This is a genomic window from Nocardioides eburneiflavus (genome assembly GCF_004785795.1).
GTDB lineage: Bacteria > Actinomycetota > Actinomycetes > Propionibacteriales > Nocardioidaceae > Nocardioides > Nocardioides eburneiflavus.
Map to the genome: position 1 here is coordinate 2,093,501 of NZ_SRRO01000001.1, position 57,671 is coordinate 2,151,171.

Annotated in this window: 57 protein-coding genes and 1 pseudogene (2 of these 58 running past the window's edge); 37 read left to right on the plus strand and 21 right to left on the minus strand. The window is 69.7% G+C overall.

The window, feature by feature from the left end:
• From EXE59_RS09805 to EXE59_RS09825, 5 genes are all read right to left on the minus strand, one after another.
• Positions 1–614, minus strand: partial view of a hypothetical protein gene (locus EXE59_RS09805; RefSeq protein ID WP_135838740.1) — the 5' portion only. It extends 40 nt beyond the left edge of the window; only the first 614 of its 654 coding nucleotides appear in the window; its start codon is at positions 612–614; its stop codon lies off the left edge, out of view.
• Positions 608–823, minus strand: a complete 216-nt coding sequence (locus tag EXE59_RS09810; RefSeq protein WP_135838741.1) for a hypothetical protein — start codon at positions 821–823, stop codon at positions 608–610. Before EXE59_RS09810 ends, EXE59_RS09805 begins: the two co-directional genes overlap by 7 nt.
• A complete protein-coding gene (locus EXE59_RS09815) occupies positions 820–1,065 on the minus strand; it encodes a hypothetical protein (protein WP_135838742.1) in 246 nt (81 codons plus the stop codon). Before EXE59_RS09815 ends, EXE59_RS09810 begins: the two co-directional genes overlap by 4 nt.
• 147 nt (positions 1,066–1,212) lie before the next feature.
• Positions 1,213–2,052 carry a DUF2637 domain-containing protein gene (locus EXE59_RS09820; RefSeq protein ID WP_135838743.1) on the minus strand — a complete coding sequence of 280 codons (840 nt, stop codon included), beginning with the start codon at positions 2,050–2,052 and terminating at the stop codon, positions 1,213–1,215.
• Complete coding sequence (locus EXE59_RS09825; RefSeq protein ID WP_135838744.1) at positions 2,049–3,614, minus strand: helix-turn-helix domain-containing protein; 1,566 nt, start codon at positions 3,612–3,614, stop codon at positions 2,049–2,051. The genes EXE59_RS09820 and EXE59_RS09825 overlap by 4 nt, the downstream gene beginning before the upstream one ends.
• A 364-nt stretch (positions 3,615–3,978) precedes the next feature.
• Here EXE59_RS09825 and EXE59_RS09830 point away from each other — a divergent pair, with 364 nt between their 5' ends.
• Positions 3,979–5,226 (plus strand): IS256 family transposase, encoded by a 1,248-nt coding sequence (locus tag EXE59_RS09830; RefSeq protein WP_135838745.1) that lies wholly within the window; start codon positions 3,979–3,981, stop codon positions 5,224–5,226.
• A gap of 318 nt (positions 5,227–5,544) precedes the next feature.
• On the opposite strand, the gene EXE59_RS09835 is transcribed toward EXE59_RS09830, so the two are convergent.
• The gene (locus EXE59_RS09835) at positions 5,545–6,297 is read right to left on the minus strand and encodes a flagellar hook assembly protein FlgD (protein ID WP_135838746.1); all 753 of its coding nucleotides are present in this window, start codon (positions 6,295–6,297) and stop codon (positions 5,545–5,547) included.
• Positions 6,298–6,499: 202 nt separating this feature from the next.
• Between EXE59_RS09835 and EXE59_RS09840 the strand changes: the two genes are divergently transcribed.
• The 7 genes from EXE59_RS09840 (at position 6,500) to EXE59_RS09870 (ending at position 13,793) form a co-directional block, all read left to right on the plus strand.
• Positions 6,500–7,870, plus strand: coding sequence for a competence protein CoiA family protein (locus tag EXE59_RS09840; protein WP_135838747.1), 1,371 nt, complete (start codon positions 6,500–6,502; stop codon positions 7,868–7,870).
• A gap of 78 nt (positions 7,871–7,948) precedes the next feature.
• Positions 7,949–8,236 (plus strand): hypothetical protein, encoded by a 288-nt coding sequence (locus EXE59_RS09845; RefSeq protein WP_135838748.1) that lies wholly within the window; start codon positions 7,949–7,951, stop codon positions 8,234–8,236.
• 47 nt (positions 8,237–8,283) lie between these two features.
• Positions 8,284–8,610 carry a hypothetical protein gene (locus tag EXE59_RS09850; protein ID WP_135838749.1) on the plus strand — a complete coding sequence of 109 codons (327 nt, stop codon included), beginning with the start codon at positions 8,284–8,286 and terminating at the stop codon, positions 8,608–8,610.
• A 218-nt stretch (positions 8,611–8,828) separates the two neighbouring features.
• The gene (locus EXE59_RS09855; protein WP_135838750.1) at positions 8,829–10,340 is read left to right on the plus strand and encodes an SH3 domain-containing protein; all 1,512 of its coding nucleotides are present in this window, start codon (positions 8,829–8,831) and stop codon (positions 10,338–10,340) included.
• Between the two features lie 3 nt (positions 10,341–10,343).
• Positions 10,344–11,126: a hypothetical protein gene (locus EXE59_RS09860; protein WP_135838751.1), complete on the plus strand. Its 783-nt coding sequence runs from the start codon at positions 10,344–10,346 to the stop codon at positions 11,124–11,126.
• 20 nt (positions 11,127–11,146) lie between these two features.
• Positions 11,147–13,513, plus strand: a complete 2,367-nt coding sequence (locus tag EXE59_RS09865) for an FtsK/SpoIIIE domain-containing protein (protein WP_168218472.1) — start codon at positions 11,147–11,149, stop codon at positions 13,511–13,513.
• A 1-nt stretch (position 13,514) separates the two neighbouring features.
• Positions 13,515–13,793 (plus strand): hypothetical protein, encoded by a 279-nt coding sequence (locus tag EXE59_RS09870; RefSeq protein ID WP_135838753.1) that lies wholly within the window; start codon positions 13,515–13,517, stop codon positions 13,791–13,793.
• Between the two features lie 7 nt (positions 13,794–13,800).
• Here the strand turns inward: EXE59_RS09870 and EXE59_RS09875 are convergent, their stop codons facing one another.
• The 8 genes from EXE59_RS09875 to EXE59_RS24130 form a co-directional block, all read right to left on the minus strand.
• Positions 13,801–14,457, minus strand: a complete 657-nt coding sequence (locus tag EXE59_RS09875; RefSeq protein WP_135838754.1) for a hypothetical protein — start codon at positions 14,455–14,457, stop codon at positions 13,801–13,803.
• A gap of 165 nt (positions 14,458–14,622) precedes the next feature.
• Entirely contained in the window at positions 14,623–14,958 is a 336-nt protein-coding gene (locus tag EXE59_RS09880) for a hypothetical protein (RefSeq protein ID WP_135838755.1), read from the minus strand.
• The gene (locus tag EXE59_RS09885) at positions 14,955–15,317 is read right to left on the minus strand and encodes a hypothetical protein (RefSeq protein WP_135838756.1); all 363 of its coding nucleotides are present in this window, start codon (positions 15,315–15,317) and stop codon (positions 14,955–14,957) included. The genes EXE59_RS09880 and EXE59_RS09885 overlap by 4 nt, the downstream gene beginning before the upstream one ends.
• Positions 15,318–15,688: 371 nt before the next feature.
• On the minus strand, positions 15,689–15,955 hold the full coding sequence (locus EXE59_RS09890) for a hypothetical protein (RefSeq protein ID WP_135838757.1): 267 nt from the start codon (positions 15,953–15,955) through the stop codon (positions 15,689–15,691).
• A gap of 61 nt (positions 15,956–16,016) precedes the next feature.
• Positions 16,017–16,349, minus strand: coding sequence for a hypothetical protein (locus tag EXE59_RS09895; protein ID WP_135838758.1), 333 nt, complete (start codon positions 16,347–16,349; stop codon positions 16,017–16,019).
• Between the two features lie 8 nt (positions 16,350–16,357).
• Positions 16,358–17,143, minus strand: a complete 786-nt coding sequence (locus tag EXE59_RS09900) for a hypothetical protein (protein WP_135838759.1) — start codon at positions 17,141–17,143, stop codon at positions 16,358–16,360.
• Between the two features lie 225 nt (positions 17,144–17,368).
• Positions 17,369–17,794 (minus strand): very short patch repair endonuclease, encoded by a 426-nt coding sequence (locus EXE59_RS09905; RefSeq protein ID WP_246056679.1) that lies wholly within the window; start codon positions 17,792–17,794, stop codon positions 17,369–17,371.
• Between the two features lie 9 nt (positions 17,795–17,803).
• Positions 17,804–18,682, minus strand: coding sequence for an NgoMIV family type II restriction endonuclease (locus tag EXE59_RS24130; protein ID WP_210428946.1), 879 nt, complete (start codon positions 18,680–18,682; stop codon positions 17,804–17,806).
• Between the two features lie 111 nt (positions 18,683–18,793).
• Here EXE59_RS24130 and EXE59_RS09915 point away from each other — a divergent pair, with 111 nt between their 5' ends.
• On the plus strand, positions 18,794–19,936 hold the full coding sequence (locus EXE59_RS09915; protein WP_135838760.1) for a DNA cytosine methyltransferase: 1,143 nt from the start codon (positions 18,794–18,796) through the stop codon (positions 19,934–19,936).
• A gap of 3 nt (positions 19,937–19,939) precedes the next feature.
• On the opposite strand, the gene EXE59_RS09920 is transcribed toward EXE59_RS09915, so the two are convergent.
• Both EXE59_RS09920 and EXE59_RS09925 read right to left on the minus strand, forming a co-directional pair.
• On the minus strand, positions 19,940–20,689 hold the full coding sequence (locus tag EXE59_RS09920; protein WP_135838761.1) for an NgoMIV family type II restriction endonuclease: 750 nt from the start codon (positions 20,687–20,689) through the stop codon (positions 19,940–19,942).
• 56 nt (positions 20,690–20,745) lie between these two features.
• Positions 20,746–21,534: a DUF3846 domain-containing protein gene (locus tag EXE59_RS09925; RefSeq protein WP_135838762.1), complete on the minus strand. Its 789-nt coding sequence runs from the start codon at positions 21,532–21,534 to the stop codon at positions 20,746–20,748.
• Positions 21,535–21,730: 196 nt separating this feature from the next.
• Here EXE59_RS09925 and EXE59_RS09930 point away from each other — a divergent pair, with 196 nt between their 5' ends.
• Positions 21,731–22,567, plus strand: coding sequence for a GIY-YIG nuclease family protein (locus tag EXE59_RS09930; RefSeq protein ID WP_210428947.1), 837 nt, complete (start codon positions 21,731–21,733; stop codon positions 22,565–22,567).
• 930 nt (positions 22,568–23,497) lie between these two features.
• On the opposite strand, the gene EXE59_RS09935 is transcribed toward EXE59_RS09930, so the two are convergent.
• A complete protein-coding gene (locus EXE59_RS09935) occupies positions 23,498–24,409 on the minus strand; it encodes a DNA-processing protein DprA (protein ID WP_135838763.1) in 912 nt (303 codons plus the stop codon).
• A 115-nt stretch (positions 24,410–24,524) separates the two neighbouring features.
• Entirely contained in the window at positions 24,525–25,097 is a 573-nt protein-coding gene (locus tag EXE59_RS09940; RefSeq protein ID WP_135838764.1) for a ComF family protein, read from the minus strand.
• Positions 25,098–25,470: 373 nt separating this feature from the next.
• Here EXE59_RS09940 and EXE59_RS09945 point away from each other — a divergent pair, with 373 nt between their 5' ends.
• From EXE59_RS09945 to EXE59_RS09985, 8 genes are all read left to right on the plus strand, one after another.
• Positions 25,471–26,142, plus strand: coding sequence for a recombinase family protein (locus tag EXE59_RS09945; protein ID WP_210428948.1), 672 nt, complete (start codon positions 25,471–25,473; stop codon positions 26,140–26,142).
• 35 nt (positions 26,143–26,177) lie between these two features.
• Complete coding sequence (locus EXE59_RS09950) at positions 26,178–26,405, plus strand: hypothetical protein (RefSeq protein WP_210428949.1); 228 nt, start codon at positions 26,178–26,180, stop codon at positions 26,403–26,405.
• Entirely contained in the window at positions 26,402–27,343 is a 942-nt protein-coding gene (locus EXE59_RS09955; RefSeq protein WP_135838765.1) for a type II secretion system F family protein, read from the plus strand. Before EXE59_RS09950 ends, EXE59_RS09955 begins: the two co-directional genes overlap by 4 nt.
• Positions 27,344–27,367: 24 nt before the next feature.
• Positions 27,368–27,553, plus strand: a complete 186-nt coding sequence (locus tag EXE59_RS09960; RefSeq protein ID WP_135838766.1) for a hypothetical protein — start codon at positions 27,368–27,370, stop codon at positions 27,551–27,553.
• Positions 27,554–27,557: 4 nt separating this feature from the next.
• Positions 27,558–27,965 carry a TadE/TadG family type IV pilus assembly protein gene (locus tag EXE59_RS09965; protein WP_135838767.1) on the plus strand — a complete coding sequence of 136 codons (408 nt, stop codon included), beginning with the start codon at positions 27,558–27,560 and terminating at the stop codon, positions 27,963–27,965.
• Positions 27,962–28,438, plus strand: coding sequence for a hypothetical protein (locus tag EXE59_RS09970; RefSeq protein WP_135838768.1), 477 nt, complete (start codon positions 27,962–27,964; stop codon positions 28,436–28,438). Before EXE59_RS09965 ends, EXE59_RS09970 begins: the two co-directional genes overlap by 4 nt.
• Positions 28,435–28,869: a Tad domain-containing protein gene (locus EXE59_RS09975; RefSeq protein ID WP_246056681.1), complete on the plus strand. Its 435-nt coding sequence runs from the start codon at positions 28,435–28,437 to the stop codon at positions 28,867–28,869. The genes EXE59_RS09970 and EXE59_RS09975 overlap by 4 nt, the downstream gene beginning before the upstream one ends.
• A gap of 110 nt (positions 28,870–28,979) precedes the next feature.
• Positions 28,980–33,386: a caspase family protein gene (locus EXE59_RS09985; RefSeq protein ID WP_168218473.1), complete on the plus strand. Its 4,407-nt coding sequence runs from the start codon at positions 28,980–28,982 to the stop codon at positions 33,384–33,386.
• Positions 33,387–33,414: 28 nt separating this feature from the next.
• On the opposite strand, the gene EXE59_RS09990 is transcribed toward EXE59_RS09985, so the two are convergent.
• Positions 33,415–33,720, minus strand: coding sequence for a hypothetical protein (locus EXE59_RS09990; RefSeq protein ID WP_135838770.1), 306 nt, complete (start codon positions 33,718–33,720; stop codon positions 33,415–33,417).
• Positions 33,721–33,734: 14 nt separating this feature from the next.
• The gene (locus EXE59_RS09995; protein ID WP_168218474.1) at positions 33,735–35,039 is read right to left on the minus strand and encodes a DUF6623 family protein; all 1,305 of its coding nucleotides are present in this window, start codon (positions 35,037–35,039) and stop codon (positions 33,735–33,737) included.
• A 172-nt stretch (positions 35,040–35,211) separates the two neighbouring features.
• Between EXE59_RS09995 and glgX the strand changes: the two genes are divergently transcribed.
• The 19 genes and pseudogenes from glgX (at position 35,212) to EXE59_RS10090 (ending at position 57,378) form a co-directional block, all read left to right on the plus strand.
• The gene (gene glgX, locus EXE59_RS10000; RefSeq protein ID WP_135838772.1) at positions 35,212–37,392 is read left to right on the plus strand and encodes a glycogen debranching protein GlgX; all 2,181 of its coding nucleotides are present in this window, start codon (positions 35,212–35,214) and stop codon (positions 37,390–37,392) included.
• Positions 37,389–39,698: a malto-oligosyltrehalose synthase gene (gene treY / locus EXE59_RS10005; RefSeq protein WP_135838773.1), complete on the plus strand. Its 2,310-nt coding sequence runs from the start codon at positions 37,389–37,391 to the stop codon at positions 39,696–39,698. Before glgX ends, treY begins: the two co-directional genes overlap by 4 nt.
• Positions 39,698–41,443 (plus strand): malto-oligosyltrehalose trehalohydrolase, encoded by a 1,746-nt coding sequence (gene treZ, locus EXE59_RS10010; protein ID WP_135838774.1) that lies wholly within the window; start codon positions 39,698–39,700, stop codon positions 41,441–41,443. The genes treY and treZ overlap by 1 nt, the downstream gene beginning before the upstream one ends.
• A gap of 378 nt (positions 41,444–41,821) precedes the next feature.
• A complete protein-coding gene (locus tag EXE59_RS10015) occupies positions 41,822–42,280 on the plus strand; it encodes a hypothetical protein (protein ID WP_135838775.1) in 459 nt (152 codons plus the stop codon).
• Positions 42,281–42,404: 124 nt separating this feature from the next.
• Complete coding sequence (prfB, locus tag EXE59_RS10020; protein ID WP_135838776.1) at positions 42,405–43,520, plus strand: peptide chain release factor 2; 1,116 nt, start codon at positions 42,405–42,407, stop codon at positions 43,518–43,520.
• A gap of 69 nt (positions 43,521–43,589) precedes the next feature.
• On the plus strand, positions 43,590–44,279 hold the full coding sequence (gene ftsE / locus EXE59_RS10025; protein WP_135838777.1) for a cell division ATP-binding protein FtsE: 690 nt from the start codon (positions 43,590–43,592) through the stop codon (positions 44,277–44,279).
• Between the two features lie 63 nt (positions 44,280–44,342).
• A complete protein-coding gene (gene ftsX / locus EXE59_RS10030; RefSeq protein ID WP_135838778.1) occupies positions 44,343–45,251 on the plus strand; it encodes a permease-like cell division protein FtsX in 909 nt (302 codons plus the stop codon).
• 155 nt (positions 45,252–45,406) lie between these two features.
• The gene (locus tag EXE59_RS10035; protein WP_135838779.1) at positions 45,407–46,636 is read left to right on the plus strand and encodes a M23 family metallopeptidase; all 1,230 of its coding nucleotides are present in this window, start codon (positions 45,407–45,409) and stop codon (positions 46,634–46,636) included.
• A 91-nt stretch (positions 46,637–46,727) separates the two neighbouring features.
• A complete protein-coding gene (gene smpB / locus EXE59_RS10040) occupies positions 46,728–47,207 on the plus strand; it encodes an SsrA-binding protein SmpB (RefSeq protein ID WP_135838780.1) in 480 nt (159 codons plus the stop codon).
• A 16-nt stretch (positions 47,208–47,223) separates the two neighbouring features.
• Complete coding sequence (locus EXE59_RS10045) at positions 47,224–48,102, plus strand: amidohydrolase family protein (RefSeq protein WP_135838781.1); 879 nt, start codon at positions 47,224–47,226, stop codon at positions 48,100–48,102.
• Positions 48,103–48,323: 221 nt separating this feature from the next.
• Positions 48,324–49,457, plus strand: coding sequence for an ROK family transcriptional regulator (locus EXE59_RS10050; protein WP_135838782.1), 1,134 nt, complete (start codon positions 48,324–48,326; stop codon positions 49,455–49,457).
• A gap of 44 nt (positions 49,458–49,501) precedes the next feature.
• Entirely contained in the window at positions 49,502–50,800 is a 1,299-nt protein-coding gene (locus tag EXE59_RS10055; protein ID WP_210428950.1) for an extracellular solute-binding protein, read from the plus strand.
• 94 nt (positions 50,801–50,894) lie between these two features.
• A complete protein-coding gene (locus EXE59_RS10060) occupies positions 50,895–51,806 on the plus strand; it encodes a carbohydrate ABC transporter permease (protein WP_135838783.1) in 912 nt (303 codons plus the stop codon).
• A complete protein-coding gene (locus tag EXE59_RS10065; RefSeq protein ID WP_135838784.1) occupies positions 51,806–52,645 on the plus strand; it encodes a carbohydrate ABC transporter permease in 840 nt (279 codons plus the stop codon). Before EXE59_RS10060 ends, EXE59_RS10065 begins: the two co-directional genes overlap by 1 nt.
• A gap of 8 nt (positions 52,646–52,653) precedes the next feature.
• On the plus strand, positions 52,654–54,099 hold the full coding sequence (locus tag EXE59_RS10070) for a glycoside hydrolase family 3 protein (protein WP_135838785.1): 1,446 nt from the start codon (positions 52,654–52,656) through the stop codon (positions 54,097–54,099).
• Positions 54,096–55,013 carry an ROK family protein gene (locus EXE59_RS10075; protein ID WP_246056683.1) on the plus strand — a complete coding sequence of 306 codons (918 nt, stop codon included), beginning with the start codon at positions 54,096–54,098 and terminating at the stop codon, positions 55,011–55,013. The genes EXE59_RS10070 and EXE59_RS10075 overlap by 4 nt, the downstream gene beginning before the upstream one ends.
• Positions 55,014–55,036: 23 nt before the next feature.
• Positions 55,037–56,125: a hemolysin family protein gene (locus EXE59_RS10080; protein WP_135838787.1), complete on the plus strand. Its 1,089-nt coding sequence runs from the start codon at positions 55,037–55,039 to the stop codon at positions 56,123–56,125.
• Positions 56,019–57,086, plus strand: a pseudogene (gene thrC / locus EXE59_RS10085) (threonine synthase); the annotation flags it as partial. The gene EXE59_RS10080 and the pseudogene thrC, both read left to right, overlap by 107 nt.
• Positions 57,087–57,102: 16 nt before the next feature.
• Positions 57,103–57,378 carry a MoaD/ThiS family protein gene (locus EXE59_RS10090; protein WP_135838789.1) on the plus strand — a complete coding sequence of 92 codons (276 nt, stop codon included), beginning with the start codon at positions 57,103–57,105 and terminating at the stop codon, positions 57,376–57,378.
• A gap of 4 nt (positions 57,379–57,382) precedes the next feature.
• Here EXE59_RS10090 and EXE59_RS10095 read toward each other — a convergent pair whose 3' ends face one another.
• Positions 57,383–57,671: the 3' portion of a GDYXXLXY domain-containing protein gene (locus tag EXE59_RS10095; protein ID WP_135838790.1), read on the minus strand. It continues 209 nt past the right edge of the window; 289 of the gene's 498 nt are visible here — the last part of the coding sequence; the start codon falls outside the window, past its right edge — the gene reads right to left on this strand; the stop codon is at positions 57,383–57,385.

The window sequence follows — 57,671 nt, forward strand, 5'->3', positions numbered from 1 at the left end:
CTTTGCAGGTGCCGGGTCAATGGTGCGACGCGTAGTGCGGGGTGCCCCGGGCCCTCCTGGGCCCGCCAGTCCGCGCAGTGGTTGAGGGCCAGGTGGGCGCGGTGCATCAGGTCGTCACGGAGACGCTCTACCTCGGCGAGGCCACCTGACCGGAACGCTTGACGCACGAGATGCCGGGCTTCGTCCCGCATCGCGTCGGAGACGTCTAGGGCGGACAGGTCGAGGGCCCCCCGGCCGAACGGGGCGACTCGGCCGGTGAGGACGCGCATCTGAACGTCCATCTCGGCTCCGGTCAACGGTGCCTTGACGCGGACCGTCGTGTCCCCAGCGACCGCTGCCTCGACGGGGTCGGGGTCGCGTCGGCCGAAGCCAGCCCAGGAGGGTGCGGGCGGCAGGTGGTGGGCCGCCACGTCGAGGACCACCTCGGGGGAGAGGTGGCCCGGACGGGTGTCCCTCCAGACCCGCATGCCCATGTTCCCGTCAGCGATCGCCAGGACGGTGACGGGCTCGCCCTCCTGGTCGTGGGTCCACGACCCGGTGACCACGTAGGCCGGGTCAGCCCATGTGTCAGGCGAACCGTCGTGCTCCACCGGCGCCTCAATGACCATCAGCATGCGACGGGTTCTGCGCGGCACAAGACCCGATCCGTGGTGGCGGCATGAGTCACTGCGCATTTCGGCCGCACGTGGCCGCTCATCTGGTACGTCACGGATTCGGGGCAGCGAGTCAGAGTCACGACGGTGACGGGCCGGGCCTCGTCGTCATATGTCCACTCGGCAACCAGGTGGGTGCCGGTGGCGAGGACGAAGTCGACGATCGTCACGCCGCGCTCCGGCGTAGATCGAACCACCTGAGGTTGCTCGGCCGACCGAAGGCGAGAGACTCGACCGCGGCGCGGACCTCGCAGTGGGTGAGGTGCCCGTGGACGGTCGCCATGTACATCGGGTAGCCGTCGTCCGTGGCCACGTAGATCTCGGTGCACTCGTCTTCGGGCTTGTGGGTGGCTTCTGCCTCGCACCAGACGCCACTGATGGCGACGTCGAGGGTCACGCTGGGGATGCTCATGGGGTGCTCCTGGGGATAGGCCCTGGGGCGGGCCGGAAGGTCCGAGAGCGGTCTGCTCTCTGCTCGTAGGAGCACATGCGGACGTCCTTGACACGGCCCTCCCCGAAGGCCCGAGCAGAGTGCTCGGGACGCTCTCCAGGAGGGTGCTCAGGCAGCCGCGGCCTCGCGCGCCTTCTTCAGGTACTTCCGAGCAGTCGAGGGCCCGAGGCCGAGACGCGCTGCCACCTCGGGCCCCTTGATTTCGGGGTTCTCGGCCAGGAGGGCCGCCACATGCTCTTGCTTCTCGGCCGCGCTCGGCTTCGCGTTCGCAGGCTTGGCGCTCGTCGTCACGCGGGGTGCTCGCGGCGTTGACGCGGCGGCGGCGCGCTCGGTGCTCACTGGCTGAGCGCTCGTCTGCGCGCTGGTTGAGCGCTCACTGAGCGGTGCTCGCTCGGTGCTCACTACGACGGCAGGGCGCTCGGTGCTGAGGGCGGGAGTGCTCAGCAAGCGCTCAGCAGGCTTGTGGGGAACGGCGCTCGATGTGTCGCCCGGGCGCTCAGCGAGCGGTGCGCTCAGGTGCTCACTCGGGCGCTCAGCGCCCACTGGCCGAGCACTCACGCAGCCGGGCAGGCGCTGGGTTCGCATGTTGCGCAGCAACAGTTCGACGCTTCCCGCGAGCACTACTGGCGGCGAGGCCGCCAGCAGCACGCCGAACCAGGACGAGCCGTCCGCGTGCGTGGCGTTGACCGCCACAGTGAGCAGCAGGAGGATCAGGAGGGCGGAGTACTCGGCGGCAGCGCTCAGCCCGGCCGCGGTCCTCTGCCATGCAAGTACGACCGACACCACGGCGCCGCCCTCGATGATGAGCGGGAACAGCCAGCCGAGCGCGGGCGTCGCGACCGCACCCGTGTCGACTGCGACCTGGGACGTAGCGACCGCGGCCAGCGCTCCAGCGCCTCCACCAATCACGATGAGCACGGTCAGCAACCACTTCTGTACACGGCTCATGCCGCAACCCCCTTCGCATCGAGGCCAGCGACACGGGCGGCGACCTTCGCCGCCACGTGTCCCTCGTAACCGACCTTCTCCAACTTGGACGACAGCCCCTTGGCGAGGGCGTGGCGCATCTCCTCCGGCAACGCCGACGCTGACGTCGACGCAGCGTCGACCCACGCGTCGCGATCGCTCGACTCAGCGTCGAGGGCGGGGATTTCGTGTGTCCCCAGGAGGGCGTCCAGCACGTAGGGGGCGCTCGGCCACGCTCCGGCGATCTGGGCAGCCGCCGTGACTGCATCCATCGGGGAGTACCTCAAGCGCCTGGCCCGCATCTTTGAGGCGAGTGCCTTGGCGAGGTAGGGCCGCATCTCGTCCGGCATCGACGACACGGCGGACGTCATGGCGGCTGTCCACGTGTTCCGGCGCTCGAACCTGGCCGTTGCCTTCGGGATGGTGTGCTGGGCCAAGAGGGTCGCGAGGCCCTGGTGCACGCGGCCCTTCACTTCGCGCTTCGCCTCGGCGCCGGTCGTTCTGTCATACGCCCGGGCGTGGTACGCGTCTAGGGCGATGCCGTGCAGAAGGTCGGAGCCATGAGCCGCGCCGTGAGCGTCCAGCCCCTCGGTGATCGTGTCCCCCTCGGTGACGGCCGCGAGCCATGCCTTCCGGTAGCGGCTCACGGTCCGCTTCGTCATGCCGACGTCGACTGGGTCCACACCGGCCTCGTCGAGCAGCCCAACGAGCCACGAGAACCCGCCGACGCGAGCCTTGACCGGCTGACCATCGACGTACTTCTCGCCGTACCCGACGGCGGGGTGTGAGGCCGCGAAGAAGACCTCGACGAACGGGTTGGTGAGGTCCCGATCGGTGAGGGCGTTGACGAGGTCCGAGTGGGCCCACGCAATCCGGTCGCCTTCGGCCGATAGGCGCGGGAGACGCCAGGCGCGAGCGAGGCCGCCCGCTCGCTTCTTGCGACGGATCCATCCCGCCGTCTCCAGGGTGTCGAGGTACCTGTCGGCCGTCTTGCGCTCGACGCCCATCAGGGTGGCAAGTCGGTCACCGCCCATGACGATCGAGTCGTAGCCGTCGTCGAGGGAGCGCTTCAAGAACTCTGGTCCCATCGCCGCGAGTGCGTGCCGGGCTCCGACGTTCTGGCTGGAGGAGACCGCTACATGAGCAGGCATCGGTGAGAGGAGACAAACGACGAGACGGCGAGCCGCAGTCACCCGCTTCTGCGCGCGCCCGTCGAGGGAGGAGGACGAGGCGACACGCGCCGAAGCAGAGTCGAGCAGCGGCTCGTACTGGGCAGGCGTCTTGGCGATCTGCTTGATGTCTGCACGGTCGAGTCGAAGGCACCACGCGAGCAGATCGTCGGTCGGGATGCCAGCGCCGAGGGCTCGACATGCGAGCGCTCCGAAGGCGATCTGTGGCGGGGAGTCGTGGTGCGCCTTCGCGGTGGGGCCGAGCACGGAGTCGTGGGCGTCCAGGGGGTTGACGTTCGCTGCACCTGTCACGGGAAGTACCTCCGATATGGGTACAACCCGAAGGGTTTGTACCCAGAGAATCTGGTGGGTCATCTGTTGCTGACTGACCAGGTGTGCGGCGGGTACGCACAACGCTCCCCGGAGACGGTCAGACGAGACGCGGGTAACGGCACCAGCAGCAGGTCGGCGAAAACGAGCGGTACTTCGAGGCCGGAGGGATCGAGCCATCGCAGGCGAACAGCGATGCACGAGAGCGATACGAGGCGAAGAGGCTCACCCAGTCCTCACGCCTTCGGCGTCGGACAGGGGTGACCTTGGCTTCGAGAGCGACGTGAGGGAGTGACGTCCAGCAGAGTGGTGTACGGCTCCCGGTGAGCGTGTCGCTGTAGAAGCAGTGACGGCCACCGCGTGATCCTTCGAGTGATCTCCTACAACCGACTCGAAGAAGGACACGACGATGACCGTCACCCCCAGTATCGACCCTGCCCGCCTGCTCGAGGAACAGCTCGCCCAGGCGAGCCCCGATCTGTTGCGCGAGCTCCTCGGCACGTTCATCAACACGCTGCTGTCCGCTGAGGCCGACGCCGTCTGCGGCGCCGAGTACGGCACGAGCACCCCGGAACGGGTCAACCGTCGCAACGGCTACCGGCACCGCGACTTCGACACCCGTGCCGGCACTCTGGATCTAGAGATCCCGAAGCTCCGGCAGGGGTCCTACTTCCCCGAGTGGCTCCTCGAACGCAGGAAGCGTGCCGAGCGGGCGCTGACCAGCGTGGTGGCGACCTGCTACCTGCTTGGTGTCTCGACGCGTCGGATGGACAAGCTCGTGGCCTCACTCGGCATCACCAGCTTGTCGAAGTCCCAGGTCTCGGAGATGGCCAAGGAGCTCGACGCCCACGTCGAAGAGTTCCGCACCCGCTCGCTGGCCGAGGCCGGACCGTTCACGTTCGTGGCTGCCGACGCCCTGGTCCTCAAGGTCCGCGAGGGTGGCCGCGTCGTGCCGGTCCACGCGCTCGTCGCGACCGGCGTCAACGGCGATGGGCACCGCGAGATCCTCGGCGTGCAGGTCACCACCAGCGAGGACGGCGCCGGCTGGCTGGCGTTCTTCCGCGACCTGACCGCCCGGGGCCTGTGCGGGGTGCGGCTCGTCACCAGCGACGCTCACCGCGGACTGACCGCGGCGATCGCCGCCACCATGGCCGGCGCCTCGTGGCAGCGGTGCCGCACCCACTACGCCGCGAACCTGATGTCCGCGACCCCGAAGTCCAGCTGGGGATGGGTCAAGGCGCTGCTGCACTCGATCTACGACCAGCCCGACGCTGAGGCGGTCCACGCCCAGTTCGACCGCGTCGTCGACGCGCTGAGCGAGAAGCTCCCTGCGGTGGCCGACCACCTCGACAGCGCGCGCGACGACATCCTCGCCTTCACCGTGTTCCCGAAGGAGATCTGGCGCCAGATCTGGTCGAACAACCCCAACGAGCGCCTCAACCGCGAGATCCGCCGACGCACCGACGTCGTGGGGATCTTCCCCGACCGGACATCGGTCATCCGGCTCGTCGGCGCCGTCCTGGCCGAGCAGCACGACGAATGGGCCGAAGGACGCCGCTACCTCGGACTCGACGTCCTCGCCCGATCACAGGCCCTCGACACCACCACCACCGACGAGGAGATGAACGAACCAGCCCTTCAGGCCATCACGGCCTGACCCACCAACGACGAGGGATCACCCGTCGTACACCACGTCACAGGACTTGACCCGTGAGGGCTCATCGAAGGCGGACCGCACTGGGCAGCGAGTGACTGGGTGCAGACGGCTGGGGAGGCACAGGCGACAGCGAGACGTGGAGCGGATTGGTCCTACACGTACCCGTCTTGATCTCTACCTACCCTCTCGCATCTCGTCGACCACTTATCGGTCTCGTCATGCTTCTTCGTCACTCGGTCGCTCGGGCTTCGCCTTCTCTCCCTCCCGACGCCTGGCGCGCGAACCAGCCGGACTGACCGCCCTTGGAAGTCAACGCCGTCAACGGCGGACCTTCGCTGTGTAGAGGAGGTCGACAGCGTCCAGGATGACCGAGCGGTAGCCGGTCACGCGGACGGTCACAACGAAGCGAGTCGGCCGGACACGCTCTGCCTGTCGGATGTAGCGACCCGGTGAGTAGCCTCCCGGGAAGTCGTCGTATCGCACCTTGAACCCGCGAGCATCGCGCGGCACCTTGAACGCGAACTGGACCTGCGCGAACCTGCCGCCGTTGCAGTCCAGGTCAGCAGCGATGCCGAACCGACCCACGCTGCACCCAGGAGAATGTGTCCGTCGCGTGGCCTTGTGGCCGAGAACGTGCACCTTGATCTTCTTACTCACGATGTCGCTTTTGACCTCCAGCAACCGCGCGCTGGTTGCGGACGAGCCGTCCTCGCTGTTGGTGACCGTGAGCCGGAACGTGTAGGTGCCTACCGCCACGACGTTTCCGGACTGGTCGGTCCCGTCCCATGTACCGCTTCCGCTGCCGTACCGATCGAAGAACGAGGCGACGACGACGCCGGAAGGACTGATGACATCCACCTGGCCGGGCGAGGTGTCGTTGGAGTACCAGGTGAACTCGACCTCGTCCTTGAAGTCGTCTCGGACGACGGGGTAGAGGTCACCGCTGGACAAATCGAATGTCTCGATGACGGGCACCATGCGGTTGATGGTCGCGCCCGCGCCTGCTGGGGCCAGCCAACCTGCCAGCGCAATCGCAACGACAACAACAAGACGCTTGGCCATCTGAGTCATCCGACACCTCCGATGCACAGACTGGCCGAGCGCGGGGGTGCTGGCAACACTCAGTTGGCAGGACGGGCCTCGCGGAGTAGCGGCTTGGAATGCGTCATGACCTCCAGATGTGCGGCCAAGAGGATGCGGCTCACCTTCCCATTTCGGCCCCGCGCGGTGACGGCCTCGTCTACGTTGGCGCCACGCCACAAGGAGGGGTCTCGTGCATCCACGGCTGGCCGCCTTCCTGGACGACGAGTCTCGTCAGGTGTGGGCTCTACGACGCGATGACGGCACCGCGGTCTATCTACCTGATGGCATGGCTGACGAGATGCGCGCTCTTGCCCGCGAGCATCTGCGCTGCCCCTATCCGGGATGCGTCTGTCCGATCTCGACTCGCGGCGGGACGAAGCGCCGACACCACTTCTTCCATCGGACCACCGTTAGCCATCCGACCGAGCCTGAGTCGGAGGCCCACCTGGCGGCCAAGGCGATGCTGGTCGACTGGGCGAGGAGCAGGGTCCCGGCCGGAGCAGACGTGGAGGAGGAGCAGAGTTTGAAGGACGACGACGGACGCCTGATTCGTCGTCCGGACGTGCTCGTGACTGGCGCGTCGGGTCGTCGCGTCGCCTTCGAGGTCGAGTACAAGAACTGGTCGGTCGAGGGATGGAAGGCCAAGCAGCGGGACCTCGACCAGGCGGGTGTCGCGTGTCTGTGGCTGCTTGGCCACACCCGAGTCAGCCTGTCCCGAGACGGGCTCGGTCGCTCGGGCGAGACACCGGTTCGAGTGCCGGGGTTGGCATCCGCAATCGGCCGCGCGAACACGCCGCTGCTGGTCGTTAATCCGGTGACTCGACAGGTCGGCACGTTGTCATCCAGCGGCTCGTTCACGCGCAGGTGGCGTGGCGAGTTCTGGGCGTACCTCCGCGTCGACGACCTCGACGACTGCGCGTTCGATCCGCGACTTGGCATCCGGACCCCGACCCTTGACCAGATCCTTGCGGCGGAAGCGATCGAGTCTCAGAAGGAAGCCGCGACGCGACAGCGTCAAGCCGAGGCTCGCCAACACCTCGAAGACGCATGGCAGGCCTCCGCTGTGCGTGCCGATCTCCTCGCCCGCCACGGAGCGGTCCCCTCGTTCTTGGAGGGCCCAGACACGTCGGTGATCCGAGCGGCCGGTGTCCATTGGCGGGCCGCTCTGTGGGTCGACCTGGTCGAGGGCCGCACGGCCGTTTTCGCTTGGCCGGAGGTCGAGGCAACTCTTCGACGGCACGGGCTCGGGTGGGCGCGGGACCGTCGGTTCCTCTACGGCACGGTCGAGCAGTACATGGGCGTCCTGGCTCGGCTGGGTGCGCTGCGCTGGTACCGCAAGGGGTATCGCAGCCACTTCTCGCCAACGGGGGCAACGGTCGGACAAGTCATCGACGGACAGGCGGGGGAGCACAGGGCGGCCGTCATCGCGCGAGAGCAGCAGGAGAAGGCCGAAAGGGAGGCAGCCGCGCGGGAGGCGGCGTACGCCTCCGATCTCGAGGCGAGGCGTCGCACGCGGCTGGTCATCGACGAGGGCGGCACGCGGCGATGGGTGCCCAAGTGACCCGTGTCAAGGACATGAGGCATAGGGGCTGAGAGCAGGAGCGGAGATCCCGCCCAGACCGCAGTCCGGAGGCAACTCATGAGCACCCCGAGCACCACGCGAGACGCCGTCATCATCGAGCGCGTCGCGCAGCACCTCACCAACACTTGGATCGACTTCGACGTCGACGAGGCCACCGGCCTTGTGACCGTCGCTGCTGAGGCGCTTCGAGCGAGCGACGGCACGAGCCACTTCCGGCCGCTGATGGTCGACGCTATGAGCGCCTCGTCGACGGTCCGCTACGCCGACGAGGTCCTCGACGCCATCGTCGACTGGGTCACGCAGGAGCACTCCGCGGCCCGCACCGCTGAGAGGCTGGGGCTGTGACGGCGTGGGCCCGAGTGCAGCGTCGCCGTCGCAGGACTCGCCTCGTCTTGCTGGTCCTCCTGGCCGGGCTGGCCGTGGCGTTCGCGCCGCCGACGACAGCATCGTTCGCAGCGGCCTGGGAACGCCACGTGATCGCGGAGGGTCGTGGCGACACCGCGCAAGCGATCGGCCTAAAGGTGGGTCGTTCGCTCGCTCTTGACCCGGCGAACGGCGCACCTGTGCGAGTCATCCACCAGGAGGGCGATACCTGCGTTGTAAGCCACGTGGGCCTGCCGGTCTCGTGCGACGCCCGCGTGCGCGTCGCGCAGCGCACCGACGGCACCTACAAGGTCGTCGTCAGGCACCGCAACGAGCGGTTCATCTTCCGCGGCTGACCGTCCTGGACAGCGTTCTGGATGAGCCCCGCACACCCGAGAGATGCGGTCGTCGTTGCTCGCGCCGATCGTTCCTCTGGGGTAGGAAAGCCGCCCGGTCTCGCCGTCGTAGTCGCGGTGGGGCCGGGCCGCTCCCGTTCCGGGCCAAGAAAGTTCGCCGCAGGCGTGTCATTGCGTGTCCCCGCCGCACACCCCCATGGCACCCGAGAGGAGCACCCATGGAGATCACCCGAGCACTCACCGCAGTCGGCATGACCGCGCTGTGCCTGACTGCTGCCCCCGCGCATGCCGCTGGCGACGCACAGGTCGTCATTGTTATGGACGACCGGACCTGCGTGGAGAAGCCGGACCGCGAGGCGTTCCCGCCCGCGGTGCGTGCCATCTCCGACGGACAGGCGGTCGCGGTCGGCCGCGCCATGGAGGCTTCCGGCGGCTACAAGTACATCCAGGTTCTGGCCGACGGCGCGAAGGCGGAGTGCTGGCTCCTCCGTTCTACCGTCAGTGAGCCGCTGGGCGGCGCCCTCGACCCCGCCACATACACCCGGGAGGCGCTCGTGGTCGACCAGGACGCCGGGCTTCCTCTCGCGGCCGTCCTGACCGCAGGTGACATGTCCGTGCGCGTCTCGCCGCGCAACGGCGCCGACGTGCTTCGGGAACTCGGACCCGGTGAGGTCCTCAACGTCGCGGACTGGGACATCCTCGGTGGCCACAGCCTCGTCGGGGCCGACCGCTGGACGCCCGTCAACGTTGACGGGATGACCGGCTGGGTCAAGACGCTGGTGCTCGCGTCCACCGAGGTCATCACGCCCGACGACCTGGCCTCCACCCTCACGCCCTCCCGCGGCGTCGAGGTCCGCGAGAAGCCGGTCACCGACGCGATCGCCCTGGGCGCACTCACCGCCGGTCAGTCGTACCGAGCCGACGCGACCGCGACGTCCGGCTGGTACCGCGTTGCCCTCGACGACGCAACCGTCGGCTGGGTTGCCCAGGCGGACCTCCTCACGCCCGCGGAAGAGGATTCGACCGCGACGCCGACGGCTGAGCCGACCGAGACCCCGTCGTGGATCACGGATCAGCAGGAGAAGTACGACGAGTGGAAGGCCGAACGCGAAGCCGAGCAGACCGAGATGGAGATGCCCGCGACCACGGAGACGCCGAGCCTGTGGGAGAAGGCGAAGAACGCGGTCACCGGCGAGAATCCGGCTGCTGAGGCACTCGCCAAGGGACGCCTGAACATCGCCAGGATCGTTGCCCTCCTGGCACTCGTGCTCGCAGCCCTCGCGCACGTCGCTACCCGCCTGGTCCGCCCTGGTGCCTCCCTCACGGGCCGTCTCCCTGCCCTCGCTACCAGTGGCCTGCTGCCGATCGTCGTGCACGCCACTGCGGTCGCTGCGATCGGTGCAGGGCTGACGGCCGCCTTCCTGGCTCCAAGCGGCTATTTCGATGCGCAGGTCCTTGGAGGCGCCGCCGTGGTTGGTGCCGTCCTTGCCTTCATGACGGCCCACCGAGTCGCCGCGATGCGTCACGCACCCGCCGACGCGGTCGCCGCGACGGCGAAGGCCGACTCGACCCTGCTCCTCCTGGTCGCCGGTGGCGCCGCCGCGGTTACCCACCTGTTCCTGACCGCAGCGCTGCCGCTCGCCGCCGTCGCTGGACTCGTCGCAGCCGGTGCCATTGCCGGTTCCCGCACCCCCATCCCCACCCCAGTTGCACAGATCGAAGAGGACTGATTCATGAGCACCCTTACCCGCGCCGCCATCGCTGCGGCCATCGCCATCATCTGCCTCGCCGCACCCGCCAACGCCGCACCCGGCTGGCAGCCCGACCAGATCATCGGAGTACCCACGTCGACGTCCGGCCAACCCATCGAGCCCGGCGAGATCCTCAATGTGACCTACGTCGGCCTCGACGACCCGAACCGCCCCCGCGAATGCGGAGGCCTCGCCCAGTGCGCCATCGTGGACGGTCTTCCGCTCGCCGCGTTCTACGACGAGGCGTCCTACGTGCCGTACGGCCCCGACTCCGGCAGCACCACATACCCGGAGTTCTCGGCACCAATGAAGACGACGGTTGAGGAATGGCTCGACCAGTCGCTCCCCGTCGACGCGTTCGACCGGAACCCGACGAGCCCAGACGCTGTGGAGGTCAACCTCGATCACGAACTCATGGGCGGCGAACTGGTGTGGGCATCGACCCAGAGTGTGAAGCACGACGGTCGCACGTGGGTGCGGGCAGCGTGGGGCACCAATGACTTGTGGCTGGAAGCAGACCGCCTCGCCCCGACCGACGTTCCCGAGCCGCCCGCTGAGACGCAGACGCCCGAGTCGACCGCGACCGAGGTACCGGCTGCCACCGCGCCCGAGCCTGAGGACACGGCCGACGCCGAGACCGCTCCGGCCGAGGAGGACTCATCCTCACCGACCGGCTGGCTGGTCGTTTGCGGCATCCTCGCCGGTGCACTCGGCCTGTCCGTCGCCGCGAAGCGCCGTAAGCCGACCGACGGCGAGGCGGTGTGATGTCCGCGGTCGGTGCAGGTGTGGAAGTCACCAAGCGGAGCCTGTCGTTGGCCGAGTCGATCGCCGCTTCGACGCTCGGTGCAGTCTTCGGGTTCTGGTGGGACCGGCCCGGGCTGGTGAAGCCCAAGGCCGATGAGAAGCCGTGGGAGACTCACGCCCAGGTCTCGTCCGCGATCTTCTGGCCGACGCTCGCGGTCTGGCTCTCGCTGGGGCTCCCCAAGTGCCCGGAGTGGGTCAAGGAGACCGCTGGCTGGGCCACGCAGGACACGCTCTCGATCGCCCAGTGGACCGTGCTTGTCACGGTGTTTGCGGCTTGGGTGCTGATGCGCCGCATGCTCGCAGCGAAGGTCGAGAAGTGGCCCAATCACCGGCTCGTACGTGACGTGCAGAAGTGGGGTGTCCACCACCGCTGGCTCGGCGTGCTGTTCGTCGCGGCGTGCATAGCGCCGCCTGTCGCCTGGGCACTCCTGGACACCGTCCGGGTGGACGCCATCAACACGGGCGTCTTCCTGGGGCTGGCCGCTCTCGTTGCGCACCTGGAACTGCGCTGGCGTCGCCTGTGCCGCCGTCGTATGCCTCACCTGATTGAGGCGCACCGCCTCTCGCAGCGCACCGCTGACTCCATGCTGGAGATTGGGGCGCTGCGACCCCGCAAGGGCGGCGGCTTTGTCATCTCGCCGGTGCCCGCTGAGGCGGTTGCGCACCTGGACGGACTCGACGAGCGCGTGGCGCTGCACCTGCCCGAGTTCGAGGCCAAGATGCACACCGACTCGAACGGCGCGGCGACCGCGTTTGAGTACCTCCCGGCCAGCCCGGAGACCGTGGCGCGACGCGAAGTGATGGCCCGCACCGGTGGCTTCCTGACCGCGATCGCGCCCGCTGAGGAGGACAACCCTGCGCGCCCCGGCGAGTGCGTCGGAACCCTAGAGGTGGGCATTACCGAGAGTCGCGCGGAGGAACTCGACGCGACGCTGCGTGCGTCCGATGGTCTGGCCCTCGTCCAGTGGCGCAAGGGGGAGCGTGTCGTCCACCTGGCTGCCCTCGACACGGAGACGCTGACCGAGAGGGGCCGCATCGCCGACTGGCTCTCGTGCAAGCCGTGGGACCTCGACCTGCTCGTGACGACCGACGGCGCGGACGTGACTGGCTGGCACGCGACCCGGGTCCCGGCGGTCCGGGACCCGGAGAAGCGCCGCCAGACGTGGCTGACCATGGCCAACGACCTGCACCCGTCACCCGACTCGCGCACCTGGACGATCACCGACCGGTCGGGTGAGGGCGAGATCGAGATGCGGCTCATCGTCGACCCTCTCGACGTGATCGTGCCGTTCAACCTCGACGTGACCGAGACGATCACCCCGGACACCCCGTGGGTCGTCGGCATCGACGAGGAGGGAGGCAACATCGAGATCAACCTGGCGCTCTCTGCGCACGCGCTCATTGCCGGTGCTACCCGCAGCGGCAAGTCCGTGTGTACCTACTCGCTGCTCACCCACGTGCTGCGAATGGGAGACAGGGCCCGTCTCCTCGTCGCCGACCCGAACGACACGACCATCGCGCCGTTCGAGGACAAGGTGGCTTGGTCGACATCCGACACGCATCCCGACGCCGTTACCGGCATGCTGGAGTGGGTCCGCGGAGAGATGGACCGCCGCAAGCCGATCCTGCGCGACATGCGCGCCGACAAGATCTCCGAGTTCACCGCCGAGTTGCCGATGATCGTGGTCGTCATCGACGAGGCCGCGAACTACCTGCGTCACAATGACAAGCGGGCCGCCGCCGCGATGATGGGTGAACTCCTCGCCGTGGTGTCGCAGGGTGCGAAGTACGGCGTCCGACTGGTCCTCATCACCCAGCGCCCCGACAGCACGATCCTTCCGACTAGCACGCGTGCGCAGTTGTCCTTCCGTATCTCGTTCCGCGTCGAGGACGGAGAGACCGCGAAGATGGTTTTTCCGGACCTGCCCGACCCGATGGCACTACTCACGTGTGCACCCGGCGTCGGCTACGTCCGCGAGGTTGGCGGCGAGGCGAAGCGGTTCCGCTCGGTGTACCTGGCCGACCACTGGGGCATCGCTGACCGTCTCCCGCACCGGCAGCCGAAGATCCTCGACGTAGCGGCTGGCTTCGGGGCGCCGTTCGTGCCCCCGGCGGTGCCGAAGGACATGTGGGGTACGCAGAAGCCCGCCGCAGTCGTTCCCGCCGCTCCTGGCGAGGTGCTGATCGACGAGGTCGTACTGACGCTGGACGACCTGGAGGGCGAAGTGCCAGGCACACCCGGTGCTGCCGAGGGCTTGGACGACTTCGAGTTCGAGCCTGTCACCGCTCCACCGACGGTGCGTCGTCGCCCGACCGCGCAGCCGGTCCCCGACGATTTGTGGGCCTGAGATGTGGTTCTGGAAGCGCAAGACGCGCGAACATCGCGAGCCAAAGGCTCTGTGGGGCCGCCGCCTCGCGGCGATCCTCGACGTCCCGGAGGACGCGATCGAGGCTGACGACATCCACCTGGTTGCAGGAGGGGCGATCGTGCACCTGTGGCCGACGCCTGCCGGTGCGCTCGTCGATCACCCGCGCATCGACGAGCGGCTCGCGAACGTCGCGCCGGAGTTCATGATCGATCCGAACTCGGCCGCAGACCACTTCATAGGCCTGATCCCGCGTCGATAGGTGCCGGTCAGGGCATGGGCTTGTAGAACACCCAGGCGTCGCCGTCAGAGTCGACCGTGAGTTCGACGCGAACGTCAACGTCGGACCCGTCCTCCCACGATCCCTGGCCGCGGCACGCCAGGACCACTTCCTCGTTTGTGCCGGTAGGTGCTTCGTAGGTGGCGCGGTTGTCCTCGACTACCCGCGGCTCACGGACCTTCAGCAACTTCGTGCCCAGCCCGGTGTCCTCTTCTGAGATCCGAACTGCGTCGTCGGCCAACTCGTCGCACGTGACGTCTTCGAGGCTTCCACTTGCCACATCAACGCCAGCCTCCGACAGATAGCCGGAGATCTGAGGCCAGAGCCACCACCCGAGGACGGCGAGAGGAATGGCGATCCGGAAGAGCCACGACCACTTGAACCCCGATCCGTTGCTAGTTGCGGCTTCGGTGCTGGCGACGTGCACCGGTGGAGGCATGACTCGGGTGTCGGCGGGGTTTGCCTGCGCGGTGCTCGAAGAGCCCGCCGGAGACGGGTATTGCGCCGTGCTGGAAGCGGCCTCGGTCGCGAACGGTTGCCACTGAGACCCGTCCCACCAGAACTTGCCGTCGGGGCTCACCAACGGAGGCGGCGGGGGCGATCCAGCCGACTCATCAGAGGTCCCCGGGCTCGACGTGTCGCTCATGGGCGCACCCTAGGTCGACGTGCGTGCGGGGCGCAGAGGAATCCGGAATAGGGGGACGCGCGGCGACGGGGTCGCCGAGCGCACGGCGTAACAGGCCCTCTGGACGTGGCTTGCGTCCGAAGGCTAAGGACGCGGCGGAGGACCCGTCGGCGAATGGGAAGGGCTCTACTTGCGGCTCCCGGCCCGCCACGTCTCGACGAAGATCGAGCAGATGGTGCCTGCGTGAATCTCGACGTCGTCTCCGCGCTCGTTCTCGACCAGGAGGGTGAGGTCATCGGAGACCACCAGTACCTCTGTGGTGACGAGCCGATACCTGCGACCGTCAGCATCACGCCTGGGCCAGTGGATGGCGTGCTGGTTGCCCCAGTCGAGCAGCCACACATCGCCGTCCATCGTGTAGACCACTACCGTCTGGTCGGGGTGGTCCTCGATGTGGCCGATCCGCTGACGGCGTGAGCGCCGGACCGCCGGGTTGTTGTCGTCTGTTCTGATGTCGCTCACAGGCCACACCCAATCTGGCGTACGGCCAGCACCTCGCCGACCGGGTGAATCGGGTACTCGCCCCACGGGTCCGACTGAAGTCGCTCGCCCACCCACGCCCAGTCCTCGCCCGGAATCGGGGCATCCATCTCGTGCTCGATGTAAGACCGCGGCACCCGGTGGTGCGGGCGAACTGCCCGGTCCCGGTCGTACGGATAGGACGTGACCGTCTGCCGAGCCGCGTCGACGATGTAGAGACACGAGGCCGTCTCGATAACAAGGAGCCGCGGCCTCGTCCACTCCGAGGGGTCGCACTCCGCAGTCATCTCGACGCCGTCGGGGCAGAGGCCGAGTAGGCCGGTCACCTGGTTATCGCTCATGGGACACAGGTGTGCGGAACGGAGGCGGGGCCTACCCGCTCTTGGTGGGCTCCGAGACGGTGTGCGCGTGAGCAAGCCAGTCGACGTCCTCCAGGATGGGAGCCTGCGTGTCAGCGACGGCATCGTCGAGCACGTCCACTTGGCGCGACAGTGCGCGGGCCGCGCCGACGGTTGCTGGATCCACGAGCCGCTACCGCATGCGTTGTCCGACGCTCCGGTGCGGTGGCGCAACGATCGGGGGATCGCGGAGCGGGTCTGTCCACACGGGGTCGGGCATCCCGACCCACAGGACGCCGCCTACAACTTGACCATCGGGGTGGACTTGCGTGTGCATGGGTGCGACGGCTGCTGCGGGCCCGCACCCTCCTGGGTCAGCCCCCGATGACGCGCCCCTCGAAGATGCTCGCACCGTCGAGCGCGACGCTTCGGGGGTCGGTGTTCAGCCGGACGGCTGCGCGGTTGCCGTTGAGGTCCGGCTCGGTGACCATTACCGCGGTCCCGTCGCTGAGGATGGCGCGAAACTCCGTGCTGGCGCCGTCGAGTAGGCGGCTCACGTCTTCGGTGGCAAGCGGGCGCCACGCGGAGAAGTTCAGCGGCTTGTAGCCGTGGCTGCGGTGGCAGTGCGTCTTGATCGACATGAGGGCTCCTTCGAGTCGAGTCGGTCGGTGATGGGCTGACGGAGCCTGTCCCGGACACGCCCTATGCCGAGTCGGAGGCGACCTGAGGTGCCTTCGCGGTGCCATCGGCGACGGCCCCCTCGTAGATGTGGGTCCAAACGCTGATGGCGTCGTCCTTGTCGGTGTACGAGTTGTCGAAGCCCATCGGCTCGCCGTCGAGCATGCGCACCAGGGCGACCCGGTGCACCTCGCCTTCGGGGGACTGCCACGTCCAGCGGGCCAGCACCTCCTGAGTGCTGATCGCGCATGCCTGGACGAGCCTGTGCTGGGCCCGATAGTCGGGGGTGGTGAGAGCGGCCAGGGTGAGGCGAGTCAACTCGGCGGTGTCGATCTGCGAATCTGCGTGCGTCTTCATGGGGTCTCCTACTTGACGAGGTGCATGCCGTCGCTGAGCGCCAAGAAGTCGGCGTCGCTCATGGCCTGAGTGAACGGGTTCATGTACTCGGCGTCGTTGAGATTGAGGTCGAGGTTCTCGGCGGCCTCGATGCGAGCGAAATACTCCTGACCAGCGGCGACCAAGCCCGCCTCATCATTGGGCCACACCATGGGCTCGCCCGACTCATGCGACGAGACGAGGACGAACTCGGCGCCCTCGTCGTCCTTAACGATCCAGAGGTAGGCCTTGGCGACGTCGCCGTTCGAGCCCGGACGGAGAGCCTGGACGAGCCGATCAGGGTCGCACCACTCGGGCCGGTCTGGCTCAGGGATCACGTCTGCGGCGAGTCGCTCACCGGCCCTCATCCGATGCGGGATGACCTGCTCCCGCTCGTACCGCGCCGCGATCTCGGCAATCGGCGCGCCTTCGTGCTCAGCGACCGCTCGGAACCGGTCGGCCAGGACGGGCATCGAGAGGCCGCCGGTTGCGCGACGGTCGGCCCACAACTCGTAGCGGTTCGCGAGACCGATCTCCTCGTGGGCGGAGAGACCCTTGATGGTCTTCAGGGCACAGACGGTGGCGATGCGCGGCTTGGCGTTCTTCCTGGCCTGCCTGATTGCGTTCCTCGTGGTGCTACAGAGGGATCGCGGCCGGTGAAACTCGCGCTCCTGCTCGGTGTCAGGCTCGAAGGTCGGGTGGTGCTCCTTGTTGACGCACCACGTTTCCAGGCCGGGGCAGCGGTAGTAGTTCGGGTCGCTCTTGGCTCGGCACATACATGTCTCCGGGGTCTCGCTCCGGGGGCGATCTGCTCCCGAAACGAGGGGTGTCCGGGACCTCGGCGCAACGCTGGACCAGCGTGGGATGGGCGGCTAAATCCTCAGTCGTAGTCGCTCGCTGCGGAAGTCCTCGACTGTGCACGTTCGTGCGCCGCGAGAGGAGTCGACACGGGCTGTCGGCGCGCTGTTCAGCAAGTCGTCCTGGATATGCTTGTCAGACGGTCAAGCCTGGTCCTCGGATCCCAGGACAACAGCCACGATGCGTTCTGCTGCGGCCGCCGGGTCTTCGTGCTCCCATACACGCAGCACTCTCCAACCGGCCTCACGCAGTACGTCGCAGGTCTCTACGTCTCGTTCTCGATTGCGTCGGACCTTCTCGGCCCAGAAGTCGGCGTTGGCCTTCGCGACCGTAAAGTGCTCGGGACACCCGTGCCAGTAGCAACCATCAATGAAAACCGCCACCTTGGCGCGAGTGAAGACCAAGTCAGCGCGCCGGTTGAAGTGCGCCAGCGGTCGAACGTCCACCCTGTATCGAAGCCCGGCCGCGTGAACCAAGCGCCGCACGGCCATCTCTGGCTTGGTGTCACGGCCACGGTTGCCCTGCATGCCCTTGCGCACGCCGGGTGTCGAGGCCCACGAGTCGGTCACCCGAGTAGTTCACAGGGAGACGGCGTACTTGACCAGTTCGTCGTAATCGCGAAGGCGCCTCTGTTCCACCAAGCGCTGGAAGTTCGAGTAGGTCCGCTGCGCGTTCTTGTTCGTCTGCGACCCGTAGACGTCCTCGATTGCTTGCGTGAGAGCGGGGAGATGCAGGTGATAGACGCAATCCACATCACCAGAGCCGCCGCCAAGCAGGTTGAGCATGTACGGCCGTGGTTCCATCGTGAGGGCAGCGAAGTGCGGCATCCGACCGCGTCGCAGTGCGGAGAGTTTCGCGCCCTGCGAGCGACAGTCCTGCGCACGGTCGGTGCGGAGCGACCACTTGAGGGAGAGCCCGATCTCGAGTTCAGGCAGCCGGTTCGCCTGAGGGTCGCTGACGGTGACGTCCAGCCTGAGAAGCGATTCGGCACCGACCTCATAGAGCGCCCTTCTCCGCGTCGCCACCTCGTCAGCGACTGCATCTTCAACCGCCTGCACCAGCGCCTGGGCTCGCCGTGCTGCGGCTGGGGGCGAGACGATCCGTTTGCCCACTTCGGTGCGGAGTCTGGTCCACGCCTTGGTGTACGCCTTCGAGGGCTCGACGCTGATGTCGGTCAGAGCACCGACGTGGCGATACTGCTGGAAGACGTTGAGCGCCTTCTCCGGCTCGACGACGACTGTCCCCGGGGATGCGCCCACGCGAGTGGCGAGGTCTGCGGCCACCCTCTCCGCGAAAGGGGTACCGGTGGGCTCGTCGCCGCTGGCCTGTCGCGTGACCCCGAGAACCTCGAAGAAGGCGTGCCCAAGTTTCACCGAGTCGGGGGCGGAGCCATCCGAGGTGTTGGGCTTCCCATCCTTGCGAAGGTGGCACAGGTCGACTGCGAAGGTGGCGGGCACGCCGCGGACAATATCGCTCGGCACCGTTTTCGCCGGGACCTCATTAGTCACTCGCGTCACGTCGCGGCGTTGCGTTGGTCGGGTGTCGGTGCTCGAACATACGATCTGACCATGACGAGCCAGCCCACCCTGATTGACCTGTTCGCGGGCTGCGGCGGCACGACCGTCGGCTTCGGCCGCGAGGGCTTCGAGCCTCTCCTCGCGGTCGAGTGGGACCAGGCGGCCGCTGCAACCTATGCCGCGAACTGGGGTGAAGACCACACCGTCGCCGGTGACATCGCCTTGGTGAAGAAGAAGGACATCCCACGGGCGGACATCATCATCGGTGGACCGCCCTGCCAGGGCTTCTCTAACTTGGGCCTGAAGTCGCTGGACGACCCGCGCAACCAACTGTGGCGCGAGTACATGCGCTTCATTCACGCAGCAAAGCCCAAGGTCTTTGTCATCGAGAATGTTGACCGCTTCTACAAGAGCCCTGAGTTTCAGATGCTTGAGGCTGAGGTCGATCACGGCTCGCTGAAGAACTACACGATCAGTCACAGAGTGCTCAACGCTGCCGACTACGGCGTTGCTCAGCGTCGTCGGCGAACCATCATCATCGGCTCGCGAGTCGGACCGATCGACCTTCCTGAGCCGACGCATGCGAAGGACCCGCAGCGAGGGTCGGGACTCCAGCCGTGGCGAACGGTGCGTGATGTGATCGACGGCTTGCCTGCCCGGCCGGACTCCACTGATCTGCCCGATAGCGTCACGGAGTTCTTCGGCGTCCCGAAGCCCGGGGTGTTCAAGGGCTTGGACATCCATTTCAGGCGCGAACCGAACGCTCTGTCTTTGGAGCGGTACTCGTACGTTCCGCCGGGCGGAGGACGTTTCGACGTGCCGACCGAACTGCTTCCAAGGTGTTGGCGCGAGAAGCCGACCGGCACGACCGATGTGATGGGTCGAATGCATTGGGACCGGCCGTCTCTGACCATTCGCACCGAGTTCTTCAAGCCTGAGAAGGGGGCATACCTGCACCCCCAGTGGGTGCCTGGGCGACAGCGTCGCGGAGACGACCCTCGGTGGATCAAGGGTGACCCGAAGAAGTCTGTCGACCGCGTAGTGACCCACTACGAGGCGAGCCTGATCCAAGACTTCCCGGAGGACTACCTCTGGGTCGGCACCAAGACTCAGATTGCGAAGCAGATCGGAAACGCCGTCCCTTCGGGACTGGCGCAGGCGATCGCACGTCAGGTCAAGCCCTACGTCGCTTGAGGGTCACCAGCGGGCGAGGGTCTCGGCCAGGTCGGAGTAGGGCCTGAGGCGACCCTGTCCGACGCACTCATCCCAGGCCGACCGTTGTTCCGGGTTGCCGACCTCAGCGACCGCTTGAGCGAGAGCCTCAAAGGCGATGTGATACGTGGCGTCGACCTCGCCAGTACCCCGAGCGATCGATGCAAGCCGAGTAGGCAGCGGTTCCGCGGTCAACGTCACCAAGTGGGGTTGACGACCCCGGCGGTGCCGGATCATCTGTCCGAACTCGTGTCGTATGTTCTGGACTCGGTCCGAGCGAATCGTCCACTTGCACGACACAACCCCGTGCAAGAACGGGTCCTGGCCGAAGTCACCGGGAGTCGGGAGGATGGCCACTGTGACATCGGGCCTGATGAGGTAGTCGCGACCGATCGTGACTCGCAGTTCGGGCTGGGCGACAACAAGCCGATCGAGTTCGTTGAGGTGCGCGTACTGAGCGAAGTTTGAGATGAGCACACCGCACCGGACGTCCCATTCTCGCTCGGGAGCACGGTCGAGAAGGGCGACTCCAAGATCCTGGCCGCACATGGTCTCGAGATGGCCACCAGGGTCGGCTGGGACGTTTGACGCCACGTGACGGTTCACGCCGAGGTTGTCGAGGGTGGCGGCAGCCAATCCCATAGATGTCGCGCTCGATGTGTCTGCCGTGTTCGGCACCAGGCGGCCGCGGGTTTCCTTCCAGCCGAGAAGTTGGGTAGCGAACGGGGCGGTCACGCGCGCACGGTATCGCCGGATGGTTTTGGCCGTTGGCGGCGCGCCGCTGCAAGTGGCTAGTCGCTGTCCTCGCCCACGTGCCGATCAGCGTGGTGGAAGTCGACGCCACCGTCTCCGCACGTAGCGCAGCGGAGGACTCCGACCCGCGGACGGTTGGAGGTGTGGATCCAGGCGTCGCATCCGCCGCATTGCCACAGGAGACAGTCTTCGCGAAGATGCTGAAGCATCTGCCAGGCTTGGCGAGCGTTCTCGGTCTCGATCAGTCCGGCCTCTTCGTCGACCTCGCCGAGCCATGACGCCGTGCTGTACGCACCGATTACGAAGTCGTCCTGGCCGACCACGTACACGGTCTCGTCGATCTGCTGCGTGGTGACCATGCAGTTGCCACCCGCCCGCTCGTGATTGAGGGAAGCGTTCCAGGCCCCGCCCGCTGTCAGCAGCACCTCCTGGGAGGCTTGGGCAATGACGGCGACTCCCACCGCGCGCAGCGCCTCAACCGTGTCCCATGTGAGGTCGGTGCTGGTCAGTTCCCCGTCGCGACCGGTGCGTTCCCCGAGAATCAGCGCGCGACCATTGATCGTGTCGTCAGGGTAGAGACCTGCATGGAGACGATGAGCAATCTTGGTGGCGAGCAGATTGGTGGGGTACCCCTTGGTCTTGCCCTCTTCGTCAAGCCAGAGGACGCTGCCACCGTCTATCTCGACGGCTTGGGCTCTGCCGCCAACGACATCTGAGACGCCACCGGAGGATTCAACGGCGACGCCGCGGACGACTGCAGTCTCGTCGTCGGGGTCGAGGACCAGGCCGTAGAGAGTGCGACTCGGGGGAGCGGGCATGGTGTCCATGATCCAGGAGGTGTGCGGAGGGCAGTGACGGCCTCCCCAACCCGGCAATGTCGTGCCCGTGCGCACCACCTACTGACCCCACTCACATCCTCAGCAACTGCGCACGGTGGTGGCTCCGGGGAATCGGCTGGACGATCGATCGCTGAATGCGTGCGGTTCGCGAGCGGTGTCCTCCCGCACTGCATACGCTGCGATCGTGACGACCAACCTCTCGCCATCCGGGGACCTCAACCTTGGCCACCTTTTCGCCGCCTGCGGACTCGATCCAAAGGATGTGCTGGTCGTCCGACACACCTACAACGACGACGGTCTGCGGCGCGGTGAGACGACGTTCGAGAACGTCCTGGCGTACACGCGAGAGCAGCGGCTGCGGTTCGGGGCCAACCAACCACGCATCTGGCTCAACTTCCTCGCCGAAGGTGGACGTCGCTGCCGGTTCTGGGGCGCATTCGAGAATCACGGAGAGGTCGTCGAGGAGCGCACCGACACCACAAGGTCCTTCGACCTCGGACGCTCCGACGTCATGGTCGCGCTGACAGGCAGACTCGTGACCGAGTGGAGCCGAGATCCGATCAATTGGGCGAAGCCGGGTGCCACAGCAGCGGCCTTTCCCGTTGTAGAGATTGCCGACCCGCAGGATGTTGCGTTTCCGGGTTTCGACCGTCTCGTGCTGACTCAGGGCGACCTCAGAATGATCGTGGAGGACTCGCGGTACGCGGCTTGGCGTACCGCTCTGGGCTCGGTCCAAGGCGTCTACCTGATCGCAGACACCAGCACCGGCGAGCAGTACGTGGGCAAGGCCGATGGCGGCGAGCGCATTCTGGGGCGCTGGATGCAGTACGCCCAGAACGGCCACGGCGGCAATGTTGCGCTCCGTGCGCTAGCGGCCGACGACACCGACTACCCCAGGCACTTCATCTTCAGCCTGCTTCGAGTCTTTGGGCCGGACACGCCAGCGCGCGAGGTGGACGAGGCCGAGGCCCACTTCAAAAGGGCCCTGTTGACGCGTGAGCACGGGATGAATCGCAACTGATCCGCGGGCTGTCGCACCATGCACCTCGTACGAATGTCTCGCCCATGTTGCCGAAACGTGGCGCCGCGCGATCAAAGACGTCGTGGACGTGACAAGGGAGCGTCACGCACGAGTGACGGTCGAGCCCGCAACGCGCCATCCAGCAACACGCCTCTCTGACTCGCGGGCGTTAGGGACACCCGGCCTGAGTCCACGGGCAGATCGCGGGGTCGAAGTCGGGAGAGGTCAGGCGCTGTTTCGCCCACTGAGGTGTCGTTGCCTCCCAGCCGATTGATAGCCAGCGGCCCAGAACGAGGACAGACACCGAAGTTGCTCCAGCCGCTCGAATGGCGAGCGCCGCTGACGTGGCATGGCCGCCGCCGGTCCAGGTGTCATCGATGACGAGCACGTGCTCGCCGCGCGCGTTGGGTGAGGCGCTGTAGTGGCCGACGCTGATGGCGCGCGGAAAGGCAACCTCTCGCGCGGCTGTCAGCACAACCTCGATGGCACCGGGCCGCGCCAACTTCCTAACGATCTGGTTCAGGGGATGCTGTGACGTCGTTGGCTTCGCTGGCAGCGATGGAACCGTTGCCCATGAGGAGATGGGCGCCCCGACGAGACGGCCAGGACAAGCCACGTGGCCCACGAGACCATGAGCGGCGAGCAGCGCTACCGTCTGCCGGTAGGTCCCCCCATTCGGGAATGCCGGGTTCTTGTACCCCCGCATGACACGACCAGACTGCGCGATGGGGTCCAGATGTCCTGCGTAAGTGATCATCGCCAGCGCATCAGGCCCACCGTCGATCGCGCTGGCATAGCGACAGTCAGAGCAGACCGGATTGAGGGTGGGAGTAAAGCACCGCTGACACGTCCCGGGACCGCCAGGATTCCGAAGGAAGCCACCTGCTGTAGCAGTCAGCGCGCGTTGAATCTGCGCTGCGCGAGGCTCGGTCACAGACCGGCGCCCAGGAGGTCGTCGAGAAGGCGGTCAACCTTGTTGTCGCGGTCCAACACCCGATGGATGTGCTGCATGGCCTCGTCGATCCCATTCGCCACATGCACACCTGGTCGGCTGATAAGGGCCTTAGCCCACTCATTCGCCTCAACAACCTGGTTCGTCAAGATGACAGGTCGACCATGCTCCACAGCCATGCGGGCTTGTGCCCGCGCGCCGCTTTGCTCGCCCGCTTCGACAACGACCGTGGCCCGACCGTACCCAGACATCACGGCGTTGCGCATCAGGAAGTTGTGCTTCTGCGGCGGTGCATCCGGCCAGAACTGTGACAGCACCAAACCCTTGCGCTCGATCTCCAGTTGAAGTTCACGGTTGGATGCCGGGTACTGCTTCGTGATGCCTGTGGCGATCACCGCAACCGTTCGTCCGCCCGCAGATAGCGCTGCTGTGTGCGCCGCCGCATCGATCCCGGCCGCAAGGCCAGACAGCACGGTGACACCTTCGCCAGCCAGCGCCGTCGCAATAGCGCTTGCGATTGACAGGCCTCGGGCGGACGCCTTCCGCGAGCCGACAACGGCGATCGCAGGGTCGTCGGCGATGAGGGCACCCGCCGCAAACAAGAAGGGGGGCGCTTGGTGGATCTCTCGCAGCCTCGCCGGGTAGTCGCTGTCGAGTATCCCGATCATTCTGTATGTGGCGCCGGACCACTCGATCACATCGGCTGCTGCGGTGTCATAGGCCGAGGTGAGAGTCGGGTCAGGAAGCAGCGTGTCGCCAGCCTTGTCGTTCCAGACGTCGGTAGCGCTGCCCCGCTCCAAGACAGCCTCAGTCACGGACGCCCATCGCTGACCCTTGTCAACGGTGCGCAGCAGCGCGACCAGGGAGGCGTGCTCCTCCAGGGTCGTCATGGCGCCAGCGTAGGTCAGTCTTGACATGAGAGTCTGCACCTAATCACGTGCTGAGCCTGTTCATTTGGGCACCCTGTCATCAACCACCGACACCGCCCACTCACGCCGCAGTTCGCTAGCGGCAGAGGACGCATTCGTCACTGATCCATCGAGTACTGCATCGATCGTCGTACACCTCAGATGTGCTTCCTCTCCGGTCGCTCAGGTTGAGTTGGCGCCCCAGGGCGACGACGGTGACATGCGCCGCGCCTGCGCTCTTCAACGCGGCCGCCGCACTCGAAGCCGACGACCCTGACGTCCAGACGTCGTCAAGCAGGAGCACCGCCTGACCGTGCACAGACCGCGGCGTCACCGAGTACGCACCTGGCTTCAGTTCCCCGCGAGCCGGTCTTGAGGTCCGAAGGTCGCGCTCAATCGCATCAGGACTCCAATCGAAGCGCTCAAAGATGGGGTCTCCGACGAAGACACCTCGCACAAGTTGATCGAGATGGTTGAAGCCGCGGTCACGGTTGTCCGACGGGACAAACATCGCGACATCGATACCGTGCGCATTGTCATCGATGCAGTCTGAGTGGTTGTTGAGGAAGTTCGTCAGGAGCGATGCCAGAGGCCGCCGGAGCCACGCAACGCCTCGATCCTTGTAGCGGTGCAGCATCGATTCCAGCCCGGCGTCAATGCTGTAGGTCATTGGCACGAATGTGTCGACAGCGCCTTGATAGGTGCGGCAGTGCCAGCATGTTGACCACGTGTCACCGTCATCGCGATACGTGCTGGAGCCGAAGCACTCCTGGCATGCCCGGTCGTGGAGAGGCGCGACGGGGATGAGGGTGTCCCCCTGGTCCCGCAGCCATCTGATCCAGCCGCCGCTAGTGGTCGGCCTAGCGTCCCTTCTCGGGTACGCGAAGTTCCGATAACTCACGCACGCTCCTTCCCCCGACTGCCGAGCGTAGAACCGAGTGCGCCAACCCGCAGTGAATTTGCAAGTCGAGACGGTCGAAGTGGTCGTAGGCAACTTAATCGACGCGGGGAGGTCGCTCGTCCAATCCGCACACCTAGCGGTTATGGCAAATACGAACGGTTCCGCCGGACAGAACGGCGATGCAAGCCCGACGCTCAACAAATCCGGCAATTACTCCCGGCAGAACTCGGAGACCTCTACCCCCGTTTTTGCCGGTGCAATGTTGGGCTACGCGCGCGTGAGTACTGGTGACCAGGACCTGCGGCGCCAGCATGACGCCCTCACCTCGGCTGGGTGCGATCGCGTCTTCGAGGACAAGGCGAGCGGTACGCGCTCGACGGCTGACCGGCCCGGCATGGCCGCCCTGATGGATCACGCGCGGGCGGGGGACAAGATCGTGATGATCGAGTTATCCCGAGCCGGACGCAAGACCTCCGACCTCCTCGCATGGGTAGAAGAACTCGACGCGCGGGGGATCGGCCTCGTCGTGCTGAACCTCGGGATCGATACGGCCACGCCAGGAGGGCGACTCGTCCTCACGATCATGGCCGCCCTCGCGGAGATGGAACGTGCCCTCCTAATCGAGAGGACACGGGACGGCCTCGCTGCGGCTCGACGCCGCGGACGCGTCGGCGGGCGCCCCCGTGCCCTCAGTGACGAGCAGGTGGCTCTGGCCCGCTCGCTCACGGCACAGGGCACCTCGGCGGCAGAGACGGTGCGGCTCCTTGGCGGCGTGTGCTCGGAGCGAACCATCCGACGCGTTGTGGCGGGATAGATTGAGGCCACGCCGCGTTTTCGCAGGTCAGGCACATGTTCGGCCACCGTGGTTATGAGTGGACCGTCAACGGCGCGCGCCTCGCCGTCGCGGCCCCGTGGATCGTGCTGCTGCTGATGTCCTTCCAGACCACGGCCATCCGGCAGTACGCCTCTCCCGGCGGGATCATCGTGCTGGGGATCGGCGCGGGGGTCTGCGTTCTCGCCTACGCCGCGATGATGCGCATCGGCCGGCTCCCCGTCGAGAAGCGGGTCCTGTCGTGAGCACCGCGGTCTGGGGCGGCCTGCTCGGTGCGCTGGCCGGGGCGGGCCTGTTCGTGGTCGTGCTGCGGATCAACGTCCTGCGTCGTCCCCAGCTGTCGCTGCGGGTCCTGGCCTACGTCCGCGACGTCCCGCGTCTCGACGAGACCCGGGGCGTGCGCCTCGCCGCGTCCACCCCCACCTCGGCCGCCGCCGGGATCTTCGGCCCCGTGCTGCGGCAGGCCGCCGACCTGGTCGAGCGGGTGCTCGGCGGGAGCTCGTCCGTACGCCGTCGGCTGGAGCGCGCCGGTCTCGACCGCACTGTGCAGGACTTCCGCATCGAGCAGGTCGTGTGGGGCCTGGTCGGCTTCGCCGCCACCGCAGCGCTCGTCCTGCTCCGCGCCCTCGGGGGAGTCGGGGGAGTCGGATCCGGCCTGGTCTTCTGCGTGCTCGGCTTCGTGAGCGGCGTGCTCCTGCGCGACAACCGGCTCAGCACGCAGGTGAAGAACCGCGAGCGGCAGGTCCTCACCGAGTTCCCGACGATCGCCGAGCTGCTGGCGCTCTCCGTGGCCGCCGGGGAGAGCCCGGTCTCGGCGCTGGACCGCGTGGTCAGGCGCAGTCGCGGCGCGCTGTCGGAGGATCTCGGCCGGGTCCTGGCGCGCATCCGCACCGGCGAGCCGGTGGGCGTCGCCTTCGAGTCCCTCGCCCGCACCACCGGCCTGCCGATCGTGGCGCGCTTCGCCACCGGCATCACCGTCGCCATGGAGCGCGGCACACCGCTCGCCGACGTCCTGCACGCCCAGGCCGCCGACGTCCGCGAGGCGGGCAGGCGCCTGCTCATCGAGACCGCCGCGCGCAAGGAGATCGCGATGATGGCGCCCGTCGTGTTCTTCGTGCTTCCCGTGACGATCCTGTTCGCCTTCTATCCCGGCGTGCTCGGCCTCCGCCTCACCACGCCCTGATTCCACCAACGAAAGGACACACCCATGCACCCGTCCATCTCGGGACCGCTCCGGCACCTGATGACACGTCCGCGCGACGAGCGCGGCGACGTGCCCGGCTGGGTGATGGTCACCCTGATGACCGCGATCGTCATCGCCGGACTGACGCCCTTCGTCGGCGACGAGCTGCGCAACCTGCTCGTGCGGGCGTTCTCGATGGTGAGCGGCTAGGCAGGTGCCCCGTCCCGCTCGTGCCGACGAGCGCGGGTCGGCGGTGGTCGACTTCGTCCTGGTCCTGCTGGTCCTGATCCCGCTGGTGATCGGCATCCTCCAGCTCGCGCTGGTGCTGCACGTGCGCAACACGCTCGCCTCCGCGGCCGCCGAGGGAGCTCGGCGTGCTGCGGTCGCGGGCTCGTCCGCGCCCGCAGGCCGGGCCAAGATCGACGAGCTCGTCGACGGCGCGCTCTCGGAGGACTTCGTCCGGTCGGTCACGGTCCGGCCGGCGGAGGTGGGCGGATCGCCCGGCTACGAGGCTGTGGTCGAGGCCGACGTCGGGCTGCTCGGGCTGAAGGCGCTGGGCGGCGTACATGTGCGCGTCGCCGGGCACGCGATCGCGGAGCAGGCCGCAGGGGGTCCGCCGTGAACCGCCGCCGTGACGAGCAGGGGTCCGCGCTCGTCGAGCTCAGCTGGCTCGCGATCATCCTGCTGGTCCCGCTGATCTGGATCGTGATCTCGGTCTTCGAGGTGCAGCAGGGCGCGTTCGCCACGAGTGCCGCCGCGCGCGCGGCGGGCCGGGCGTACGCCCTCGCCCCCGACGACGCGACCGGTGCGGCGCGCGCCGACGCCGTCGTGCGGCAGGTCCTCGCCGACCAGGGCACCCCCGGCCAGGAGGCGGAGGTGACGGTCACCTGCGACGCCCCCGACGAGAGCTGCCACGTCGGCACGGCAGTCATCACCGTCCGCGTCCGCTCCGCGGTCGACCTGCCGTTCTTCCCCGCGATCTTCGACAAGGGGGCGGCGAGCTTCGCCCTCGACGCCACCCACACGGTGCCCATCGGGCAGTACGTCGAGAGCGCGCCCGAGGACCCCGAGGACCCAGAGGACCGCGAGCGGTGAGGCGCGACGAGCAGGGGCAGGTGACGCTGCTGATCATCGGCTTCGCGAGCATCCTGCTGATGGCGATCGTCGTCGTCATCGACGCGTCCGCGGCCTACCTCCAGCGCCAGGGGCTCGACAACCTCGCCGACGGCGCCGCCCTCCATGGCGCCGACCTCGGTTCGGCCGGCATCTACGAGCAGGGTCTCGACGGCGAGCGGCTCACCCAGCAGGAGGCCGCGGTCGAGGCCGCGGTCCGCGACTACCTCGTACGCGCCGGCGCTCCCGAGAAGTACCCCGGCATCGACGTGGGCGTGCGCGTCGACCCGATCGGCCGGTCCGTGACGGTCCGGCTCAGCGCACCGCTGGACCTGCCGTTGCGGATCCCGGGATCACCCAGCAGCCCGGTCGTGGGAGCCAGCAGCACGGCGGCGGTGACCATCGTCGACTGAACCTCCCGCGCTAGACCAGCAGCGCTGGACCTTGACGACGTGGCGTGCCGAGGAGGTCACTGGGGGAGGGGCGACGCCCGCTCGGGTGCGCGCCGAAGCGGGGTGATCGCGTGCGCACGCACGAGGACGGGAGTGTGTCGGACGAGCAGGTGCACGTCCGGCCCGGCCCCGGCCTGCGCGTCGTCGTCGGCGAGCCCGGCACGGTGTGGCGGACGGGTGGGGTCAGCGGTCGGCTGACCCACGTGCTCGAGGTGTCCGCGTCCGACGCGAGCGGCCGGGTCGTCATCACCGTCACCCCCCGACCGGGCCGCACCCTCGCGGTGCTCCTCGACGCGGACGACCGGTACGACCTCCTCCTCGAGACGACCCCCGACGACGGTGGCGGGCGCGTGACCCTGGAGGTGACGCGGGGCGGGACCCTCCGCGTCATCGTGGTCGAGCGCGACGACCGGATCGAGCGCGAGTCGGCCACGAGCGCGGAGCCCCCGACGGGAGGGCTGTGGCGGCCGGACGTCGTGCACGGGATCGACCGCCCGCGCGGTGGCCCGCTCCACTCGGGCGCACCACCGCCCGCGGCCGCACCACCTCCCGCCGCGGCACCGCCACCGGCCGCCGCGCCGTCTGCACCACCGCCGCCCTCGATGCCGCCGCCCGCTCCGGCTCCCACCCGCGGTCCCACCGCCGGCCCCGCCCCAGCTCCCGCTCCGCCCGTGCTGGCCGAGGTGGGGGCCGCCATGCCCGAGGAGGTGCATGTGGATGACGCGGTCCCGGTCGAGGTGCTCCTGAGCCGCGGGGAGGTGCAGGTCCGCGAGGGCACTGCCCACGACGAGCAGGTCATCGCGATGGACCCGAGCCGCCCCCTCGACCTCGTCGTGCTGCGGCGCGGGTTCGACCTCGACGAACGCGAGACACCCCGCGAGGTCGGCCATCACACGATCGAGCTGCCGCCCGGCGAGGGCGCTGCGCGGGTCGTGTTCTGGCTGCGCGCGGCGGACGAGGGCGAGGGCGAGGTGCAGGTCGTCGCGCGCCAGGGCCACCCGCTGCCCCTGGCGACACTGCGGCTGGTCGCGCGGATCCTGCCCCGTCGAGCAGTGCCCCTCGACCGACGCTCGGCCGAGGAGGCCGTCGCGGACCGGCCGGTCGTGCGCCGCGAGCGGCCCATGGAGGCCACCACCGCCTTCGTCAACCCGCGCTCCCTCGTGGTCGACGAGAACCGCGTCGGCGAGCGGTGCGAGCTGTCCTTCGACCTCGTCCTGCCGGGGTTCCGGTCCAGCTACAGCCACGTCGTCCCGCACAAGACCGCGGTGCTGACCGCGCTGTTCGGCGACCTCGAGCACGCTTGGCAGCGGCTGAAGGACATCGGGACCCCGGCGACGCGGAGCGCGGCGTTCCAGAGCCGGCTCCAGGGTCTCGGCTCCCGGCTCGCCGCCGACGTGCTGCCGCCGGACCTGCTGGCCGACCTGCGCGACCATCTCGACGAGATCGACGAGCTCGCCGTCATCACCAGCGGTGAGACCGACATCCCGTGGGAGCTGGTCCACCTCTGGCCGCCCGACGCGGGCGAGGACCGGGACGGGGTCGGGTTCCTCGGCCGGGCCGGTCTCGTGCGCTGGGTCTACAACACCGGCCACCCCACCGACCTGTCGGTCCGCACGGGGCGGGCCTTCCACCTCGTCCCGGCGTACGCCGACGCGCTGCTCGTGCTCGACGAGGCGCAGCTCGAGCCGGCGTACCTGCGGCCCTTCGGCGCCGTCGCCCTCACCCCGCCCGACGCGACGGGCCTCGCCCGGCTGCTCACCAGCGGCGAGGTCGACCTGCTCCACTTCGCCGGCCACGGCTTCAGCGACGACACCGTCACGCCGCCGGTCAGGCTGATGGCGCTCGCCGACTACCGCCACGGGGTCGCGGTCGACGGCGACCGGTCGCGTGTCGCGTACGGCCTCGACGACCTGCGCCAGGTGCTGCCCGACGTGCCGCCCCTGCGGTTCGGCGAGCCCGGGCCGCTGGTCTTCCTCAACGCCTGCCGGATCGGCCAGCCCCCGTCCACGCGGTCGGAGTCGGGAGGGTTCGCCGAGGTGCTCCTGCGGGGCGGCGCGGGCGCCTTCGTCGGCTGCCTGTGGTCGGTGGGCGACACCCCGGCCCGCGAGTTCGTCGCCGCCTTCTACGACGCGCTCCACCGCGGCCACACCATCGCGCACGCCACGCTCCTCGGCCGCCGCGCGGCACGCGAGGCCGGGGACATCTCGTGGCTCGCCTACACCGTGTACGCCCACCCGGACGCCCGCCTGGCCGACCGTCCGCCACCGGGTGACCCCGTCCTCCCACCGACCGTCCCTCCAGCGAAAGGCAGCTCGATGACCACGACCGCAGCGACGACCCCGGCGACGACCCGCAAGGCGCCGGCCCTCACCCGCGACCAGCTCCGCACGATCCACCCCCACGTGATCAGCACGGAGGACGGCAGGCTGGCCGAGGGGGCGTCGTCCCTGCCCACCGGGGTGGGCGACTTCCGGACCGTACGGGCCGACATCGACGACCTGTTCGCCACCCGGCTGCCCGCCTTCATCGAGGCGAACGGGGGCGGGCAGGTCCCGATGGTGCTGTGGGCGCACGGGGGACTGGTGAACAAGGCCGGCGGCCTCCGCGTGGCGCACTCGCAGGTCGAGTGGTGGCTCGCCAACGGCGCCTTCCCGGTGCACTTCGTGTGGCGCACCGGCCTCGCCGAGTCGCTGTGGGACGCGGTCAAGGACAACCTCCCGGGTGCCTCCCGAGGCCTCGACGACCTCTGGGACAAGGTCGTCGAGGGCGCGGTGCGCGGCGCCCGGGGCAGGCACACGTGGAGCGCGATGAAGAACACCGCGCGGCTCACCAACGAGAAGGACACCGGGGGCGCGTGGTACTTCGCGCAGAAGCTCGCCGCCTTCATGAAGGAGCACGAGGACGCCGTGACGGTGCACGCCGTCGGCCACAGCGCCGGCTCGATCTTCCACTCCTGGCTCGTCCCCGAGCTGCTGGCCGCCGGCGTGCCGCAGGTCGCCTCGCTCAACCTGCTCGCGCCGGCGATCCGGGTGGACGAGTTCAAGCAGCGGGTCATGAAGCGGACCGTCCTGCCCAAGATCGCGGCCACCACGATCTTCACGATGTCCCAGCCGTTCGAGGAGGACGACACCTGCATCGGCGTCTACCGCAAGTCGCTCCTCTACCTCATCCGGGCCTCGCTGGAGGACGACCAGGACGCCGAGATCCTCGGGCTCCAGGAGTGCCTGCGCCGCGACCCCGACCTCGCGGTGCTGCTCGGGACGGCCGGGTCCGGCGCCAAGGGCGAGGTCGTGTGGTCGCGGACCGTCGGCGGCGGCCCCCGGACCACCAGCTGCTCCACGACCCACGGCGGGTTCGACAACGACCGGGCCACCATGGACAGCCTGGCGCGGCGGATCCTGGGCACCGACGACCTGAAGGCCGGGTTCGGCACGGTGCCGGCCACCCGCGGCCTGGTCGAGGAGGAGCCGCTCTGGCCGTCGGAGGCGGCCGCCTTCGCCTACATCGCCTCGCGCGAGCGCCCGACCACGGACGGCCCGGGCAGGAGGGCCCTCTGCATCGGCATCGACGCCTATCCCTCCCCGGCGGACCGGCTGGCCGGCTGCGTCGCCGACGCCCGGGCATGGCGCCAGGAGCTGCAGCACGCCGGGTTCACGGTGGACATCCTCGAGGACGAGGACGCCACCCGGGAGCGGATCGTCGAGGGCATCCAGGACCTCATCGTCCGCAGCCGCGCCGGCGACGTGCTGGTCGTGCAGTTCGCCGGCCACGGCACGACCGTCGACGACCTCGACGGCGACGAGCTCGAGGAGGCGGTGCGCACGGGGGAGACCAGCGACGAGGCGCTGTGCCCCGTGGACTTCCGCGACGGCGAGCTGCTGATCGACGACGACCTCGGCCAGCTCTGGGACCTCCTGCCGGAGGGGGTGAGCCTCACGGTGTTCTTCGACTCGTGCCACTCCGGAGGCAACCAGCGGCAGGTGCAGGACCCTCCCGTGGACGACACCACGACCAACGTGCGGCTGGTGCGGCTGGCGCCGGAGGACGTCGCCGCCTACCGCGCCAAGCGGGGGTCGGTGACGCGGGCGAGCCGTTCGCTCGACTCCGAGCGGTCGGTCTACTTCGGTGCCTGCCAGGCGACCGAGCTGGCCTACGAGAGCAACGGCCAGGGCGACTTCACGCGGATGGCCCTGCCTCGCATCCGGGAGTGCCTGGCCGGGACCAACCAGCAGTTCTACGACGCGGTGCTCGCCGACTTCGGCGCCGGACGGAGGCAGACGCCGGTCCTGCTGCCGCCCGGCCTGGCGTCGCGCGCCTTCCTCGCGCCGGCCACCGCAGCGCCCGTGGCTCCCGAGGCGCCGCGGCCGCCGGCACCGGTCCCGCCCGTCACCGAGCTGCCCGCCCTCGCTGGGGGGACCCCGCGCGAGCAGGCGATCGTGTCGGTCCTACGCGGGCTGGCGGACCTGATCGAGGCGTGAACCGGGGCCGGACCGAGCCGCTGGGGCGTTACCCCGCCCCGCCCTCGAGGTCGACCACGAGCCGGCCGCCCTCGAGGCGCAGGACGTAGGTCCAGCGCCCCTCGGGCAGGGCCGGCTGGTCCGACCCCGCGTACGGGAGGTGGACGAGGTCGGTGCCGGGGCCGGACGCCTCGATCGCCGGGTAGCGGTGCACGGTCTCCACCGGCACCCACCCGGAGACCGACCCGGGTGGCAGGGGTCCCAGTGGCACCGGGTCCCCCTGCCCGCCGGCTCGCGTGAGGCGTACGTCCACCAGGTCGTGCCCGGTGTCGTTGCGGACGCGGATCTCGCTCACGGTGGCCCGCCGCCTCACGCCATGTAGTCGATGCCGCCCGAGATGACGTCGATGCGCCGCGCCGCCGCCGTCCCCGTCCCGGTGCGGACGCCGATCGAGATGCCGTTGCCCCAGAGCACGTCCGGCTTGTGCGCCACCCCGAACACGGCGAACGCCTGGCTGCCCGACAGGTTGACCTCCTGGTGCGCGGCGATGCGGCTGGACCCGTCGTAGACGTGCACGTCGCGGACCACCGCGCTAGGACCGCCGGTCACGAACCGCAGCATCGCCCGCGCGATCGAGAGCCGGTTGCCCTTGGTGATCACCGGCGTGGGCACGGGCAGGTGGTACCAGTTGGTCGTGTTGGGCTTGCCGACGACGCGGGTGAAGAAGCCGTAGCGCCGCACCGACTCCACCGCCGAGTCCAGCTCGATCTGGAGGTCCGTGCCGTGCACCCAGCTGGCGTGCTCGATGGCGAAGTTGCCATAGAGGCTGCGGATGCCGGCGATGTCGTCGGCGGCGACCAGGCGGTACGGGCCGCCGTAGAACGGAGCCATCAGTGCGCCCGCCACGTCGCTGTGGCCGAGTCCGAGCGAGTGGCCGAACTCGTGTGCCGCGACGGTGACCAGGTCGATGCGTCCCGCTCCGGGCGGGACGACGACCGTCCACGTCTCGGCCTCGTCGAAGTGCGCGTCGCCCATGATCGCCGTCGGCGGTGCGGGCGGGACGGACGGGTAGAACGCGTGCGCCAGGACGCCGCTGGCGCCGTCGAACGGGCTGCCGTCGCCGTGGTCGCCGCCGACGAAGCGGATCACGATCTCGGGCCCGGCCGTCATGGCCACCCGCGAGAAGCGCAGCGGCGTGTGGCCTGCCCACAGGGCGAAGGCCTGCTCGATCGCGACGACGATGTCGTTCTCGGGCACGTCGGGGGTGAAGTTCTGGAACGCGTAGCGCAGGTTGTTCGTCGCCCACCGGCGCCCGGAGGTGGTGAACTCGTCCAGCCCGGGGGAGTCGGGGATGCCGCACCGCGGCTGGTTCATCTTGTCGGCGGTGGCGGCGTCGAGGGTGCCGGTCACGGGCAGGTTCGCGAACCTCTGGAAGGTCGCGATCGCGTCCTTGGTCGCCGCGTCCAGCTTGCCCTTCTTCGCGCCGGACGGGCGTCCCGCGACGCCGGCCTGGTCGTCCCCGTCCCCGAGGGGGAACGTCGGGGCGCCGATCGCGTCCGCGTCGAGGTCGCCGAGGTAGCCGAACCGGGCGAGGTAGTCCTGGACGACGGTGACGTCGGCCGCCGAGGACCTCGAGGTGAGCTCGGGCTTGACCTTCTTCTTGGGCGTCGGCATGGCGACTCCTCCTTCGTTGTCGGGCACCCAGCATGGGAAGCGCTGCGTGACTCCTGCGTGACCGATCTGGACCGGTGCCGCCGATCCCTGCGTCCGTGACGGTCGCCACCGGCCCCCACCCCATGAGATGAGCCATGGGGGTCTACCGACCGGTCGCCGGTAGCGTCGTGGCATGACCGAGACCTGGCCCGGCGCGGCCTACCCCCTGGGTGCCACGTTCGACGGCACCGGCACCAACTTCGCGCTGTTCAGCGAGGTGGCCGAGCGCGTCGAGCTGTGCCTCTTCGACCCCGACCCCGACACCCCGGGCGCCTTCGTGGAGACGAGGGTCGACGTCACCGAGGTCGACGCCTACGTGTGGCACTGCTACCTCCCCACCGTGCAGCCCGGCCAGCGCTACGGCTACCGCGTCCACGGCCCGTGGGACCCGACGAAGGGCCTGCGCTGCAACCCGAGCAAGCTGCTGCTCGACCCCTACGCGAAGGCCACCGCCGGCGAGATCGACTGGGACCAGTCGCTGTTCTCCTACAACTTCGGCGACGAGGACAGCAAGAACGAGGACGACTCCGCGGCGCACATGACCCATGGGGTCGTCATCAACCCGTTCTTCGACTGGGAGGGCGACCGGCGTCCTGCCATCCCCTACAACGAGTCCTTCATCTACGAGGCGCACGTCAAGGGGCTCACCCAGCTCCACCCCGACGTCCCCGAGGAGCAGCGCGGGACGTACGCCGGGCTGGCGCACCCGGCGATCACCGCCCACCTCAAGAAGCTCGGCGTCACCGCCATCGAGCTGATGCCGGTGCACCAGTTCGTCCAGGACTCGACCCTGCTCGACCAGGGCCTGCGCAACTACTGGGGCTACAACACCCTGGCCTTCCTCGCCCCGCACGCCGACTACGCCTCGAGCACCCAGGGTCAGCAGGTCCAGGAGTTCAAGGCGATGGTCAAGGCGATGCACGCCGCCGGCATCGAGGTCATCCTCGACGTGGTCTACAACCACACCGCCGAGGGCAACCACCTCGGCCCGACGCTGAGCTTCAAGGGCATCGACAACGCGGCCTACTACCGACTCGTCGAGGACGACCAGCGCTACTACATGGACTACACCGGCACCGGCAACACCCTCAACGTGCGCCACCCGCACTCCGTCCAGCTGATCATGGACTCGCTGCGCTACTGGGTGACCGAGATGCACGTCGACGGATTCCGGTTCGACCTCGCCGCCACCCTGGCCCGCGAGTTCTACGACGTCGACAAGCTCTCCACCTTCTTCGAGATGGTGCAGCAGGACCCGGTGGTGAGCCAGGTGAAGCTGATCGCCGAGCCGTGGGACATCGGCCCCGGCGGCTACCAGGTCGGCGGCTTCCCGCCGCAGTGGACCGAGTGGAACGGCGCCTACCGCGACACCGTGCGCGACTTCTGGCGCGGCGAGCCCTCGCTGGGCGAGTTCGCCTCGCGGCTGTCCGGATCCTCCGACCTCTACGAGCACTCCGGTCGCCGGCCCTTCGCCAGCATCAACTTCGTCACCGCCCACGACGGCTTCACGCTGCGCGACCTCGTCTCCTACAACGAGAAGCACAACGAGGCCAACGGCGAGGACAACAACGACGGCGAGAGCCACAACCGCTCCTGGAACCACGGCGTCGAGGGCCCGACCGAGGACCCCGAGATCCTCGGGGCGCGGGCCCGTGAGCAGCGCAACTTCATCGCGACGCTGCTGCTCAGCCAGGGCGTGCCGATGCTGCTGCACGGCGACGAGCTGAGCCGCACGCAGGACGGCAACAACAACACCTACGCCCAGGACAGCGAGATCAGCTGGGTGCACTGGGACGACGCCGACAAGCCGCTCATCGAGTTCACCGCCGCGGTGGCCCGGCTGCGCGCGGAGCACCCGACCTTCCGTCGCAAGCGGTTCTTCACCGGCACCACCGTGCGTACGGGCGACGGCGAGCGCCTCAACGACATCGTGTGGCTCGACCTCGACGGCGAGCCGATGGAGGACGGCGACTGGGAGGGCGGCAAGGCCATCGGGATGTACCTCAACGGCCACGGCATCGCCGGCAAGGACGCCCGCGGCGGCACCATCACCGACGACCACTTCCTGCTCTACTTCAACGCCGACGGCGACGCGCAGGTGACGCTGCCGACGGAGGAGTACGCCGCCGCGTGGGACGTCGTGATCGACACCGGCGGTGACGCCGACGCCGGGGAGACGCTGGAGGCGGGCGGCACGTTCGCGCTCGGCACCCACAGCCTCGTCGTGCTCCGCGAGCACTCCGAGCCCGAGGCGAGCCCGGACCACTCGGTCGCGGCATCACTCGCGGCCCGCTCGGGTACGGACGCCTCGTGAAGCACCGCGCCAGCACCGCCCGAGCACCCCGCAGCACCTACCGCCTCCAGGTCAGCCCCGACTTCGACCTGTACGCCGCGGCCCGGGTGCTGCCCTACCTGCACGACCTCGGCGTCGACTGGGTCTACCTCTCGCCGCTGCTCGCCTCCGAGCCGGGCAGCACGCACGGCTACGACGTGGTCGCGTTCGACCACCTCGACGAGGAGCGCGGCGGCGAGGAGGGCCTCGCCGCCCTGTCCGCCGAGGCGCGTCGCCTCGGCATGGGCGTGCTCGTCGACATCGTCCCCAACCACGTCGGCGTCGCCACCCCGTCCGAGGACCCCTGGTGGTGGGACGTCCTCAAGCTCGGGCGCGAGTCCGAGCACGCGACCGCCTTCGACGTCGACTGGGCCGCCGGCGACGGCCGCATCCTGATCCCGGTGGTCGGCGACGACGACGAGGACGCGATCCGGGTCGTCGCGTCCGGCACGGGGGAGGGCGAGGTCCGCTACCACGACCAGCGCTTCCCGATGGCTCCCGGCACCTCGACGCTGGAGGAGCAGCACTACGAGCTGGTCAGCTGGCGCGCGGCCGACGACGACCTCAACTACCGCCGGTTCTTCGCCGTCAACACGCTCGCCGCCGTACGGGTCGAGGACCCCGAGGTCTTCGCCGAGACGCACGTCGAGATCAAGCGGTGGTTCGACGAGGGACTCGTCGACGGCCTGCGCGTCGACCACCCCGACGGACTGCGCGACCCCAAGCGCTACCTCGACGACCTCGCCGCCCTCACCGGTGGCGCCTACGTGCTCGTCGAGAAGATCCTCGAGCCCGGCGAGGAGCTGCCGGCCGACTGGGCGACCGCCGGCACGACGGGCTACGACGCCCTCGCCCACATCGACCGGGTCCTCACCGATCCGGCCGGGGAGGCGCCCCTGACCGCGCTCGAGGACCGGCTGCGCGGCACGACGGTGGACTGGGCGCAGATGGTCCACGACAACAAGCGCGCCGTCGCCGACGGAATCCTGCACTCCGAGGTCATGCGGATCACCCGCGAGGTCGAGCGCGTCCTGCACGCCAGGGACGAGAGCGCCGACGAGAAGGCCGTCGCCGACGCGGTCGCCGAGCTCCTGGCCTGCTTCCCCGTCTACCGCTCCTACCTCCCCGAGGGCCGCGACCACCTCGACCGGGCCTTCGCCCGGGCGCGCGAGCAGCGTCCGGACCTCGCCGACACGTACGCCGTGCTCGAGCCGCTGCTGCACGACGAGTGGAGCCAGCCGGCGCGCCGCTTCCAGCAGACGTCGGGCATGGTGATGGCCAAGGGCGTCGAGGACTGCTCGTTCTACCGCTGGTCGCGGCTCACCTCGCTCAACGAGGTCGGCGGGGACCCGTCGGCCTTCGCGCTCGACGTCGACGGCTTCCACGACGCGATGGCCGCCCGGCAGCGGGACTGGCCCGACGCGATGGTGACGCTGTCGACCCACGACACCAAGCGCGGCGAGGACGTCCGCGCCCGGATCACCGTCCTCGCCGAGGAGCCCGGCCGCTGGGAGCGGGCGCTCGACGAGCTGCTGCGGCTCGCGCCCGTGCCCGACGCGGGCTTCGGCTCGCTGCTGTGGCAGGCCGTCCTCGGCGCGTGGACCCCGGACCACCTCCCCGACCTGCGCGACCGCCTGCACGGCTACGCCGAGAAGGCGATGCGCGAGGCGGGCGACCGCACGACGTGGACCGAGCCCGACGAGGCGTACGAGGCGCAGGTGCACGCCGCGGTCGACGCGGTCTTCGACTCCGCGGACGTGCAGCGGGTGCTGACCGACCTGGCCACCCGCATCGACCAGCCAGCCCAGGCCAACTCGCTGGCCGCCAAGCTCCTGGCGATCACCATGCCGGGCGTGCCGGACGTCTACCAGGGCAGCGAGCTCTGGGAGACCTCGCTGGTCGACCCCGACAACCGCCGCCCTGTCGACTTCGACCACCGCGCCGCCGTGCTGGCCGGCACCGCAGAGGACGACGCGGCGTCCAAGCTGCACGTCACCTGCACGGCCCTCACCCTGCGCCGCGAGCGGCCCGGGCTGTTCACCGGCTACGCGCCCGTGACGGCCACCGGGTCGGCCGCGGGCCACGTGGTCGCCTTCGACCGCGGGGGCGCGATCACCGTCGCCACCCGCCTGCCCGTCGGGCTCGCCGCGGCCGGCGGCTGGGGCGACACCGTCCTGGACCTGCCCGAGGGTCGCTGGCACGACGTGCTCACCGGCACGGACACGGACGGGAGGCTGGCCGACCTGCTCGCCACCCACCCCGTCGCACTCCTGGTGAGGACCGACTGATGCGCGGACCGTACGACGTGTGGGCGCCGCGACCGGACCGGGTGCGGCTCGTCCTCGCCGGCGAGACGCTCGAGATGACCCGCGCCGACGACGGCTGGTGGACGCCCAGCGAGCCCGTGCCGTCCTCGGACGCGGCCGTCGACTACGGCTACCTCCTCGACGACGACCCGGACCCGCGCCCCGACCCGCGCTCGCGGCGCCAGCCCGACGGCGTGCACGGGCTGTCGCGGCGCGACACCACGGCGTACGAGTGGGGCGACGCGTCGTGGACCGGACGCCAGCTCGCCGGATCGGTGATCTACGAGCTGCACGTCGGGACCTTCACCCCCGACGGCACGCTCGACTCGGCGATCGAGCGGCTCGACCACCTGCTCGACCTCGGCGTCGACCTCGTCGAGCTGATGCCGGTCAACGCGTTCAACGGCACCCACAACTGGGGCTACGACGGCGTCGGCTGGTTCGCCGTCACCGAGGCGTACGGCGGCCCGGACGCCTACCGCAGCTTCGTCGACGCCTGCCACGCGCGGGGCCTCGGGGTCGTGCAGGACGTGGTGCACAACCACCTCGGCCCGTCGGGCAACTACCTGCCGCTCTTCGGGCCCTACCTCAAGGACGGCCGCAACACCTGGGGCGACCTGGTCAACCTCGACGGCGACGGCTCCGCCGAGGTGCGCCGCCTCATCCTCGACAACGTGCGGATGTGGTTCGAGGACTTCCACGTCGACGCCCTGCGCCTCGACGCCGTCCACGCGCTCAGCGACACCTCCGAGGTCCACCTCCTCGAGGAGATGGCGATCGAGACCGCCGCGCTGTCCGCGCACCTGCGTCGCCCGCTCACCCTGATCGCCGAGTCCGACCTCAACGACACGACTCTCGTACGCCCGCGCGAGGCGGGTGGGTACGGTCTCGACGCCCAGTGGAGCGACGACTTCCACCACGCCGTCCACGTCGCGCTGAGCGGCGAGACGACCGGCTACTACGCGGACTTCGAGCCGCTCGAGGCGCTGGCCAAGGTGTGCGAGAAGGGCTTCTTCCACGACGGGACCTTCTCGTCCTTCCGCGAGCGCGACCACGGCGCGCCCGTCGACACCGCACACATGCCGACGTGGCGGCTCGTCGTCGCCAACCAGAACCACGACCAGGTCGGCAACCGTGCCCGCGGCGACCGGCTCGCCGAGCACCTCGACGACGACCAGCTCGCCTGCGCCGCGCTGCTCACCCTGGCCGGTCCGTTCACGCCGATGCTGTTCATGGGGGAGGAGTGGGCGGCGTCGACGCCGTTCGCGTTCTTCACCTCCCACCCCGAGCCCGAGCTCGGGAGGGCGACGGCCGAGGGCCGGATCGCGGAGTTCGAGAAGATGGGGTGGGACCCCGACGAGGTCCTCGACCCGCAGGACCCCGAGACCTTCCACCGCTCCCGCCTCGACTGGGACGAGCGCTCTCGCGGGCGCCACGCGGTCGTGCTCGACTGCTACCGCCGGCTCGGCCGGTTGCGCCGGGAGCTGCCGCAGCTCACCGACCCGGCGTTCGGGTCGGTCTCCTGCACCGTCGAGGGCCGGGTCTTCACGATGCGTCGCGGGGACCTGCTGGTCGTGGTCAACACCGGCCACCAACCCGCGGAGGTGCAGGTCGGGGGCCGCGAGGTGCTGTTCGAGACCCCCGCGGGAGTCGGCGTACGGGACGGCGTCGCGTCGTTGCCACCGCACGCGGGCGCGCTCCTGGGACCCGCCACAACTTTTCCCTGACTGCCCACGTCTCCCCTCCGAACGGGCCGAGCCCAGGCCCCACCGGACGGGGGACGAACCATAAACCGCATCACCGCACTCGCCGCGACCGTCGCACTGACGGCCGGCTCGCTTGCCCTCACCGCGCCGTCGCAGGCCGCACCCGCGCGGGCCTACAAGGTCACCGCCAGGGCCAACCTCGAGGTCGCCGTCGCCCGGGAGGACACCGTCAAGGTCCGCGGCCGCGTCACGCCCAGGGCCGCCGGCCAGAAGGTCGTCCTCCAGCAGCGCGTCGGCGAGAACCCGAGGTGGAGGCGCACCGGCACCGCGAAGATCAAGCGCAACGGCAGGTACATCCTCGAGGACAGGCCGACGACGCCTGGGTCGCGCGAGTACCGCGTGCTCAAGCCGGGCAGCCACGGCATCAAGAAGGGCTGGAGCAAGACCCTCGAGGTGGAGGTCTACCGCTGGCAGAAGCTCGCCACGCGGCGGGTGGGCCCCAGCGAGAACATCTCGACCACCAGCGTCTACATCGGCGCCGGCCTTGCCACCCGTAGCCTCGTGAACATCGAGCCGGGTGTCCCCGCCTCCGTCGAGTACACGCTGGGCCGCAAGTGCGTGGAGCTGCGTGCGAGGTACGCCCTCACCGACCAGGCTGCCACCGGTTCGTCGGGTGAGATCTCCGTCAGCGCAGACGGTGCCGTGCGCACCACCCACACGCTGGCGGTCGGCACGATCGTGGACGACGGGCCCCTCGACGTCTCCGACGTCTTCCGCCTCAAGATCGACATCTCGACCACGCCGACTCCGGCGGCGTACGCCGCGGTGGCCACGCCGGAGGTGCTCTGCACGCGCTGACGCGCACCCAGTCCGGCAGCGGCGGGCACGACCGGGATTCACAGGCCCCGGGAGTGTCCGCCGCTGTCACGTCCGGGGCGCTCCTTTCGACACGTTTCCCGGGCGAGCCGTACTGTTGCTCCTTGTGGCAGGCATCGACTTCGACCAAGAGATCAAGCAGCTCCAGGCGACCATGAAGACCATCGGTCAGGTCCTCGACCTCGACAAGATGCGCGACGAGATCGCCGACCTCGGCGAGCAGGTCGCCGCGCCGGACCTGTGGGACGACGTCGAGGGTGCCACCCGGATCACCGGCCGGCTCTCCGCGCTCCAGGGCGAGATGGACCGCTACACGAGTCTCGAGTCCCGCATCGAGGACCTCGGCCTGATGGTCGAGATGGCGCAGGACGAGGGCGACGCCGACACGCTCGCCGACTCCGAGGCCGAGCTCGCCCGCATCAAGAAGTCCGTGGAGTCCCTGGAGATCCGCACCCTGCTGTCGGGGGAGTACGACGAGCGCGAGGCCATCGTGACGATCCGCTCGGGCGCCGGTGGCGTCGACGCGGCCGACTTCGCCGAGATGCTGATGCGGATGTACACGCGCTGGGCCGAGCAGCACAAGTACGGCGTCGAGGTCTACGACGTGTCCTACGCCGAGGAGGCGGGCATCAAGTCCGCCGAGTTCGCCATCCACGCCCCCTACGCCTACGGCACCCTCTCCGTCGAGGCCGGCACCCACCGCCTGGTGCGGATCAGCCCCTTCGACAACCAGGGCCGCCGCCAGACCTCCTTCGCCGCGGTCGAGGTCGTGCCGGTCCTGGAGCAGACCGACGAGATCGAGGTCGACGAGAACGACATCCGCACCGACGTCTTCCGCTCCGGCGGCCCGGGCGGCCAGTCCGTCAACACGACCGACTCGGCGGTCCGCCTCACGCACATCCCGACCGGCATCGTGGTGTCCTGCCAGAACGAGAAGTCGCAGCTGCAGAACAAGGCGTCCGCGATGGTGGTCCTCAAGGCCAAGCTCCTGGCGAAGAAGAAGGAAGAGGAAGCCGCGCTCAAGAAGGACCTCAAGGGCGACGTCGCGGCCAGCTGGGGCGACCAGATGCGCAACTACGTCCTCAACCCCTACCAGATCGTCAAGGACCTGCGGACCGGCCACGAGTCCGGCAACCCCAGCGCCGTGTTCGACGGCGACCTCGACGACTTCATGGAGGCCGGCATCCGCTGGCGCCGAGGGGCCGAGAAGGTCGACGCCTGATCCGCGGCCGGGAGCGGGCCGCGGCCGCGATTCCCGGGTCGCGGCCACCCCTCACGTAACCTCGACGCCGTGATTCGCTTCGAGAAGGTGACCAAGAGCTATCCGGGGCACCCCCACCCGGCGCTCGACAACATCTCGGTCGACGTGGAGAAGGGGGAGTTCGTCTTCCTCGTGGGCTCCTCGGGCTCGGGCAAGTCCACCTTCCTGCGCCTCGTGCTCCGCGAGTACCGCCCCACCTCGGGGCGCGTCTACGTCGCCGGCAAGGAGATCAACCGGCTCGCCGGCTGGAAGGTGCCGCGGCTGCGCCGGGACATCGGCACCGTCTTCCAGGACTTCCGGCTGCTGCCCAACAAGACCGTCACCGAGAACGTCGCCTTCGCCCTCCAGGTGATCGGCAAGTCGCGCAAGGAGATCAAGGACCTCGTCCCCGAGACGCTCGAGCTGGTCGGGCTCAGCGGCAAGGGCGACCGGATGCCCGACGAGCTCTCCGGCGGCGAGCAGCAGCGCGTCGCGGTGGCGCGCGCGTTCGTCAACCGGCCGATGATCCTCATCGCCGACGAGCCCACCGGCAACCTCGACCCGACCACGTCGGTCGGGATCATGAAGCTCCTCGACCGCATCAACCGCACCGGCACGACCGTGGTGATGGCCACGCACGACTCCGGCATCGTCGACCAGATGCGCAAGCGCGTCATCGAGCTCGAGAACGGCCACGTCGTGCGCGACCAGGCACAGGGCGTCTACGGCCACCAGACCTGACCCCGGACCTGACGCCGGAACCGACCCGATCCGCACCCCCGAACGAATCGAGACCCCTCCTCCATGCAGCTGCGCTACGTCTACTCCGAGCTCGGCCAGGGCCTGCGACGCAACCTGACGATGCACCTGGCGGTGATCCTCACCCTCGTCGTCTCGCTGACGCTCGTCGGCATCGGACTGCTGTTCCAGCAGCAGGCGACGCGGGCGGCCGACCACTTCGGCAACCAGCTCCAGATCACCGTCTACCTCTGCCGGCTCAACGACTCCAACCCGGTGTGCCCCAACCCGGTGACCGAGGCGCAGAAGGCCGAGATCGAGGCGGTCGTCGAGGACAACCCCGAGGTCGCGAGCCACCGCTTCGAGTCCGGCGAGGTGGCCCTGGAGAAGGCCAAGGAGCTCTACGGCGAGGAGCTGTTCTCCGGCGACAACCCGGCGCTGACCGCCGAGGACATGCCGCAGACCATCTGGATCACCCTCGAGGACCCGGAGCAGTACGAGGGCATCACCAGCGCTGTCCAGGGTCTCGACGGAGTCTCGCGCGTCCGGGACCTGCGCGAGCAGGTAGGACCGATCCTCACCACGATCACCAAGATGCGCACGTACGCCCTCGGCACCGCCGGGCTCCTCGTCCTGGCCGCCCTCCTGCTGGTCGCCAACACGATCCGGCTCGCGGCCTTCGCACGCCGCAAGGAGATCGGCATCATGCGGCTCGTCGGCGCCTCCACGCTCTACATCGCGCTGCCGTTCCTCCTCGAGGCACTCGTCACGGCCCTCGTCAGCGTGGCGCTGGCGGGGGGAGCGCTGGCGGCCTTCCTCCACTTCGCGATCGGCGACCTGGCGCAGAACCTGCGCTTCGTGCCGTGGATCGCGTGGGACGAGTTCTGGGTGGCCGCCCTGGCCATCGGGGTCCTCGGCCCGGTGCTGACCCTGCTGCCGACACTCGTGTTGACGCGCAAATACCTCAAAGTGTGATCGCGGCGGGTTAGCGTCGTCGCGTCTCCTCCTGGCCACGCGTGGCGGGGAGGCGCTCCTTCCCCGCTTCCCCAACGCAAAGGCTTCCCCCGGTGCGTCCCTTCCCCCGTACCACGCTGCCCCGTAGTCCTCTGCCCCGTGCTGCCCACCGCCACGTGGCCGCGGCACTCGTCGCGATCCTGGCCCTGGGCATGTCCGCGGCCCACGCCGACGACCTCAAGGACAAGAAGAACAAGGTCGAGCGCGAGCTCAAGGGCGCCCACCGGGACCTCGACGAGTCCAGTGCCCAGCTCCGCAGGGCCACCGCTCGCCTCGACGCGGCCCAGCAGCAGCTCGGCGTCGCCAAGACCCGGCTCGCCACCGCGCGCGGCAAGGTCGAGGTCGCGCAGGAGCGCGACGCCCAGATGCAGGCCGAGCTCGCCGCCGCCGAGCAGGAGCTCGCCGAGGCGGAGGCCGCCCTCGCGCAGGGTCAGGTCGACCGCGACGCCCAGCGCGAGAAGGTCGCGCGCACCGTGGCCGACATGTACTCCGAGGGCGACCCCGAGCTGATCGCCTTCGCCTCGCTCCTCGGGGCCGAGGACACCGAGGAGCTGACCCGCCGCGACGGCGTACGGGACGTGGTCGTCGGGCAGGAGGCGCGCGAGTACGACGAGCTGAAGGCCTCCGAGGTGCTGCTCCAGGTCCGGGAGGACCAGGTCACCGAGGCTCGCGACGAGGTCGCCGCCCAGCGCGAGGCCGCCGCCGAGCACCTCGTGCTGATGCAGGCCCTCGAGGCCGAGCAGCAGGAGGCCAAGGATTCCGTCGTATCCCTCGTCATCGAGCGACGTGACGCCCGTGTGGGCGCCAGCGAGGCGCGCGCCAAGGACCTCGCCAAGCTCCGCAAGCTCGAGAAGGAGCAGCAGAGGATCGAGGAGATGCTCCGCAAGCGGGCCCTCGCCGCACTGCGCAGGCAGCGTGCCCAGGCACGGGCGCAGGCCGGTGCGCCGACGCCTGGCCTGCTCGCGTACCCCGTCGACGGCTACGTCACCTCGCCGTTCGGCTACCGCACGCACCCGATCTACAAGTACTGGGGCCTGCACGACGGCGTCGACTTCGGCGGCGGCTGCGGCACGCCGCTGCGCGCCGCCGCGCCCGGCCGGGTCGTGTCCTCCTACTACAGCGGGGTCTACGGCCAGCGCCTCGTCATCGACCACGGCGTCCTCGGCGGCAAGGGCGTCGCGACGATCTACAACCACGCCAGCGGCTACAACGTCGGCGTGGGTGCCCATGTCGCCGAGGGCCAGGTGATCGGCTTCGAGGGCAGCACCGGCTGGTCCACCGGCTGCCACCTGCACTTCACCGTGATGGCCAACGGCCAGGCCGTCGACCCGATGAACTGGCTGTGATCGCCCGCGACCGAGCGGAGCGAAGGGGCGCGGGCTCGCGTCTCGAAACCTCGGTCGCTATTCGCTGGACCTCGCCTGAGAGAATGTCTCCATGGCGAAGGAGCAGGGCCAGAAGATGGTCGCGCAGAACAAGAAGGCGCGCCACGACTACCACATCGAGGACACCTGGGAGGCCGGGCTCGTCCTGATGGGCACCGAGGTGAAGTCGTTGCGGCAGGGCCGCGCGTCCCTCGTCGACGGCTTCGCCGAGATCGACAACGGCGAGGCGTGGCTGCTCGGCGTGCACATCCCCGAGTACAGCCAGGGCACCTGGACCAACCACTCCGCCCGCCGTCGCCGCAAGCTGCTGCTCAACCGCTCCGAGATCGACAAGATCGAGCGCAAGATCACCGACAAGGGCTACACGATCGTGCCGCTCTCGCTCTACTTCAAGGACGGCCGCGCCAAGGTCGAGATCGCGCTGGCGAAGGGCAAGAAGTCCTACGACAAGCGCCACACGCTCGCCGAGCGCACGGCCAACCGGGAGAAGGTCGAGGCCGTCCAGCGCCGGCTCAAGGGGCACCGGGACTGAGCGCGGGACCGACCGCGTGACCGACCCCGTGACCGACCCCGTCGCGTTCGCCGAGGTCCTCGGGATCCCCGGCCTCGCCGACGTGCACACCCACTTCCTGCCGCCGCGGGTGATGGCCAAGGTCCGCGACCAGTTCGACGCGGCCGGCCCGCTGATCGGCCGGCCCTGGCCGCTGCACTACCGCGACTCCGACGAGGTGCTGGTCGAGACGCTGCGCTCCTTCGGCGTGCGCCGCTTCACCGCGCTGCCCTACGCCCACAAGCCCGACATGGCCGAGTTCCTCAACGACTGGGCCGCCGGCTTCGCCGCGCGGGTGCCCGAGGCGGCTGTCTGCGGCACCTTCTTCCCCGAGCCCGGCGCGGCGGCGTACGTCGCCTCCCGCAGCGAGACGGTGCAGGTCTGGAAGGTGCACGTGCAGGTCGGCGCGTTCGACGTGACCGACCCGCTGCTCGACGACGCGTGGGGCGTCGTCGCGGATGCCGGAACCCCCGTCGTGCTGCACGCGGGCAGCGGCCCGGTCCCGACCGAGCACACCGGCCCCGGGCCCGTCGCCGAGCTGCTCTCCCGGCACCCGCGGCTGCGGCTGGTCATCGCACACGCCGGCGCGCCGGAGTACGTCGAGTTCCTCCGGCTGGCCGAGACGTACGACCGGGTCGGGCTCGACACGACCATGGCGTTCACGCCGTTCTTCGAGGAGATGGGCGGGGCCTACCCGCGCGAGCTGCTGCCACGGCTGCGCGACCTCGGGCTGGCCGGCAAGGTCCACCTCGGCAGCGACTTCCCCAACATCCCCTACCCCTACGCCGTGCAGCTCGAGGCCCTCGAACGGCTCGGGCTGGGGGAGGAGTGGCTGCGGGCGGTCTGCTGGGGCAACACAGCCGCCCTGCTCGGCTGATCCATGGGCGGGCGGTGACCCACAGACAGTTCATGGCGCACGAAGGTGGGTTCGCCACCGCTGCTCCCTGTGTCGTACGGCGCCGCGCCGGCGAGCGGTGGCCAGGCCACATCCGGTCGACCGGAGTTGTGGCTGGAACACCGCTCCGCGGACTGGACCAGTGAACATCCGGACCACGGATCTCTTGACAGCGGATAAGTAAGTGCGGTGAACTAACTAATGTGACCCCGCACGCACCCGTCGGCCGCCCGCTGCGTCCCAGTGGCAAGCTCCTCCAGGAGGACGCCCGCCGCCACCACCGCTCGCTGCTGCTCCAGCAGCTGTTCCGCGAGGGCCCGGCCAGCCGTGCCGACCTCGCCCGTTCGAGCGGGCTGACCCGGGTGACCGTGTCGGACCTGGTCGGCGAGATGCTCGCCGACGGCTTCGTCTCCGAGCTCGGAGCCCCCGCCGAGAGCCGGGTCGGCAAGCCCCCCACGCTCGTCGGGCTGGCGGCGGACTCCCACCACGTGATCGGTCTCGACCTGTCCGAGACCGACCGGATGTCCGGCGCCGTGGTCAACCTCGCAGGCATCGTCCAGGCCCGCCACGAGGTGCACGTCGACGGGGCCGTGGGGGAGGGCGCGGTCGAGCTCGTCCTGCGCCTCGCCGCCGACCTCGTCGCGATGACCGAGCGCCCGGTGCTCGGGATCGGCGTCGGCAGCCCCGGGGTCGTGGGCACCGACGGCACGGTCATCGACGCTCCCAACCTCGCGTGGACCGACACCCCGCTGGCCGCCCGGCTCGCCGAGGCCACCGGCCTGCCGGTCTTCGTCGCCAACGACGCCAACACCGCTGTGCTCGGCGAGCACACCTTCGGCGAGTCGGGTGACGGCGGCCTGATGGTCCTGCGGGTCGGCACCGGTGTCGGCGCGGGCCTCGTGCTGGGCGGCTCGCTGCTCCACGGCCATCTGGGTGCCGCCGGCGAGATCGGCCACGTCGTGGTCGACCCCGACGGAGAGCTGTGTGCGTGCTCGCGCACGGGCTGCCTGGAGACCGTGCTGTCGGCCCCGCACCTCAGGCGTCGGCTCGCCGCGCCCGGCGTGGACGGTCCCGCCGCGCTCGCCGAGGTCGGCACGCGGCTCGGCGAGGTGCTGGCGCCGGTCGTCGCCGCCCTCAACCTGCACGAGATCGTGCTGAGCGGCCCTGCGGAGCTGCTCGACGGCCCGCTGCTCGACGCGGCAGACCGCACCATCCGCGAGCGGACGATGCCGATCAGCTCCACCGGGCTGGCCGTCCGCACCTCCAAGCTCGGCGAGGACGTCGTGGTCGTGGGAGCGACCGTCCTGGTCCTCGCCGGGGAGCTGGGCGTCTCGTGAACGCCGGCAACCCCCACTGGAAGATCGATGGAAGGAACACCGCTGTGCGCATCAAGAAGTCCATCAAGACGTCATTGACAGGGGTCGCCGTCGCCGCGCTCGCGCTGACGACGCTCGCCGCGTGCGGCGGGGACGACGGGACCTCCAGCGAGGACGGCGGGCCCGAGTCCGCCGACATCCGCGTCTGGCTCAACGGGACGGACACCCCGCAGGAGGCCCGTGACTGGCTGAAGAAGACCTTCGAGGACCAGAACCCGGGCTCCACGCTCACCATCGAGCAGCAGGAGTGGGACGGCCTGGTCGAGAAGCTGACCACGTCCCTCTCGAGCGAGTCCGAGACCCCCGACGTGGTCGAGATCGGCAACACCCAGGCCCCGACCTTCACCTCGGCCGGCGCCTTCGCCGACCTGACCGGCGACCTCGAGGACCTCGGCGGCGACGACCTGCTGCCGGGCTTCGTCGACGGTGCCACGGTGGACGGCGCGACGTACGCCGTGCCCTACTACGCCGGGTCGAAGTACATCTTCTACCGCAAGGACGTCTTCGAGAAGGCCGGCCTCGAGGTGCCCACCACCCTCGACGAGTTCGTCGAGGTGGCGGTGACCCTCAAGCAGGACAACCCGAAGCCGGCCAACTTCTCCGGGTTCTGGTTCCCCGGCCAGGACTGGCGCAACGGCGCCGCGTTCATCTGGGCCGCCGGCGGCGACCTCGCCGTCGAGGACGGCGGCGAGTGGACGCCCGCGCTGGCCTCGCCCGAGTCGGTCGCCGGTCTCGAGACCGCCCAGCGCCTCTTCGAGGAGGCGTCCGGTGCCCCCAAGGACGGCAACGAGGCCGACCCGTGGACGCCGTTCTGCGCGGGTGAGGTCGGCATGATGTCGACGCCCGGCTGGGTCAAGGGCCTGATCGAGGCCGAGGACACCGGCTGCCCCGACACCTTCGCCAAGGAGATGGGCGTCTTCGCCCTGCCGGGCGACGACGGTGCCCCGGCGCCGGTCCTGCTCGGCGGCTCCGACATCGCGGTCGCGGCGAAGTCCGCCAACCAAGACCTCGCCCGCGAGGCCGTCGCGCTGATGCTCAGCGACGACTACCAGACGATCCTGGCCGGGGCCGGGCTGACGCCGGCCAAGGAGTCGCTCGCCCCGCTGCTCGGCGACGACGAGTACGCCGCCGCGACGATCGAGGCCGCGTCCAACGCCAAGCTCACCCCCGCCGCGCCCGGGTGGGCCAACGTCGAGGGCTCCCGCGTGCTCGAGGACCTGTTCAGCGCGATCGCCCAGGGCGGCGACGTCGCCGAGCTGGCGCGCGAGGCCGACGAGCAGATGAGCGGTCAGCTCAACGGCTGACGCAGCACGGCACGACCTACAGAGGCGGGGGCGGCGCCAGTCGCTGCCCCCGCCCCTGCCTGCCCGCCATCATGAGACCCGAGAGGAGGCCGAGATGAGCCGCCGTCCCGCTCGCGCACCGGGTGCCACGCTGCCCTACCTCCTCGTCGCGCCCGCCGTGCTCGCGCTGTGCCTCGCGCTGGGCTACCCGCTCGTGCGCCAGCTGTTCCTGTCCTTCCAGGAGTTCGGGCTCGCGCAGCAGTTCGGCCGTCCGCCGGAGTGGGTCGGGCTCGCCAACTACCGCGACCTGCTGAGCGACGCGTACCTCTGGAGGGTCACCGCCCGCACCGTCGTCTTCTGCCTCGTCAACGCCGCGGTGACGATGCTCCTCGGCATCGGCCTAGCGCTGGTCATGCGGGCGATGTCGAAGCCCGTACGGCTCCTCACCCAGACCGGTCTGCTGCTCGCGTGGGCGATGCCGGTGGTCGCGTCACTGACCGTGTGGCAGTGGCTCTTCGACACCCAGTACGGTGTGGTCAATCATGTCCTGACCTCCCTCGGCGGCGACTTCGAGGGGCACGGCTGGCTGCTGCGGCCGCTGTCGTTCTTCCTCGTCGCGACCGTGGTCGTGGTGTGGATGAGCGTGCCGTTCGTCGCATTCACCGTGTACGCCGCGCTCACGCAGGTGTCGGAGGAGATGGTCGAGGCCGCCGAGATCGATGGCGCGAGCGGCGCCCAGCGGCTGCGCCACGTCGTGCTGCCGAGCATCCGGCCGGTCCTGCTGGTGGTCGGGCTGCTCCAGGTCATCTGGGACCTGCGCGTCTTCACCCAGGTCTACATCCTCCAGGAGGCCGGCGGCAGCGCCCGCGCCACCAACCTGCTCGGCACCTACATCTACCGCCTCGGCATCGGCGGCGGCGACTTCGGCACGTCCGCGGCCGTGGCCGTCTTCATGCTCGCGCTCACCGTCGTCCTGACCGCGCCGTACGTCCGGGCGATGCTCCGGCAGGAGAGGGGGGTGGCCTGATGGCCCGTACGCCGACCCGTCCCGTGCGGTGGCTCGCCGACGGCACCGGCCTCGTGGCCTTCGTGCTCGCGGCGTTCCCCGTGTACTGGATGGTCAACAGCTCGTTCCTCGACCGCAACGAGATCCGCAACCCGGTGCCGACGTGGGTGCCGTTCGGCGGCGACCTCGACAACTTCCGCACCGTCTTCTCGTCCGGGCAGTTCGTCGACGCGATGAAGGTCAGCCTGATGGTCACCGGCCTGACCCTGGCGGTGGCCCTGACCTTCGCGTTCGTCGCCGCGGTGGCGGTCTCGCGCTTCCGGTTCCGAGGCCGGCTGTCGTTCATCGTGACGCTGCTGGTGATCCAGATGATCCCGGCGGAGGGGCTGTTCATCTCCCAGTACAAGATGCTGGAGACGATGGAGCTGCTCAACACCGTCGTCGGCCTCACGATCGTCTACGTCGCCGGCGTCCTGCCCTTCACGATCTGGACCCTGCGCGGCTTCGTCGAGGGTGTCCCCTACGAGCTCGAGGAGGCCGCGATGATGGACGGCTGCACGCGCATCCAGGCGTTCCTGCGCGTCACGTTCCCGCTGCTGGCCCCCGGCCTGGTCGCGACCGGGGTCTTCGGCTTCATCCAGGCGTGGAACGAGTTCACCCTCGCGCTGGTCGTGATGACCCGCGAGGACCAGCGGACCCTGCCGCTGTGGCTCTCCACCTTCACCGACGTCAACCGCGGCACCGACTGGGGCGGCATCATGGCCGGCTCGACCCTCATCGCGGTGCCGGTGATCGTCTTCTTCTTGCTCGTCCAGGGCCGGATGGCCAGCGGGCTCACCGCCGGCGCCGTGAAGGGATGAGAGACCCGATGACCGACCCGATGACCGACGACGTGCGCACCCTCGCCCTGCGCGTGCTGCTGCCGGGCTTCGCGGGCACGACGCTGCCCGACGACTACCGCGAGCTGCTCGAGCAGGGCCTCGGCGGTGTCTGCTACTTCGGCGGCAACACCGCAGCCGGCCCCGAGGCCGTCGCGGCGCTGAGCGCGACGATCACCGCCGCCAACCCGGTCGCGGTGGTCGCCGTCGACGAGGAGGGAGGCGACGTGAGCCGCCTCCACACGCGCGAGCCGAGCCCCGTGCTCGGGGCCGCCGCGCTGGGCGGCGTCGACGACCTCGGCCTCACCGAGGCCGTGGGCCGGTGGGTGGGCCACGAGCTCGCCGCCGTCGGGGTCACCCTCGACCTCGCGCCCGACGCCGACGTCAACAGCGACCCCGACAACCCCGTCATCGGCACTCGCAGCTTCGGCACCGACCCCGAGCGGGTCGCCGCGCACGTCGCGGCCTGGACGCGTGGCCTGCAGTCGACCGGTGTCGCGGCGTGCGCCAAGCACTTCCCCGGCCACGGCGACACCGCCACCGACAGCCACCTCGCCCTGCCCCAGGTCGACGTCGACGCCGACACCCTCGCGTCGCGCGAGCTGGTGCCGTTCGACGCCGCGGTGGAGGCAGGCACGGCCGCGGTGATGACCTCGCACATCGTGGTCCCGGCGCTGGACCCGCACCGTCCTGCGACGCTCAGCCCGCTCGTGCTGGGCATGCTGCGCGACGTGCTGGAGTTCGACGGCGTCGTCGTCAGCGACGCCCTCGACATGGCCGGCGCCTCGGCGGGGATCGGCATCCCGGAGGCATCCGTGCGTGCCCTGGTGGCCGGCTGCGACCTGCTCTGCCTCGGCCCGGACAAGCCCGCCTCCCTCGTCACCGACGTCCGCGACGCCGTCGTCGCGGCGGTCGAGGCGGGTCGACTCGCACCGGAGCGGCTGGCCGAGGCAGCGGAGCGCGTACGGACCCTGCGCCCGCGGCCGTCGACGCAGCCCCTGCAGCCCCCGGAGCAGCCCGACGCCGCCCGCCAGGCGCGAGCCGTCGCGGGCGCCCTGCTCGTCGACGGCGCCGGCCTTCCGGACCTCTCCGACGCGCTGGTCCTCAGCGTGGAGACCGAGGCCAACATCGCGGTCGGTGAGGTCGCCTGGGGGCTCCCCGCCGACCTCAGGGTCGACCCCGACGCAGGTGGGCTGCCCGCCGGCGTACCCCCCGACGCCGCGCTCGTCGTGCAGGTTCGTGACGCGGGCCGGCGGCCCGAGGTGCTCGCGCTTCTCCGCTCGATCGCGGGCTCCGGCAGGCGGGCGGTGGTCGTCGAGTGGGGCTGGCCGGCGGCGTACGACGTGGGGCTCGGCAGGATCTGCACCCGCGGCTCGTCCGGCCCGGGGGTCGCCGCAGTCGTCGAGGTGTTGCGAGGAGCGGGATGGACGCGGTGAGCCCCGCACTGACAGGTGCGTGCACGGTCGGGCTCGACATCGGCGGCACCAAGACGCTCGGCGTCGTGGTCGCCGGCGACGGCTCGGTGCTGGCGCAGGTGCGGACCTCGACGCGCCCCGGCGCCGACGGCGTCGTCGACACCGCGAGGCGGGTCTTCGAGGCGCTCGGCGAGGAGGTCGGCGGACCACTGGCCTGCCCGGTCGGCGTCGGTGTGCCGGGCCTCGTCGACGTCGGGCGCGGGCTGCTGCGCCACGCGGTGAACCTCGACGTCAACGGCGACGACCTTCCGCTGCGCGACCTGCTGGCCGACTCGCTCGGCGTGCCGGTGGTGCTGGAGAACGACGTCAACGCGGCCGCCCTCGCCGCCTGCGCGCTGGTCGGGGCGGACGACGTCGTTTACGTCAGCGTCGGCACCGGGCTGGCGGCCGGCCTGGTGGTCGACGGCCGGTTGCGACGCGGCGAGCACGGCGCCGCCGGCGAGATCGGGCACCTGCCCGTGGACCCGGCCGGCGAGGAGTGCGGCTGCGGCCAGACAGGCTGCCTCGAGACCATCGCGTCGGGCCGCGCGCTCGCCCGGGCCTGGCCGACTCCGGACGGCCCGCCCGCCGCGGCGCTGTTCGCGGCCGCGGCCGGCGGCGACGCGCGGGCGGTCGCGGTGCGCGACCGGTTCTGCCGCGGCGTGGCCGGCGCGGTCCGCGCGCTGTGCCTCACCGTCGACCCCGAGCGCATCGTCCTCGGCGGCGGGGTGAGCGAGGTCGGCGAGCCGCTGCGGGTCGAGGTCGTGCGCCAGCTGCGGACCATGGGGGAGGGGTCGCCCTTCCTCGCCTCGCTCGGGCTCGCCGACCGGCTCAGCATGGTGCCGCAGCACTACCCGGTCGCCGCGGTCGGCGCCGCGCTGGTGGCCGCCGGATAGGTCCGGCTCGATAGGTTGTGGCCGTGGAAGCCGACACCCTGATCGACGTCCTGCTCGTCCTCGCGTTCATCCTGGTGGGCGGTGTGTTCGCGGCGACCGAGATCGCGCTGGTCTCGCTGCGCTCCGGCCAGGTCGACCGGCTCGAGACCCAGGGCGGTCGTGGCCACGCGGTCGCGTCGCTGGCCCGGGACCCCAACCGGTTCCTCTCCGCGGTGCAGATCGGCGTCACGGTGGCGGGCTTCTTCTCCGCCGCGTTCGGCGCCTCGACCCTGGCGCCGTCCTTCGCGCCGGTCTTCGAGGGCCTCGGCGCCCCGGCCCCGGAGACCGTGTCGCTGGTCGCGACGACCCTCGTCGTGTCGTACCTCTCCCTCGTCCTCGGCGAGCTCGTGCCCAAGCGGCTCGCGCTCCAGCGCTCGGTCGGCGTCGCCAAGCTGTTCGCCCCGCCGCTGGGGCAGTTCGCGCGCGTGATGACGCCGGTCATCTGGCTGCTGTCGCTGTCCACCGACCTCCTCGTCCGCCTCCTCGGCGGCAACCCCGACGCCACCAACGACGAGGTCGACGAGGAGGAGCTGCGCATGATGATCTCGGGCCACGAGGACATCCCGGAGGGCGAGCGCAGGCTCGTCGACGACGTCTTCGAGGCCGGCGACCGGTCGCTCAGCGAGGTGATGAAGCCCCGCGGCGACGTCGTCTTCCTCAGCGGCGACCTCACCCTCGCGGAGGCCGTCGCCATCATCGTCGAGCAGCCCTACACCCGCTACCCGGTGACCGGCGCGTCGTTCGACGAGATCCTCGGCTACCTCCACCTGCGCGACGTCCTCGGCCGGGCCGACGACCGGTCGACGACGGTCGCCGACATCACCCGCGAGCTGCCCGTCCTCCCGCGCACCAACCGGGTGCTGCCCTCGATCGACCAGCTGCGGAGCCTCGGCGCGCACATCGCGCTCGTCGTCGACGAGTACGGCGGCACCGACGGCATCGTCACCCTCGAGGACCTGATGGAGGATCTGGCGCTACAAGGCGTTGCTGCCGGTGCCGACCGACATCGAGCAGAGCCCGAACACCGAGCCCGGCTTCACCCGGCTGCTCGAGGCGAAGAACCTCGCCCGTGAGCTGGGCATCGACAAGCTCTGGGTCAAGGACGACTCGACCAACCCCACCAACTCCTTCAAGGACCGCGTGGTCGCCTGCGCCCTGAGCGCCGCCCGCGAGCTCGACGCGAAGGTCTTCGCCTGCCCCTCCACCGGCAACCTGGCCAACGCCGTCGCCGCGGCCGGGGCCCGCGCCGGGATCCCCACGGTGGTGTTCATCCCGAGCAACCTGGAGACGCCGAAGAAGGTCAACTCGGCGGTGTTCACCGAGAAGCTCGTCGCGGTCGACGGCAACTACGACGACGTCAACAAGCTCGCCTCGGAGATCGCCGGCGAGGAGGAGGGCTGGGCGTTCGTCAACGTCAACGTGCGTCCCTTCTACGCCGAGGGCTCCAAGACCCTGGGCTACGAGATCGCCGAGCAGCTCGGCTGGCGCCTGCCCGACCAGATCGTCATCCCCGTCGCCTCGGGCTCCCAGCTGACCAAGGTCGACAAGGCGTTCCAGGAGCTCATCACGCTCGGCCTCGTCGAGGACAAGCCCTACCGGGTCTTCGGTGCCCAGGCGACCGGCTGCTCGCCGGTCTCGGTGGCCTACAAGGCAGAGACCGACGCGATCCGGCCGGTCAAGCCGGACACCATCGCCAAGAGCCTCGCGATCGGCAACCCCGCGGACGGCATCTACGTCCTCGACATCTGCCGCCGCACCGGAGGGGCGGTCGAGGACATCTCCGACGACGAGGTCCGCGACGCCATCGTGCTGCTGGCGCGCACCGAGGGCATCTTCACCGAGACCGCCGGTGGCACCACAGTCGGTGTGCTCAAGAAGCTCGTCGAGACCGGCCAGCTCGACACCTCCCTCGAGACCGTGGTCATCAACACCGGCCACGGCCTCAAGACCCTCGACTCGGTGTCCGACCGCGTCGGTCCCGCCGCCACCATCGCCCCGTCCTATGACGCCTTCGTGGCGTCAGGCATCCTCTGAGAGGGAAGATCCACACATGAGCGTCTCGGTCCGGATCCCGACCATCCTGCGCACCTACACCGGCGGCGAGTCCGAGGTGAGCGCCGAGGGCGACACCCTCGCCGCCGTCCTCGACGACCTCGACGCCAGCTACGCCGGCATCAAGGGCCGGATCCTCGACGAGGCCGGCCAGCTGCGACGGTTCGTCAACGTCTACGTCGGCAACGACGACGTGCGCTTCCTCGACGACCTCGCGACCGCCACGCCCGACGGTGTGCAGATCTCGGTGATCCCGGCGGTCGCCGGGGGCTGATCCGTCAGGGCGCGCGTACGTCGACCACGGCTGCGTTGCCGCACCCGTCGATGCGCAGCTCGGCCACGGCGCCGTCGCGCAGCAGGTCCTCGGTCTCGCGTGCCTCCTCCTGCGGGAGGAACCAGCTCTCGATGCCGCATCGGATCTGCCACGAGCGGTCGTCGCAGGCGAGGTAGGGGCCGTCCACGGGGCGTTCGCGCGACCACTCGGACGCCGTCCACACGCCGTCCGCCTCGACCAGGGTGACGTAGACGTCGCCGGACTCGCCGTCGTCCAGGGCGCCAAGCCCCGGC

Coding starts and splice junctions, on each gene's coding strand:
- EXE59_RS09815 (WP_135838742.1), bottom strand. CDS start 1,065: ATGAGCATCCCCAGCGTGACCCTCGACGTCGCCATCAGTGGCGTCTGG.
- EXE59_RS09820 (WP_135838743.1), bottom strand. CDS start 2,052: ATGAGCCGTGTACAGAAGTGGTTGCTGACCGTGCTCATCGTGATTGGT.
- EXE59_RS09825 (WP_135838744.1), bottom strand. CDS start 3,614: ATGACCCACCAGATTCTCTGGGTACAAACCCTTCGGGTTGTACCCATA.
- EXE59_RS09830 (WP_135838745.1), top strand. CDS start 3,979: ATGACCGTCACCCCCAGTATCGACCCTGCCCGCCTGCTCGAGGAACAG.
- EXE59_RS09835 (WP_135838746.1), bottom strand. CDS start 6,297: ATGACTCAGATGGCCAAGCGTCTTGTTGTTGTCGTTGCGATTGCGCTG.
- EXE59_RS09845 (WP_135838748.1), top strand. CDS start 7,949: ATGAGCACCCCGAGCACCACGCGAGACGCCGTCATCATCGAGCGCGTC.
- EXE59_RS09855 (WP_135838750.1), top strand. CDS start 8,829: ATGGAGATCACCCGAGCACTCACCGCAGTCGGCATGACCGCGCTGTGC.
- EXE59_RS09860 (WP_135838751.1), top strand. CDS start 10,344: ATGAGCACCCTTACCCGCGCCGCCATCGCTGCGGCCATCGCCATCATC.
- EXE59_RS09870 (WP_135838753.1), top strand. CDS start 13,515: ATGTGGTTCTGGAAGCGCAAGACGCGCGAACATCGCGAGCCAAAGGCT.
- EXE59_RS09875 (WP_135838754.1), bottom strand. CDS start 14,457: ATGAGCGACACGTCGAGCCCGGGGACCTCTGATGAGTCGGCTGGATCG.
- EXE59_RS09885 (WP_135838756.1), bottom strand. CDS start 15,317: ATGAGCGATAACCAGGTGACCGGCCTACTCGGCCTCTGCCCCGACGGC.
- EXE59_RS09890 (WP_135838757.1), bottom strand. CDS start 15,955: ATGTCGATCAAGACGCACTGCCACCGCAGCCACGGCTACAAGCCGCTG.
- EXE59_RS09895 (WP_135838758.1), bottom strand. CDS start 16,349: ATGAAGACGCACGCAGATTCGCAGATCGACACCGCCGAGTTGACTCGC.
- EXE59_RS09900 (WP_135838759.1), bottom strand. CDS start 17,143: ATGTGCCGAGCCAAGAGCGACCCGAACTACTACCGCTGCCCCGGCCTG.
- EXE59_RS09915 (WP_135838760.1), top strand. CDS start 18,794: ATGACGAGCCAGCCCACCCTGATTGACCTGTTCGCGGGCTGCGGCGGC.
- EXE59_RS09925 (WP_135838762.1), bottom strand. CDS start 21,534: ATGGACACCATGCCCGCTCCCCCGAGTCGCACTCTCTACGGCCTGGTC.
- EXE59_RS09935 (WP_135838763.1), bottom strand. CDS start 24,409: ATGACGACCCTGGAGGAGCACGCCTCCCTGGTCGCGCTGCTGCGCACC.
- EXE59_RS09940 (WP_135838764.1), bottom strand. CDS start 25,097: ATGACCTACAGCATTGACGCCGGGCTGGAATCGATGCTGCACCGCTAC.
- EXE59_RS09945 (WP_210428948.1), top strand. CDS start 25,471: ATGGCAAATACGAACGGTTCCGCCGGACAGAACGGCGATGCAAGCCCG.
- EXE59_RS09950 (WP_210428949.1), top strand. CDS start 26,178: ATGTTCGGCCACCGTGGTTATGAGTGGACCGTCAACGGCGCGCGCCTC.
- EXE59_RS09960 (WP_135838766.1), top strand. CDS start 27,368: ATGCACCCGTCCATCTCGGGACCGCTCCGGCACCTGATGACACGTCCG.
- EXE59_RS09995 (WP_168218474.1), bottom strand. CDS start 35,039: ATGCCGACGCCCAAGAAGAAGGTCAAGCCCGAGCTCACCTCGAGGTCC.
- glgX (WP_135838772.1), top strand. CDS start 35,212: ATGACCGAGACCTGGCCCGGCGCGGCCTACCCCCTGGGTGCCACGTTC.
- treZ (WP_135838774.1), top strand. CDS start 39,698: ATGCGCGGACCGTACGACGTGTGGGCGCCGCGACCGGACCGGGTGCGG.
- ftsX (WP_135838778.1), top strand. CDS start 44,343: ATGCAGCTGCGCTACGTCTACTCCGAGCTCGGCCAGGGCCTGCGACGC.
- smpB (WP_135838780.1), top strand. CDS start 46,728: ATGGCGAAGGAGCAGGGCCAGAAGATGGTCGCGCAGAACAAGAAGGCG.
- EXE59_RS10060 (WP_135838783.1), top strand. CDS start 50,895: ATGAGCCGCCGTCCCGCTCGCGCACCGGGTGCCACGCTGCCCTACCTC.
- EXE59_RS10065 (WP_135838784.1), top strand. CDS start 51,806: ATGGCCCGTACGCCGACCCGTCCCGTGCGGTGGCTCGCCGACGGCACC.
- EXE59_RS10070 (WP_135838785.1), top strand. CDS start 52,654: ATGACCGACCCGATGACCGACGACGTGCGCACCCTCGCCCTGCGCGTG.
- EXE59_RS10090 (WP_135838789.1), top strand. CDS start 57,103: ATGAGCGTCTCGGTCCGGATCCCGACCATCCTGCGCACCTACACCGGC.